Source organism: Micromonospora sp. ZG13, assembly GCF_059359355.1.
On sequence record NZ_JCADBQ010000001.1, the window covers coordinates 113,775 to 169,514 of the forward strand.

The 55,740-nt window shown below is 74.2% G+C and carries 53 protein-coding genes, 2 tRNA genes and 1 pseudogene (2 of these 56 running past the window's edge); 26 read left to right on the forward strand and 30 right to left on the reverse strand.

Features of this window, described 5'->3' with window-relative positions:
- From AC5L34_RS00510 to AC5L34_RS00535, 6 genes are all read left to right on the forward strand, one after another.
- A protein-coding gene (locus tag AC5L34_RS00510) for an ABC transporter ATP-binding protein (RefSeq protein ID WP_088998593.1) crosses the window boundary here: on the forward strand, window positions 1-886 show its 3' portion. Its footprint begins 50 nt before the window's first position; the window shows 886 of its 936 coding nt (coding positions 51-936); the start codon falls outside the window, past its left edge; it ends in the stop codon at window positions 884-886.
- Entirely contained in the window at window positions 883-1,695 is an 813-nt protein-coding gene (locus tag AC5L34_RS00515) for an ABC transporter permease (protein WP_088998592.1), read from the forward strand. The genes AC5L34_RS00510 and AC5L34_RS00515 overlap by 4 nt, the downstream gene beginning before the upstream one ends.
- Window positions 1,696-1,977: 282 nt before the next feature.
- Window positions 1,978-5,739, forward strand: a complete 3,762-nt coding sequence (locus tag AC5L34_RS00520) for a multifunctional oxoglutarate decarboxylase/oxoglutarate dehydrogenase thiamine pyrophosphate-binding subunit/dihydrolipoyllysine-residue succinyltransferase subunit (protein ID WP_441175698.1) — start codon at window positions 1,978-1,980, stop codon at window positions 5,737-5,739.
- Window positions 5,740-5,877: 138 nt separating this feature from the next.
- Window positions 5,878-6,057: a DUF6104 family protein gene (locus AC5L34_RS00525; RefSeq protein ID WP_088998590.1), complete on the forward strand. Its 180-nt coding sequence runs from the start codon at window positions 5,878-5,880 to the stop codon at window positions 6,055-6,057.
- 100 nt (window positions 6,058-6,157) lie between these two features.
- Window positions 6,158-8,230, forward strand: coding sequence for a phosphate acetyltransferase (pta, locus tag AC5L34_RS00530; protein WP_494823628.1), 2,073 nt, complete (start codon window positions 6,158-6,160; stop codon window positions 8,228-8,230).
- Complete coding sequence (locus AC5L34_RS00535; RefSeq protein WP_441175696.1) at window positions 8,227-9,384, forward strand: acetate/propionate family kinase; 1,158 nt, start codon at window positions 8,227-8,229, stop codon at window positions 9,382-9,384. The genes pta and AC5L34_RS00535 overlap by 4 nt, the downstream gene beginning before the upstream one ends.
- Before the next feature lie 84 nt (window positions 9,385-9,468).
- Here the strand turns inward: AC5L34_RS00535 and AC5L34_RS00540 are convergent, their stop codons facing one another.
- Complete coding sequence (locus AC5L34_RS00540; protein WP_441175695.1) at window positions 9,469-9,987, reverse strand: hypothetical protein; 519 nt, start codon at window positions 9,985-9,987, stop codon at window positions 9,469-9,471.
- 147 nt (window positions 9,988-10,134) lie between these two features.
- Complete coding sequence (locus AC5L34_RS00545) at window positions 10,135-10,305, reverse strand: hypothetical protein (protein ID WP_441175694.1); 171 nt, start codon at window positions 10,303-10,305, stop codon at window positions 10,135-10,137.
- Window positions 10,306-10,493: 188 nt separating this feature from the next.
- On the opposite strand from AC5L34_RS00545, the gene AC5L34_RS00550 reads away from it, so the two are divergent.
- The 3 genes from AC5L34_RS00550 to AC5L34_RS00560 all read left to right on the forward strand — a co-directional run bounded on the left by AC5L34_RS00550 (window position 10,494) and on the right by AC5L34_RS00560 (window position 13,231).
- The gene (locus AC5L34_RS00550; RefSeq protein ID WP_441175788.1) at window positions 10,494-11,354 is read left to right on the forward strand and encodes an alpha/beta hydrolase family protein; all 861 of its coding nucleotides are present in this window, start codon (window positions 10,494-10,496) and stop codon (window positions 11,352-11,354) included.
- A 137-nt stretch (window positions 11,355-11,491) separates the two neighbouring features.
- Window positions 11,492-12,016, forward strand: coding sequence for a nucleotidyltransferase domain-containing protein (locus tag AC5L34_RS00555; RefSeq protein WP_441175693.1), 525 nt, complete (start codon window positions 11,492-11,494; stop codon window positions 12,014-12,016).
- 231 nt (window positions 12,017-12,247) lie between these two features.
- Entirely contained in the window at window positions 12,248-13,231 is a 984-nt protein-coding gene (locus AC5L34_RS00560) for an alpha/beta hydrolase family protein (protein WP_441175692.1), read from the forward strand.
- Window positions 13,232-13,276: 45 nt separating this feature from the next.
- Here the strand turns inward: AC5L34_RS00560 and AC5L34_RS00565 are convergent, their stop codons facing one another.
- The 3 genes from AC5L34_RS00565 to AC5L34_RS00575 all read right to left on the reverse strand — a co-directional run bounded on the left by AC5L34_RS00565 (window position 13,277) and on the right by AC5L34_RS00575 (window position 15,997).
- Window positions 13,277-14,239, reverse strand: coding sequence for a zinc-binding dehydrogenase (locus tag AC5L34_RS00565; protein WP_441175691.1), 963 nt, complete (start codon window positions 14,237-14,239; stop codon window positions 13,277-13,279).
- Between the two features lie 91 nt (window positions 14,240-14,330).
- On the reverse strand, window positions 14,331-15,506 hold the full coding sequence (locus tag AC5L34_RS00570) for an NAD(P)-dependent malic enzyme (protein WP_250100463.1): 1,176 nt from the start codon (window positions 15,504-15,506) through the stop codon (window positions 14,331-14,333).
- A 140-nt stretch (window positions 15,507-15,646) separates the two neighbouring features.
- Window positions 15,647-15,997 carry a S24 family peptidase gene (locus tag AC5L34_RS00575; protein WP_441175690.1) on the reverse strand — a complete coding sequence of 117 codons (351 nt, stop codon included), beginning with the start codon at window positions 15,995-15,997 and terminating at the stop codon, window positions 15,647-15,649.
- Window positions 15,998-16,083: 86 nt separating this feature from the next.
- On the opposite strand from AC5L34_RS00575, the gene sodN reads away from it, so the two are divergent.
- The gene (gene sodN, locus AC5L34_RS00580) at window positions 16,084-16,488 is read left to right on the forward strand and encodes a superoxide dismutase, Ni (protein WP_088998581.1); all 405 of its coding nucleotides are present in this window, start codon (window positions 16,084-16,086) and stop codon (window positions 16,486-16,488) included.
- 205 nt (window positions 16,489-16,693) lie between these two features.
- A complete protein-coding gene (locus AC5L34_RS00585) occupies window positions 16,694-17,101 on the forward strand; it encodes an ATP-binding protein (protein ID WP_121400125.1) in 408 nt (135 codons plus the stop codon).
- A gap of 26 nt (window positions 17,102-17,127) precedes the next feature.
- Here AC5L34_RS00585 and AC5L34_RS00590 read toward each other — a convergent pair whose 3' ends face one another.
- On the reverse strand, window positions 17,128-17,517 hold the full coding sequence (locus AC5L34_RS00590) for a hypothetical protein (RefSeq protein WP_357660393.1): 390 nt from the start codon (window positions 17,515-17,517) through the stop codon (window positions 17,128-17,130).
- A 43-nt stretch (window positions 17,518-17,560) separates the two neighbouring features.
- Between AC5L34_RS00590 and AC5L34_RS00595 the strand changes: the two genes are divergently transcribed.
- On the forward strand, window positions 17,561-18,511 hold the full coding sequence (locus tag AC5L34_RS00595; RefSeq protein WP_088998580.1) for a diacylglycerol/lipid kinase family protein: 951 nt from the start codon (window positions 17,561-17,563) through the stop codon (window positions 18,509-18,511).
- A 449-nt stretch (window positions 18,512-18,960) separates the two neighbouring features.
- On the forward strand, window positions 18,961-19,218 hold the full coding sequence (locus AC5L34_RS00600; protein ID WP_007072794.1) for a WhiB family transcriptional regulator: 258 nt from the start codon (window positions 18,961-18,963) through the stop codon (window positions 19,216-19,218).
- A 96-nt stretch (window positions 19,219-19,314) separates the two neighbouring features.
- Here AC5L34_RS00600 and AC5L34_RS00605 read toward each other — a convergent pair whose 3' ends face one another.
- The 4 genes from AC5L34_RS00605 to AC5L34_RS00620 all read right to left on the reverse strand — a co-directional run bounded on the left by AC5L34_RS00605 (window position 19,315) and on the right by AC5L34_RS00620 (window position 22,925).
- The gene (locus AC5L34_RS00605) at window positions 19,315-20,079 is read right to left on the reverse strand and encodes a sirohydrochlorin chelatase (RefSeq protein ID WP_441175787.1); all 765 of its coding nucleotides are present in this window, start codon (window positions 20,077-20,079) and stop codon (window positions 19,315-19,317) included.
- 95 nt (window positions 20,080-20,174) lie between these two features.
- Complete coding sequence (locus AC5L34_RS00610; protein ID WP_441175689.1) at window positions 20,175-20,984, reverse strand: phosphoadenylyl-sulfate reductase; 810 nt, start codon at window positions 20,982-20,984, stop codon at window positions 20,175-20,177.
- Window positions 20,981-21,139: an IS1 family transposase gene (locus AC5L34_RS00615; RefSeq protein ID WP_121399684.1), complete on the reverse strand. Its 159-nt coding sequence runs from the start codon at window positions 21,137-21,139 to the stop codon at window positions 20,981-20,983. The genes AC5L34_RS00610 and AC5L34_RS00615 overlap by 4 nt, the downstream gene beginning before the upstream one ends.
- A gap of 70 nt (window positions 21,140-21,209) precedes the next feature.
- Window positions 21,210-22,925: a nitrite/sulfite reductase gene (locus tag AC5L34_RS00620; RefSeq protein ID WP_101412619.1), complete on the reverse strand. Its 1,716-nt coding sequence runs from the start codon at window positions 22,923-22,925 to the stop codon at window positions 21,210-21,212.
- A 458-nt stretch (window positions 22,926-23,383) separates the two neighbouring features.
- Here AC5L34_RS00620 and AC5L34_RS00625 point away from each other — a divergent pair, with 458 nt between their 5' ends.
- Window positions 23,384-24,808: a glycosyltransferase family 39 protein gene (locus AC5L34_RS00625; RefSeq protein WP_441175786.1), complete on the forward strand. Its 1,425-nt coding sequence runs from the start codon at window positions 23,384-23,386 to the stop codon at window positions 24,806-24,808.
- A 134-nt stretch (window positions 24,809-24,942) separates the two neighbouring features.
- Here the strand turns inward: AC5L34_RS00625 and AC5L34_RS00630 are convergent, their stop codons facing one another.
- A complete protein-coding gene (locus tag AC5L34_RS00630; RefSeq protein WP_494823629.1) occupies window positions 24,943-26,592 on the reverse strand; it encodes a histidine kinase N-terminal domain-containing protein in 1,650 nt (549 codons plus the stop codon).
- 25 nt (window positions 26,593-26,617) lie between these two features.
- Complete coding sequence (locus AC5L34_RS00635) at window positions 26,618-27,649, reverse strand: SIS domain-containing protein (RefSeq protein WP_101412622.1); 1,032 nt, start codon at window positions 27,647-27,649, stop codon at window positions 26,618-26,620.
- 247 nt (window positions 27,650-27,896) lie between these two features.
- On the opposite strand from AC5L34_RS00635, the gene AC5L34_RS00640 reads away from it, so the two are divergent.
- Window positions 27,897-29,648: a tetratricopeptide repeat protein gene (locus tag AC5L34_RS00640; protein ID WP_441175785.1), complete on the forward strand. Its 1,752-nt coding sequence runs from the start codon at window positions 27,897-27,899 to the stop codon at window positions 29,646-29,648.
- Window positions 29,649-29,716: 68 nt separating this feature from the next.
- Here the strand turns inward: AC5L34_RS00640 and AC5L34_RS00645 are convergent, their stop codons facing one another.
- Together AC5L34_RS00645 and AC5L34_RS00650 are read right to left on the reverse strand one after the other, a co-directional pair.
- Window positions 29,717-30,226 carry a GNAT family N-acetyltransferase gene (locus AC5L34_RS00645; RefSeq protein WP_441175687.1) on the reverse strand — a complete coding sequence of 170 codons (510 nt, stop codon included), beginning with the start codon at window positions 30,224-30,226 and terminating at the stop codon, window positions 29,717-29,719.
- Window positions 30,223-30,444: a biotin/lipoyl-binding carrier protein gene (locus AC5L34_RS00650; protein WP_172896635.1), complete on the reverse strand. Its 222-nt coding sequence runs from the start codon at window positions 30,442-30,444 to the stop codon at window positions 30,223-30,225. Before AC5L34_RS00650 ends, AC5L34_RS00645 begins: the two co-directional genes overlap by 4 nt.
- A 305-nt stretch (window positions 30,445-30,749) precedes the next feature.
- On the opposite strand from AC5L34_RS00650, the gene AC5L34_RS00655 reads away from it, so the two are divergent.
- Entirely contained in the window at window positions 30,750-30,824 is a 75-nt protein-coding gene (locus AC5L34_RS00655) for a 50S ribosomal protein bL37 (RefSeq protein WP_369700219.1), read from the forward strand.
- Window positions 30,825-30,960: 136 nt separating this feature from the next.
- Here AC5L34_RS00655 and rsrA read toward each other — a convergent pair whose 3' ends face one another.
- From rsrA to AC5L34_RS00680, 5 genes are all read right to left on the reverse strand, one after another.
- A complete protein-coding gene (rsrA, locus tag AC5L34_RS00660; RefSeq protein ID WP_088998571.1) occupies window positions 30,961-31,248 on the reverse strand; it encodes a mycothiol system anti-sigma-R factor in 288 nt (95 codons plus the stop codon).
- A 1-nt stretch (window position 31,249) separates the two neighbouring features.
- Complete coding sequence (locus tag AC5L34_RS00665; RefSeq protein ID WP_441175686.1) at window positions 31,250-32,089, reverse strand: sigma-70 family RNA polymerase sigma factor; 840 nt, start codon at window positions 32,087-32,089, stop codon at window positions 31,250-31,252.
- A 234-nt stretch (window positions 32,090-32,323) separates the two neighbouring features.
- Window positions 32,324-32,938 carry an alpha/beta hydrolase family protein gene (locus tag AC5L34_RS00670; RefSeq protein ID WP_441175685.1) on the reverse strand — a complete coding sequence of 205 codons (615 nt, stop codon included), beginning with the start codon at window positions 32,936-32,938 and terminating at the stop codon, window positions 32,324-32,326.
- An 83-nt stretch (window positions 32,939-33,021) separates the two neighbouring features.
- On the reverse strand, window positions 33,022-33,414 hold the full coding sequence (locus tag AC5L34_RS00675; protein ID WP_441175684.1) for a WhiB family transcriptional regulator: 393 nt from the start codon (window positions 33,412-33,414) through the stop codon (window positions 33,022-33,024).
- Between the two features lie 195 nt (window positions 33,415-33,609).
- Window positions 33,610-34,320, reverse strand: coding sequence for an SOS response-associated peptidase (locus AC5L34_RS00680; protein WP_441175683.1), 711 nt, complete (start codon window positions 34,318-34,320; stop codon window positions 33,610-33,612).
- A gap of 102 nt (window positions 34,321-34,422) precedes the next feature.
- Between AC5L34_RS00680 and aroA the strand changes: the two genes are divergently transcribed.
- From aroA to AC5L34_RS00700, 4 genes and pseudogenes are all read left to right on the forward strand, one after another.
- A complete protein-coding gene (aroA, locus tag AC5L34_RS00685) occupies window positions 34,423-35,724 on the forward strand; it encodes a 3-phosphoshikimate 1-carboxyvinyltransferase (protein ID WP_441175682.1) in 1,302 nt (433 codons plus the stop codon).
- Window positions 35,725-35,889: 165 nt separating this feature from the next.
- Entirely contained in the window at window positions 35,890-36,840 is a 951-nt protein-coding gene (gene rsgA / locus AC5L34_RS00690; protein ID WP_441175784.1) for a ribosome small subunit-dependent GTPase A, read from the forward strand.
- Between the two features lie 25 nt (window positions 36,841-36,865).
- Window positions 36,866-37,684: a histidinol-phosphatase gene (gene hisN / locus AC5L34_RS00695; protein WP_441175681.1), complete on the forward strand. Its 819-nt coding sequence runs from the start codon at window positions 36,866-36,868 to the stop codon at window positions 37,682-37,684.
- 59 nt (window positions 37,685-37,743) lie between these two features.
- Window positions 37,744-38,662: pseudogene (locus AC5L34_RS00700) on the forward strand (hypothetical protein).
- Here the strand turns inward: AC5L34_RS00700 and AC5L34_RS00705 are convergent.
- Window positions 38,617-39,819 (reverse strand): glycosyltransferase, encoded by a 1,203-nt coding sequence (locus AC5L34_RS00705; protein ID WP_494823630.1) that lies wholly within the window; start codon window positions 39,817-39,819, stop codon window positions 38,617-38,619. The pseudogene AC5L34_RS00700 and the gene AC5L34_RS00705 sit on opposite strands and share 46 nt — an antisense overlap.
- A 216-nt stretch (window positions 39,820-40,035) precedes the next feature.
- On the opposite strand from AC5L34_RS00705, the gene AC5L34_RS00710 reads away from it, so the two are divergent.
- The 3 genes from AC5L34_RS00710 to AC5L34_RS00720 all read left to right on the forward strand — a co-directional run bounded on the left by AC5L34_RS00710 (window position 40,036) and on the right by AC5L34_RS00720 (window position 42,495).
- Complete coding sequence (locus AC5L34_RS00710; protein ID WP_441175680.1) at window positions 40,036-41,034, forward strand: SDR family oxidoreductase; 999 nt, start codon at window positions 40,036-40,038, stop codon at window positions 41,032-41,034.
- A gap of 59 nt (window positions 41,035-41,093) precedes the next feature.
- Window positions 41,094-41,819 (forward strand): ATP-binding protein, encoded by a 726-nt coding sequence (locus AC5L34_RS00715; RefSeq protein WP_441175679.1) that lies wholly within the window; start codon window positions 41,094-41,096, stop codon window positions 41,817-41,819.
- 103 nt (window positions 41,820-41,922) lie between these two features.
- Window positions 41,923-42,495 (forward strand): DUF5709 domain-containing protein, encoded by a 573-nt coding sequence (locus AC5L34_RS00720; RefSeq protein ID WP_441175678.1) that lies wholly within the window; start codon window positions 41,923-41,925, stop codon window positions 42,493-42,495.
- A gap of 50 nt (window positions 42,496-42,545) precedes the next feature.
- Here the strand turns inward: AC5L34_RS00720 and AC5L34_RS00725 are convergent, their stop codons facing one another.
- Window positions 42,546-43,205 (reverse strand): response regulator, encoded by a 660-nt coding sequence (locus tag AC5L34_RS00725; RefSeq protein ID WP_363894464.1) that lies wholly within the window; start codon window positions 43,203-43,205, stop codon window positions 42,546-42,548.
- 76 nt (window positions 43,206-43,281) lie between these two features.
- Complete coding sequence (gene macS, locus AC5L34_RS00730) at window positions 43,282-44,409, reverse strand: MacS family sensor histidine kinase (protein WP_494823631.1); 1,128 nt, start codon at window positions 44,407-44,409, stop codon at window positions 43,282-43,284.
- Window positions 44,410-44,529: 120 nt separating this feature from the next.
- On the opposite strand from macS, the gene AC5L34_RS00735 reads away from it, so the two are divergent.
- Window positions 44,530-44,997 carry an ATP-binding protein gene (locus AC5L34_RS00735; protein WP_494823632.1) on the forward strand — a complete coding sequence of 156 codons (468 nt, stop codon included), beginning with the start codon at window positions 44,530-44,532 and terminating at the stop codon, window positions 44,995-44,997.
- 30 nt (window positions 44,998-45,027) lie between these two features.
- Here AC5L34_RS00735 and AC5L34_RS00740 read toward each other — a convergent pair whose 3' ends face one another.
- Window positions 45,028-45,966 carry a ribose-phosphate diphosphokinase gene (locus AC5L34_RS00740; protein WP_363626154.1) on the reverse strand — a complete coding sequence of 313 codons (939 nt, stop codon included), beginning with the start codon at window positions 45,964-45,966 and terminating at the stop codon, window positions 45,028-45,030.
- Window positions 45,967-46,076: 110 nt separating this feature from the next.
- Between AC5L34_RS00740 and glpK the strand changes: the two genes are divergently transcribed.
- A complete protein-coding gene (glpK, locus tag AC5L34_RS00745; protein ID WP_441175675.1) occupies window positions 46,077-47,561 on the forward strand; it encodes a glycerol kinase GlpK in 1,485 nt (494 codons plus the stop codon).
- 79 nt (window positions 47,562-47,640) lie between these two features.
- Here glpK and AC5L34_RS00750 read toward each other — a convergent pair whose 3' ends face one another.
- Window positions 47,641-48,474 (reverse strand): phosphoribosylaminoimidazolesuccinocarboxamide synthase, encoded by an 834-nt coding sequence (locus AC5L34_RS00750; protein ID WP_357714366.1) that lies wholly within the window; start codon window positions 48,472-48,474, stop codon window positions 47,641-47,643.
- Window positions 48,475-48,639: 165 nt separating this feature from the next.
- On the opposite strand from AC5L34_RS00750, the gene AC5L34_RS00755 reads away from it, so the two are divergent.
- Window positions 48,640-49,971: an ABC transporter substrate-binding protein gene (locus AC5L34_RS00755; RefSeq protein ID WP_441175674.1), complete on the forward strand. Its 1,332-nt coding sequence runs from the start codon at window positions 48,640-48,642 to the stop codon at window positions 49,969-49,971.
- 257 nt (window positions 49,972-50,228) lie between these two features.
- On the opposite strand, the gene AC5L34_RS00760 is transcribed toward AC5L34_RS00755, so the two are convergent.
- The 6 genes from AC5L34_RS00760 to AC5L34_RS00785 all read right to left on the reverse strand — a co-directional run.
- A complete protein-coding gene (locus AC5L34_RS00760; RefSeq protein ID WP_101412639.1) occupies window positions 50,229-50,477 on the reverse strand; it encodes a hypothetical protein in 249 nt (82 codons plus the stop codon).
- A 252-nt stretch (window positions 50,478-50,729) separates the two neighbouring features.
- Window positions 50,730-50,806 (reverse strand) — tRNA-Met (locus tag AC5L34_RS00765).
- Window positions 50,807-51,524: 718 nt separating this feature from the next.
- Window positions 51,525-51,601, reverse strand: a tRNA-Met gene (locus AC5L34_RS00770).
- Window positions 51,602-51,695: 94 nt separating this feature from the next.
- Window positions 51,696-52,640 (reverse strand): hypothetical protein, encoded by a 945-nt coding sequence (locus AC5L34_RS00775; protein ID WP_494823633.1) that lies wholly within the window; start codon window positions 52,638-52,640, stop codon window positions 51,696-51,698.
- A complete protein-coding gene (locus AC5L34_RS00780) occupies window positions 52,630-53,139 on the reverse strand; it encodes a SigE family RNA polymerase sigma factor (RefSeq protein WP_363893918.1) in 510 nt (169 codons plus the stop codon). Before AC5L34_RS00780 ends, AC5L34_RS00775 begins: the two co-directional genes overlap by 11 nt.
- A 164-nt stretch (window positions 53,140-53,303) precedes the next feature.
- Window positions 53,304-55,740, reverse strand: the 3' portion of a protein-coding gene (locus tag AC5L34_RS00785) for a UPF0182 family membrane protein (RefSeq protein WP_494823634.1). 608 nt of this gene lie beyond the right edge of the window; 2,437 of the gene's 3,045 nt are visible here — the last part of the coding sequence; its start codon lies off the right edge, out of view; its stop codon occupies window positions 53,304-53,306.

Genomic DNA, 55,740 nt, shown 5'->3' on the forward strand with positions numbered 1-55,740 from the left:
CGGCCTGACGAAGCAGTACAAGAACGTACGGGCCGTCAACGACCTGTCGTTCACCGTCGAACCGGGGCGGGTGACCGGCTTCCTCGGCCCCAACGGCGCCGGCAAGACCACCACGCTGCGGATGCTGCTGAACCTGGTCACGCCGACCAGCGGGACGGCCACCATCGGCGGGCGTCGGTACGCCGACCTGACCGACCCGCTGCGGCACGTCGGTGCCGTGCTGGAGGCGTCCAGCGCGCACAAGGGCCGCACCGGCATCAACCACCTGCGGGTGATCGCGGCGGCGGCCGGGCTGCCGAAGCAGCGGGCCGACGAGGTGCTGGCGCAGGTCGGGCTCACCCCGGCGGCGAAGCGCAAGTTCAAGGGCTACTCGCTCGGCATGAAGCAGCGGCTCGGCATCGCCGCCGCCATGCTGGGCGACCCCCGCGTGCTGGTCCTCGACGAGCCCGCCAACGGGCTCGACCCGGAGGGCATCCGGTGGATGCGCGGGTTCCTCAAGAACCTCGCGCACGAGGGCCGTACGGTGCTGGTCTCCAGCCACCTGCTGTCGGAGATGCAGCTGCTCGCCGACGACGTGGTGATCATCGCGGCCGGGCAGCTCGTCCGGCAGGGCACGGTCGAGCAGGTGATCGGCTCGATGGCGCAGGGCATCCGGGTGCGGGTACGCACCCCGCAGGCCGACGCGCTGATCGCCGCCCTCAAGGAGGGGCCGGCCACCGTCGACCGCGACGAGCACGGCGTCCTGCTGGTGGGCGGGGTGGACGCCCCGACCGTGGGCCGGGTCGCCCTGACGGCGGGCGTCGAACTGCACGAACTGACCACGGAACGGCCCGACCTGGAACGGGTCTTCCTGGAGCTGACGGCCGGAAAGGCGGGCATCCGATGAACCTCGTCCGGTCCGAGCTTCTCAAGATCCGTACCACCAGCACGTGGTGGTGGCTGGCCATCGCCGCGTTCCTGTCGATCGCGCTGGCCTTCGCCTTCAACGCCTGGGTCGCCAACGAGACGTTGAACGGCAACGCCGAGGAGCTGGGCGTCACCGGCGACCAGGCCTCCGCGGCGGCGCAGGCCGCGAACCTCTACACCTCCGGGCAGTACCTGGGCCTGATGTTCGTGATGCTGATCGGCATCCTGATGGTCACCAACGAGTTCTTCCACCAGACGGCGACCACCACGTTCCTGGCCACGCCGCGGCGCACGTCGGTGATCCTCAGCAAGCTGGTCGCGGCCAGCCTGCTGGGCATCGGCTTCTGGCTGGTGACCACGCTGATCGACCTGGCCGCCGGGGCGGTGTTCCTGTCGGCCAACGGCCACGGCACCCTGCTCGGCGAGTGGGCCGTGCAGCGGGCGCTGCTGCTCAACCTGCTGGCGTACGCGATCTGGACGGTCCTGGGCATCGGCATCGGCACGCTGATCACCAACCAGCTCGGCGCGGTGATCACCGCCGCGGTGCTCTACCTCGTCGGCACGCAGGTGGTGGGGCTGCTGTTCATGCTGCTGTCGAACCTGCTGAACAGCGAGGCCGTGGTCAAGTGGCAGGTGATCTGGCCCGCCATCGCCTCGACCGTGATGGTCAGCGAGGGCCAGACGGACTTCACCCCCGCGTGGTGGGTCGGCGCGCTCGTGCTGATCGGCTACGCGGTGGTGAGCGGGGTCGCCGGTGTCCTGATCACCCGGCGGCGCGACATCTCCTGACGGATCCGCCGCGACGACGGGGCGGGGGTGGTGCCCGGCACCACCCCCGCCCCGGTCGCACCGGGCTCCGCCCACATTCCGGGCCTTATCAGGAGCCGACGGAACACGCAGCGTTTGGTGAACTTCTGGCATCTTCTGTGAAACCGGCCACGCGTCGGAGGCGGAAATGCCTGTGGCATCCGTACGGCGTAGCCTGGGAGCCGTCTCGTGCGCGCTCGAAGGCAGGGCGACACCGGACACCGCGTGCCACACAAACCCGCGTGAAAGAGGCGATTACCGGCCGTGTCGACCCAGCAGACTTCGCAGGAGAACCCACTGGCGGGTTTCGGTCCGAACGAGTGGATCGTCGAGGAGATGTACCAGCGCTACCTCGCCGACCCCACCAGCGTCGATTCGGCCTGGCACGACTTCTTCGCGGACTACCGCCCGGCGCCCGGCGCCGGGAAGCCGCGCGGAGCTGAGCAGGCCCCGAAGCCGGCCGCCGCGCCGGAGCCCGCCGGCCAGCAGGAGGCGGCCACCACGGTCGCCCAGCCGGCCGAGAAGAAGCCGGCGGAGAAGAAGCCGGAACCGAAGCCGGAACCCAAGGCCGAGCCCAAGGCGGAGAAGCCCGCCGCCAAGGCCGCCCCGGCCAAGCCGGCGGCCACGAAGGCGGCCCCCGCCAAGCCGGCGGCGGCCAAGCCGACCGCCACCGGCACGCAGACCACCCCGCTGCGCGGCGTGGCGGCGAAGATCGTCCAGAACATGGACGCCTCGCTGGCCGTGCCGACCGCCACCAGCGTGCGCGCCGTCCCGGCGAAGCTGCTGGTCGACAACCGCATCGTGATCAACAACCACCTCACCCGTGGGCGCGGTGGCAAGGTCAGCTTCACCCACCTCATCGGCTACGCGATGGTCCGCGCCCTGGTCGCCCACCCGGAGATGAACAACTCCTTCGCCGAGGTCGACGGCAAGCCGGTCATGGTCCGGCCGGAGCACGTCAACCTGGGCATCGCGATCGACCTGGTGAAGCCGGACGGCAGCCGCAACCTGGTGGTCCCCTCCATCAAGGCCTGCGAGCAGATGGACTTCCGGCAGTTCTGGCAGGCGTACGAGGACGTGGTCCGGCGCGCCCGCCGCAACGAGCTGACCATGGAGGACCACTCCGGCACCACGATCTCGCTGACCAACCCCGGCGGCATCGGCACCGTGCACTCGATGCCGCGGCTCATGCCGGCGCAGAGCGCCATCATCGGCGTCGGCGCGATGGAGTACCCGGCCCCCTACCAGGGCATGTCCGAGGCCACCCTGGCCGAGCTGGCCGTCAGCAAGGTCATCACCCTGACCAGCACGTACGACCACCGGATCATCCAGGGCGCGCAGTCCGGCGAGTTCCTGAAGGTGATGCACGAGCTGCTGCTCGGCGAGCACAACTTCTACGACCAGATCTTCACCTCGCTGCGCATCCCGTACGAGCCGGTGCGCTGGATGCGCGACGTCGCGGTCAACAACGAGGGCCAGATCAACAAGACCGCCCGGGTGCACGAGCTGATCCACGCGTACCGCGTGCGCGGTCACCTGATGGCCGACACCGACCCGCTCGAGTTCAAGATCCGCAAGCACCCCGACCTGGACGTGCTCCAGCACGGGCTGACGCTCTGGGACCTCGACCGCGAGTTCCCCGTCAACGGCTTCGCCGGCAAGCAGCGGATGAAGCTGCGCGACATCCTCGGCGTGCTGCGCGACTCGTACTGCCGCCGGGTCGGCATCGAGTACATGCACATCCAGGACCCGGAGGAGCGGCGCTGGATCCAGGAGCGGATCGAGCGCAAGTACGAGAAGCCGTCGGCCGACGAGCAGAAGCACGTGCTCAACCGGCTCAACGCCGCCGAGGCGTTCGAGACCTTCCTCCAGACCAAGTACGTCGGACAGAAGCGCTTCTCGCTGGAGGGCGGCGAGTCGCTGATCCCGCTGCTCGGCGAGGTGCTGGAGGCCTCCGCCGAAGGCGGGCTGGACGAGGTCGTCATCGGCATGGCCCACCGGGGTCGGCTCAACGTGCTGGCCAACATCGTCGGCAAGCCGTACGAGAAGATCTTCTCGGAGTTCGAGGGGCACCTGGACCCGCGCTCCACGCAGGGCTCCGGCGACGTGAAGTACCACCTGGGCCAGAACGGCAAGTTCACCACGCCCGACGGCGACCACGCGGTCAAGGTCTCGGTGGTGGCGAACCCGTCGCACCTGGAGGCCGTCGACCCGGTGCTGGAGGGCATCGTCCGGGCCAAGCAGGACCGGATAGACCTCAAGCTGGAGGGCTACACCGTGCTGCCGCTGGCGGTGCACGGTGACGCCGCCTTCGCCGGTCAGGGCGTGGTCGCCGAGACCCTCAACCTGTCGCAGCTGCGCGGCTACCGCACCGGCGGCACGGTCCACGTGGTGGTAAACAACCAGGTCGGCTTCACCACCGCCCCGGAGTACAGCCGCTCCAGCCTCTACAGCACCGACGTCGCCCGGATGATCCAGGCGCCGATCTTCCACGTCAACGGCGACGACCCCGAGGCCGTGGTCCGGGTCGCCCGGCTGGCCTTCGAGTACCGGCAGGAGTTCAACAAGGACGTCGTCATCGACATGGTCTGCTACCGCCGGCGCGGGCACAACGAGGGCGACGACCCGTCGATGTCCAACCCGCAGATGTACAAGATCATCGACTCGAAGCGGTCCGTCCGCAAGCTCTACACCGAGGAGCTGATCGGGCGCGGCGACATCACCGTGGAGGACGCGGAGGAGCTGCTGCGCGACTACCAGTCGCAGCTGGAGCGGGTCTTCAAGGCCACCCGGGACGCCGCCACCACGCCGCGGCAGCTCAGCCGCCCCAAGCGGGAGGACGAGCCGGAGCCGCAGGTGGAGACCGCCACCGACGCCGCCGTCGTCAAGGCCGTCGGCGAGGCGCACGTCAACCTGCCGGAGGGCTTCACCCCGCACAAGCGGATCCAGCAGCTGCTCGACCGGCGGGCCAAGATGTCCGTCGAGGGCAACATCGACTGGGGCTTCGGCGAGATCATCGCCTTCGGCGCGCTGCTGCACGACGGGGTCACCGTCCGGCTCGCCGGGCAGGACTCCCGCCGGGGCACCTTCGTGCAGCGGCACGCCTCGGTGGTCGACGCGCAGACCGGCAACGACTACCTGCCGTTGCAGTCGCTGACCGGCGACGGCGAGCGGTCCCGGTTCTTCGTGCACGACTCCCTGCTCAGCGAGTACGCGGCGATGGGCTTCGAGTACGGCTACTCGGTGGAGAACATCAACGCGCTGGTGTGCTGGGAGGCGCAGTTCGGCGACTTCGTCAACGGCGCCCAGTCGGTCATCGACGAGTTCATCTCCTCCGGCGAGGTGAAGTGGGGCCAGCGCTCCGCCGTCACCCTGCTGCTGCCGCACGGCCACGAGGGCCAGGGCCCGGACCACACCTCCGGCCGCCCCGAACGGTTCCTCCAGATGTGCGCCGAGGACAACATGCGGGTGTCGATCCCGACCACCCCGGCGAACTACTTCCACCTGCTGCGCCGCCAGGCGCTGTCGCCGAAGCGCAAGCCGCTGGTGGTGTTCACGCCGAAGTCGCTGCTGCGGCACAAGCTCTGCGTCTCCCCGGTGGAGGACTTCACCACCGGCACCTTCCAGCCGGTGCTGCCCGACTCGGGCGCCCCGGCACCGGAGCAGGTGAAGCGGGTGCTGCTCTGCTCGGGCAAGGTCTACTACGACCTGTTCCAGGCCCGTAACGAGCGGGGCGTCACCGACACCGCGATCATCCGGATCGAGCAGCTCTACCCGATGCCGGTCGAGGAGATCCGGGCCGCCCTGGCGGCGTACCCGAACGCCGAGGACTTCGCCTGGGTGCAGGAGGAGCCGGCCAACCAGGGCGCCTGGTCGTTCGTCGCGCTCAACCTGCTGGAGCACCTGGCGGACGTACGGCTGCGCCGGATCTCCCGCCCGGCGGCAGCCGCCCCGGCCGTGGGCTCCGCGAAGATGCACGAGGTCGAGCAGACCGCGCTGATCGAGGCGGCCCTGCCCCGCCCGTGACCTGACGCACCGCCGAGCGCACCGGGGCAGAGCCGTCGACACGACGGCTCTGCCCCGCTCGCCGTCCCGCCTCCCGCCGCCGGCAGGCCCCGGCGGCACCACGGCCCGCACAGCAAGCGACGAAGAGGAACCGACAGCATGTACTTCACCGACCGCGGTATCGAGGAACTGGTCGAGCGCCGGGGCGAAGAGCAGGTCAGCATGGAGTGGCTCGGCGAGCGCCTGCGCGACTTCGTCGACCTGAACCCGGAGTTCGAGACCCCGATCGAGCGCTTCGCCACCTGGCTGGCCCGCCTCGACGACCCCGACGACGAGTAGCCCCTGCCTGGACTGCGCCGGGCGCCGCGACAACTTCATGATCGACGAAAGGGGGCGAAGGACCCGAGCCGGGAATCCGAAGATCTTCTAGGGTGGGTGGGTGGCGCGGAGTGTGTACCTGACCAGCGTGGGATCCGGCGGCGGGAAGTCGACCGTCGCTCTCGGGCTCGCGGAACTGTTGTCCCGGCAGGTCGAGCGGATCGGCGCGTTCCGGCCGCTCGTACGCGGGCAGGGCCCCGATCCGATCCTCGCCCTGCTCAGTGACCGCTACCGGATCGAGCTGCCGCTGACCGAGCTGAGCGGCACCAGCTACGCCGAGGCGACGGCCCTCGTCGCCGACGGGCGCCGCGAGGAGCTCATCAGCGGCATCGTCGAGCGCTACCGGGAGGTCGAACGGCGCTGCCCCGCCGTGGTCGTGGTGGGCAGCGACTTCGCCGACGGCGGCGACGGCGCCGGCCCCCGCGAGCTGGCCTTCAACGCCCGGCTGGCCACCGAGTTCGGCAGCGTGGTGGTGCCCGTCATCGACGGCTTCGAGCAGGAGCCGGCGGCGATCGCGGCCGCCGCGCGCGGGGCGTACCACGATCTGGAGGACCTCGGGGCGACGGTGCTGGCGGTGATCGCCAACCGGGTCCCCGGCCCGATGACGCTGCCCGAGCTGCCCGTCCCCACGTACGCCATCCCGGAGGTGCCGACCGTGTCGGCGCCGACGGTGGCCGAGGTGGCGGCGGCGCTCGGCGCCACCCTGCTCGCCGGCGACGACGACGCGCTCAGCCGCGACGTGCTCGACTACGTGGTCGGGGCGGCGCACGTGCCGACCCTGCTGGATCACCTGACCGAGGGCGCCCTGGTCATCACCCCCGGCGACCGGGCCGACCTGCTCGTGGCGGCGAGCGCCGCGCACGTGGCCGGGCAGGTCTCCGTCTCGGGGCTGGTGCTGACCCTCGGCGAGCGGCCGGACCCGCGCGCGATGCGGCTGGTCGAGGGGCTCAACACGGGGCTCGCGGTGCTCTCCGTGCCCAGCGACAGCTACGACACGGTCGCCGCGTCCAGCCGGATCGAGGGGCGGCCCAGCGCCGCCAACCCGCGCAAGGTCGAGGCCGCGCTCGGCGCGTTCGAGCGCTGCGTGGACACCGACGACCTCGCCCGCCGGCTGCGGGTCAGCCGCTCCGAGCGGGTCACCCCGCTGATGTTCGAGTACGACCTGATCGACCGCGCCCGGACCCGGCGCCGGCACCTCGTGCTGCCCGAGGGGGCGGAGGAGCGGATCCTGCGGGCGACGGAGATCCTGCTGCGCCGGGGCGTCGCCGACATCACCCTGCTCGGCCGCCCCGACGACATCGCCCGGCGCACCCGCGAGCTGGGCATCGACATCACCGGCGCGCAGGTGGTCGACCCCGTCGCCAGCGAGTGGCGCGACGAGTTCGCCGCCACGTACGCCAAGCTGCGCGCGCACCGGGGCATGACCCTCGACCTGGCCCACGACGTCGTCGCCCAGCCCAACTACTTCGGCACGCTGATGGTGCAGACGGGGCACGCCGACGGGATGGTCTCCGGCGCGACCCACACCACCGCCGCCACCATCCGCCCCGCGTTCGAGATCATCCGTAACGTGCCGGGCGTCTCGGTGGCCTCCAGCGTCTTCTTCATGCTGCTCGCCGACCGGGTGCTGGTCTACGGCGACTGCGCGGTCAACCCCGACCCGGACGCCGCCCAGCTCGCCGACATCGCCATCTCCTCGGCGGACACCGCCGCCCGGTTCGGCATCGAACCACGGGTCGCGATGCTGTCCTACTCCACCGGCAGCTCCGGGGCGGGCGCCGACGTCGAGAAGGTCGCGGCGGCCACCAAGCTCGTCCGGGAACGCCGGCCCGACCTGCTCGTCGAGGGGCCCATCCAGTACGACGCCGCCATCGACCCGGCGGTCGCGGCGACGAAGCTGCCCGGCAGCGAGGTCGCCGGCCGGGCCACGGTCTTCATCTTCCCGGACCTGAACACGGGCAACAACACGTACAAGGCGGTGCAACGCTCCGCCGGGGCGGTGGCCGTCGGACCGGTCATGCAGGGCCTGCGACGGCCGGTGAACGACCTGTCCAGAGGCGCCACCGTGCCGGACATCGTGAACACCGTGGCGATCACCGCCATCCAGGCCGCAGCCACCGAGGAGTCGTCATGACCGTTTCCGTCGACGGTGCCCCCGCTCCACAGGAGACCGGCCGGGTCCTCGTGCTCAACTGCGGATCGTCGTCGGTGAAGTACCGGCTCTTCGACGGCGACCGGGTGGTCGACAAGGGCACCGTGGAGCGGGTCGGCGAGGCCGGTGGCGGCCCGGCCGACCACGAGACGGCCGTCCGGGCCATCCTCGACGGGCTGGACCTGAGCGGGCTCGCCGCCGTCGGGCACCGGGTGGTGCACGGCGGGAAGCGGTTCGGCGAGCCGGTGCTCGTCGACGACGCGGTGCTGACCGCGATCCGCGACCTGATCCCGCTCGCGCCGCTGCACAACCCCGCCAACCTGACCGGCATCGAGGTCACCCGGGCGGCGCTGCCGCAGGTGCCGCAGGTCGCCGTCTTCGACACCGCGTTCCACCACACCCTGCCCGAGGCCGCCGCGACCTACGCGATCGAGCGGGACACCGCCGAGCGGTACGGCATCCGGCGCTACGGCTTCCACGGCACCTCGCACGCGTACGTGTCGCGACGCACCGCCGAACTGCTCGGCCGCCCGTACGCCGAGGTGAACACGATCACCCTGCACCTCGGCAACGGCGCGAGCGCCTGCGCGGTGGCCGGCGGCCGAAGCGTGGCCACCTCGATGGGCATGTCCCCCCTGGAGGGCCTGGTCATGGGCACCCGCAGCGGCGACCTCGACCCGACCGTGATCTTCCACCTGCGCCGGGAGGGCGGGCTCTCCGTCGACGAGATCGACGACCTGCTCAACCACCGCAGCGGCCTGCTCGGGCTGACCGGCGCCAACGACATGCGCGAGGTGCTCACGCGCCGGGCGGACGGCGACCCGGCGGCGACGCTCGCCTTCGACGTCTACTGCCGGCGGATCACCGGCTACGTCGGCGCGTACTACGCCCTGCTCGGCCGGGTGGACGCGGTCACCTTCACCGCCGGCGTCGGCGAGCACGCCGCGCCGGTACGCGCCGCCGCCCTGGCCGGCCTGGAGCGGCTCGGCATCGCGGTGGACCCGGAACGCAACGCCGGCAGCGGCGACCGGGTCGTCTCGCCGGAGGGCGCCGAGGTGACCGTCTGCGTCGTCGGCACGGACGAGGAGCGCGAGATCGCCCTCCAGACCCGCGCGGTGGTCGCCGCGGCCGGCTGACCACCGGTCGTGGTGACGACGGCGCCAGTTGGGGCCCGGAGCGCCGCTGGGCCTCAGACCGACCCTGGCAGGGCGCCGGGCGGCTCAGCGGCGGCCCCTGGCGCGACGCCGGGCGGATCGGGTGCGCCGGACCCGGTCGCGTCCCGGCCCTCGGGGCGGTGGTGCGGGTGTGGGCCGGTCGAACATCCCCGTCGGGACGAGGGCCGCGAAGACGAACGCCCCGCCCGCCGTGGCGACCAGCAGCCCGAACGGAATGCCGCCCCAGGAGTTCAGGAAGAAGACCGAGTCGTCGGTGTTGCCGTTGGCGGCGACGAACTCACCGGGGCGCTCCGGGTCGACCCAGAGCGTCATCACCTCGGGCGGATCGCGCAGGCAGCCACCGGCCGAGCCGCAGAGGATGCGCTCGCTGTGCCGGACGCCCTCGTAGTCGTACCAGACCTGGACGGTGTCGGTGCCGCCGCCGCGTCCGACGGTGTCGCGCCGGTCGGTCACGGTCGCCCGTACCGGGACGCCGTCCGCCCGTAGCCGCTCCGCCTTGGTGTGCAGGTGCCACTTGTACGCACCGGTGGCCACCGCGTACGCCAGCCCCGCGAGTAGCAACACCAGGCCGAGGGCGGCGCTGCCCCGACGGATGCCGCGAAGACCGGAGCGGAGCCGCCGCCACCGCCCCGGGGCGCGCGCCGGACGCCGCGTGCCGGACGGCGTCGCGGAGGTGCCCGGCCCCGGGCCACCTGGTGGCTCCAACGCCGGTCAGCTCAGCGCGAGCCAGGCGAGCAGGGCGACCAGCACGACCGCGACCGCCGCCGCGCCGACGAGCAGCGGCGTCCGGGACGAGCCGGCCGGCGCCTCGGGCTCGGCGGTGTGGGCGTAGGCGCGGAACGCCTCGGTGTTGCCGCTCGGGTCGGTGCGGTTCTCAGACATGGCGGTGACCCTAGCCAAGCCGGTTCCGGGCCGCCGTCCCCGGCACGCGTACCGGGGTCAGGTCGAGCCGGCCGGTGGAGACGATCCGCCCGGGTGGCGGGGGCGTCCGGTCCGGACGGCGGGACCGCTGCGGGCCGCCGGGCACCTACCGTGAAGCCGTGGGGATCAAGCGGCTGGTCGCCGTACTGATGACGACGCTGCTGGCCGGTTGCGCCCCGGCGGCCACCGCCGCGCCGGGCGCACCGCCGCAGCCGCGCCCGGCGCCCGTGGCGGCCTACGCCGTCGGCGTACGCACCTTCACCGTCGATCCGGCCTCGGCGCGTCCCCTGCCGGTGACCGTCTGGTACCCGGCAGATCGCGGCGCGGTGGCCGCCGGCCGCTTCCCCGTGGTGGTCTACAGCCACGGGCTGCACAGCCTGCCCGAGCTGCACGCCGGGCTGACCACGCGCTGGGCCGCCGCCGGGTTCGTGGTGGCCGCCCCGGCCTACCCGCACACCCGGCGCGGCGCGGTCCGGTTCAGCCGCGCCGACGTACGCCATCAGCCGGCCGACGGTTGGCGGCTGATCCGGCACCTGGTGCGGCTCGACGCCCGGGCCGGGGACCCGCTCGCCGGACACCTCGACGTCGCCCGGATCGCCGCCGCCGGCCACTCGGCGGGAGGCTTCACCACCGCCGGCATGTTCACCTCCGGGCGCTCGGGGCGGCTACGCGCCGGCATCGTGATCGCCGGCGGCGGGATGGCCGGCAGCTTCGCCGGGCCGGCGGCCCCGCTGCTCTTCGTGCACGGTACGGCGGACCGGATCGTGCCGGTGACCGTCGGCCGCGCCGCGTACCACCGCACCACCGGCCCGTCCACCTTCCTGAGCCTGCTCGGGCAGGGCCACGGCGAATACCTGAGCCCGGGCCTGCCGGGCTTCGACCAGGTTGTCGCCACCACCACCGACTTCCTCCGCTGGACGCTCTACGGTGACGAGGCAGCCGGCCGCCGCCTTCCCGCCGACGCCCGCTCCCCCGGCGTGACGGCGTACGAGACCCGCCTCGCCCGCTGATCCCGCCCGTGCCGGCGCGGGAGCCGGACATGCCGGCTGCCGGCAGCGCCCCGCTCCCGCCCGCGCCACCGGCCACCGGCAGGATGAGCAGACAAAGGCGCGTGCGCGGGAGGAACCGTCCCGGCTACGGTGCCGCCGTGGACGATCTCGCGAGGCGGCAACTGGACGGCATCGCGGAACTGGCCGGGCTCGCGGCGGCGGCCGGCATCGAGGTGTGGCTACGCGGCGGCTGGGCCATGGACTTCCACCTGGGCGAGGTCACCAGGGCGCACGTCGACGTCGACTGGTACTGCTGGCGCGCGGACGCCGACCGGCTGGCCGGCCTGCTGCGCGGGCGCGGCTGGCGGCCCGACCCCCGGATGCCCGTCGACGTGCAGCTCGACCTCGTCCGCGCAGATGTCGAGATGAGCGTCGCCTACCTGGCCCAGGACGCCACGGGGCGGGTGGTGGTGGGTGCCGGCCCGTGGGCGGGCACCGCCCTGCCGGACGGGATGCTGACCGGTCCGCCCGGCCGCATCGGCCCGCTGGCCGTCCCGATGATCTCGGTGGCCGCGCAGATCGAGTTCAAGGAGATGTTCCCCGTCCGGATGCCGGACCGGCCCCGGCGAGGCAAGGACGCCGCCGACCTGACCCGCCTCCGCGCCACCGACCGCCACCCATGACCGGCTAGCGCTACCGGTGATCAGGACGTCATGTACCGAAAACGGGCCGGGATACGTCCGTGCCGTCCTGATCACCGGGGCGTCACGGGGTGGAGGCGGGTACTCCGGGTGCTTCGGGCTGCAAGCGGGCGCTACGGAGTGCAGGGCCGGGGTGGCGGGCGTTGTGGTGTGGCGAGGGTCGGGTGGCGATCGTCGGGGGGCGGGGGTGGAGGCCGAGGCACAATCGTTTCCATGCCGCGTCGTGTCACCCCCGCCCTGCTCGCCTCCGCACTGTTCACCGCCGGTCTGGTCGGCTGCTCCGACGACGCCGGGCCGGCTCCGCGGGAGGCGGCTCCGCAGGTGACGGCCCCGGCGCCGCCCTCGCAGGCGGTCGCCGCCACCCCGCAGGTGCCCGTCGGCACCGCGCCCGGGAAGGCCTTCGCCGTCGGCGTACGCCAGTTGAAGCTGAACCGCGACGGAAAGCGGCCGCTGCCGGTGACCGTCTGGTATCCGGCGGCCGGGAAGCCCGGCGGGCAGCCGGAGGGGTCGGCGGACGCCGCCACGGGAAAGTTCCCCGTGGTGATGTTCAGCCACGGGTTGAGCGCCCGGCCGGCCGACTACAAGACGCTGCTGACCCGGTGGGCGGCGGCCGGGTTCGTGGTGGCCGCGCCGACGTTCCCGCACACCGCCCGGGGCGGCGACGGCAACGTGCTCGACGTGCTCAACCAGCCGGCCGACGTGTCGTACGTGCTGACCCAGGTGCTCGCCCTCGACGGCAGGTCCGGCGACCCGCTGCGTGGCCGGCTCGCCACGGACCGGGTGGCGGCGGCCGGGCACTCGGCCGGCGGGGTGACCACGATCGGCCTCTTCACGACCGGCCGGGACGAGCGGCTGGACGCCGGGGTGGTCTTCGCCGGCACGGCGCTCGGCGTGGGCACCGCCTTCGCGGGCGCCGCCGCCCCGCAGCTCTTCGTGCACGGTGAGGCCGACGAGGTGGTCGAGTACGCCGCCGGCAAGGCCGTCTACGACAAGGTGCCCTGGCCGAAGGCGATGCTGAGCCTGCCGAAGGGCGACCACGGCCGGGCGCTGCTCAGCGACGGGGCCGCGCTGCGGGTGGTCGCCGACACCACGGTCGAGTTCCTGCGCTGGTCGCTCTACGGCGACCAGGCCGCCAAGGGCCGCATCCCGACCGACGCCGCCCGCGACGACGTCGCCACCCTGGACAACCACCTCTGAGCCACCGGTGGCCTGCCCCGCTCGGGCCGGCCACCGGTGCGTGCGTCAGGCGGTGTGGTCGACGACGACCTTGCCGAAGACGTCGCCGGAGTGCAGGCGCGCGAAGGCGTCGGCGACCTCGCTGAACGGGACGACGGTGTCCACCACCGGACGTACGCCGCGCTCGGCGCAGAATGCGAGCAGGGCGGCCAGCTCGTCCGGGGTGCCCATCGAGGTGCCCAGGATCTCCAGCTGCATCGCGAAGACACGGCGCAGGTTGACCTTGGGCTCGTGCCCGCTGGTGGCGCCGGAGACCACGATCCGGGCCATCGGCGCGGCGGACTTCAGGGAGTGGTCGAAGGTCGCCGCCCCGACCGTCTCGATGACGACGTCGACCCGCTCCGGCAGCCGGGCGCCGGGCTCGACGGCGGTGGCGCCCAGCTCGGCGATCCGTGCCCGCTTGGCGGCGTCGCGGCTGGTCGCGTACACCCGCTTGCCCATCGCGACGGCCAGCGCGACGGCCGCGGTGGCCACGCCCCCGCCGGCGCCCTGCACGAGCACGGCGTCGGCCTCGTCGACCCGGCCCCTGGTGGTCAGCATCCGCCACGCGGTCAGCCAGGCCGTCGGCAGGCAGGCCGCGTCCGCCGCCGCCAGGCCCGCCGGCAGGGCCAGCAGGTTCGACCGGGGTACGGCGACCCGCTCGGCCAGCGTGCCGGGGAAGTGCTCGGAGAGGATGGAGACGCCGCGCGGGTCCCCCGGGGTCGGGATCACCGGATAGACGACGACCTCGTTGCCGTCCGGGTCCACCCCGACGGCGTCGCAGCCGAGGATCATCGGCAGCTGCTCCGCGCGCAGCCCGACCCCCCGCAGGGACCAGAGGTCGTGGTGGTTGAGGGAGCTGGCCCGCACCTGCACGGTCACCCAGTCGTCGGCCGGGTGGGTCGGCTCGGGCTGCTCGCCGATGGTGAGCGCGGCGAGCGGGTTGGCGTCGTCGAAGCGGGAGGCGAAGGCGGCACGCATGATCGGCACGGTAACAAGCCGAGCCGCCGACAAGAAGGGCACCGACGCGCGGAGGGGCCCTTTCCCGTCGTCGGGCGACGGGAAAGGGCCCCTCCCACGGTCAGCGGGTGACGCCGTCGCGGCGGGCGGCCTCGGCCACCGCCTCGGCCACCGCGGGGGCGACCCGGGGGTCGAGCGGGGACGGCACGATCGCCTCGGCGGTGAGCGACTCGGCCACCACGCCGGCGATGGCGTCGGCGGCGGCGACCTTCATGCCCTCGGTGATCCGGGTGGCGCGGGCGTCCAGCGCGCCCCGGAACACGCCCGGGAAGGCCAGCACGTTGTTGATCTGGTTGGGGTAGTCGCTGCGGCCGGTGGCGACGACCGCGACGTGCCGGGCGGCCACCTCGGGGTGCACCTCGGGCGTCGGGTTGGCCAGCGCGAAGACGATGCCCCCGGGGGCCATGCCGGCGATCGCCGCCTCCGGGATCTGCCCGCCCGAGACGCCGATGAGCACGTCGGCGCCGCGCAGCGCCTCGGTGACGTCACCCTCGCGACCGCCAGCGTTCGTGCTCGCGGCCAGCTCGGCCTTGCTGCCGGTCAACTCGGACCGGTGCCGACCGATGATGCCCTTGGAGTCGCAGACCACCACCTGGTCGGGGTTCACGCCGCCGGCGACGAGCATCTTGGTCACCGCGACCCCGGCCGCGCCGGCGCCGCTGACCGTCACCCGCAGGTCGCCGAGCTTGCGGTCGAGCAGCGCCGCGGCGTTGCGCAGGGCGGCGAGCACGACGATCGCGGTGCCGTGCTGGTCGTCGTGGAAGACCGGGATGTCCAGCGCCTCGTCGAGGCGGCGCTCCACCTCGAAGCAGCGCGGGGCGCTGATGTCCTCCAGGTTGATCCCGCCGAACGACGGGGCCAGCGCGCGCACCACGGCCACGATCTCGTCCACGTCCTGGGTGTCCAGGCAGACCGGTACCGCGTCGACCCCGGCGAACTGCTTGAACAGCACCGCCTTGCCCTCCATCACCGGCAGCGACGCGCGCGGGCCGATGTTGCCCAGCCCGAGTACGGCCGAGCCGTCGGTGACGACCGCGACGGTGTGCGACGCCCACGTGTAGTCGTCGGCGAGCGTCGGGTCGGCGGCGATCGCCTCGCAGACCCGGGCCACACCCGGGGTGTACGCGAGGGAGAGGTCCTCCCGGCTGGTCAGCGGGACGGTCGAGGCGACGGCCATCTTGCCACCCCGGTGCAGCCGGAAGACGGGATCAGCGGGGTCCACGGGGGACGATGACATGGTGACTCCATGATCTGTCGAGCAGACGGAGCGGCCGGCGCGGACGCGAGGTGAGGCGCCGAGCGGCGGCACGCGGTGCGGGGGTCACCCGGGCACGCCCCGAGCATAGTGTCGCCACCGTCACACCGATGTGAGCGGGGTCATATCCGACGGGGGCGCACCCGGGCGGGGCGGGGCCAGTAGCGGGCCACCACGCGACCCCGCACGTCGGCCACCCCGTACGCCCGGGAATCGTCGGCGATCAGGTCGTTGTCGCCGCGCAACCACCAGCCGCCGTCCTGGGCGCGTACCGCGCGCTTGACCACGAGCAGGTCGGGGCGGCTGCGGAAGACGGCGACCACGACGTCGCCGGGGCGCACCGCCCGGCCACCGGGGCGGACCAGCACCGCGTCGCCGTGCCGCAGCGTGGGCGACATGGACGGACCGGTCACCAGGACGGCGGTCAGCGGCCACCGCAACCGGGGACCCACCGTCGGGTAATCGGTCCCCATCGGTTTCCCCTCCACCCGGCCTCCCCGGAGCGCGTCCAGGAGTAATGTCGTCTTGGATCATCGCAAACTTCCCATGGAGGATCCTGATGCGACTTCCGCGCATCCTTACGCCCCGCGTGACCGCCAGCGCCCACTGCGACCTGCCCTGCGGCGTCTACGACCCGGCCCAGGCCCGGATCGAGGCCGAGTCGGTGAAGGCGATCTGCGAGAAGTACCAGGCCAACACCGACCCCGAGTTCCGCACCCGCGCCATCCTGATCAAGGAGCAGCGCGCCGACCTGGTGAAGCACCACCTGTGGGTGCTCTGGACCGACTACTTCAAGCCGGCCCACTTCGAGAAGTACCCGCACCTGCACCAGCTGTTCAACGAGGCCACCAAGCTCGCCGGCGCCGCCGGCGCGAAGGGCGGCACCGACCCGTCCAAGGCCGACGAGCTGCTCCAGAAGATCGACGAGATCTCCAAGATCTTCTGGGAGACCAAGCAGGCGTGACCCTCACCGGTCCGCCGACGATCCGGCCGGCACGTCCCCAGGGCGTGCCGGCCGTCGTCGTCATGGCGCACGGATCGACCAGGCACGAACCGACCCCGACCGGCTCGGCGGGGGCGCGCTGACGGGTCCCCCCGGGCGGGAACGTGGCGGTCCCCACACGTCCGGGCGACCGAGCGGGTAGAGTCCCCGACCGGGGGGATGAGTGGTGACTCAACTGACCGGGCAGCCGACGACCGACGACGACGTCGTGCACCTCACCGTGCCCGCGGACGGGGGCTACCTCGGGGTGCTACGTACCGCCACCGCGGGGCTCGCGGCGCGGCTCCAGTTCGCCCTCGACGAGATCGAGGACCTGCGGATCGCCGTCGACGAGGCGTGCGCGATGCTGCTCGCCATCGCCACCCGCGACGCGGAGCTCGACTGCCGCTTCGCGGTCACCGACGACGCGCTCACCGTGGAGGTGACCGTGCCGACCGTGCGTGGCGCCACGCTCCCCGCCGAGTCGTCGTTCGCCTGGAAGGTGCTCACCGCGCTGACCACGTCCGCGGCCGCGACGGCCGCCGACGGCCGGGCCACCATCTCGCTGCTCACCCGGCGCGCCTCCGGCTACTGACACCTCGACCCGGCGCCAGCCGGGCGTCACCCGAAGCCGAGGGCCCGGGTGGTGGGGGTGCTGACCAGCAGTGCGGTCACGCCGAGGCCGAGCGCGATCAGCGGTACGCCGAGCCACCCCATGCCGCCCTGGATCATGAACCACCCGATCGGCAGCAGCATCAACTGGAGCACGATCGCCGGGGCCCGGGCTCCCGCCCGCCGGCGGGTCAGCGCGCCGCCCAGCGCCCAGAGGGCCGCCGCCGCGCCGATGGCGAACGCGGTCACCAGCAACGCCGACGTGAGGTCGGTGGTGGTGGCGGTGAGGTCGGCCCAGAGCAGCCATGCGGCGACCAGTCCCACGGCGACCGCCTCGGCCCGCAGCAACCGGACCGCCCAGCGGAGGGTGACGGGGATCGGGTCGGAGTCGATGGTCACGCGCGCCACGATACCCGTGGTGGCGCGCGGTACAGTGCCGCCCATGCGGGCCGTCCTGGTGGTCAATCCGAAGGCCACCACCACCAGCGAGCGCAGCCGGGACGTCCTGGTCCGGGCACTGCGCAGCGAAGTCGACCTCTCCGTGCGCTACACCCGACGGCGGGGCCACGCGACCGACCTGGCGCGCGAGGCGGCCGAGGAGGGCGTCGACGTCGTCGTCACGCTCGGTGGCGACGGGACGGTCAACGAGGTCGTCAACGGGTTGATGACGGCGCAGCCGCCGACCCTGCCGAACGGGGCCACGCCGGCCGAGCGGCTGCCCGCCCTGGCGACCGTGCCGGGGGGCTCCACGAACGTCTTCGCGCGGGCGCTGGGCCTGCCCCGGGACTGGCCGGACGGGACCAGCATGATCCTGGAGGGCCTGCGGCTGGGCCGGTACCGGACGATCGGGCTCGGCCGGGCCGACGACCGCTACTTCACCTTCTGCGCGGGCTTCGGCGTCGACGCGGCCGTCATCCACCGCGTGGAGCAGGCCCGCCGGCGGGGCCGGGTCTCGACGCCCGCCCTCTACTTCCGGTCCACCGTGGCCCAGTACTTCCTCAACTCCGACCGCCGTCATCCGGCGATCAGTCTGGAGCGCCCGGGCGAGCCGGCGGAGGGCGAGCTGGCGACGGTCATCATCCAGAACACCGCGCCGTGGACCTATCTGGGCGACCGCGAGGTGAATCCGAACCCGGAGGCGTCGTTCGATCTGGGCCTGGACGTGCTGGCGTTGCGTCAGCTGCGGGTGGCCAGTACGACACGGACGGTGACGCAGTTCTTCTCCCGGACGCCGGATCCGCACGGTCGCCAGGTGCTGCGGTTGCACGATGTCGCCGAGTTCACCCTGGTCTCGGCCCGTCCGCAGGCGTTCCAGCTCGACGGCGACTACCTTGGCGAGCGGGAGAAAGTCAGATTCACATCCATTCCCGCCGCACTGAGAGTAATCTGCTAGGTCTCGGGTACTGCCCTGGGTCGACGCGGTCGCGCCACCGGTCGATGCGACGGCCGCCACACCGAGGGGCAGGTGCCGGAAATGTCAGCAATGTCACGCGGACTGTACTATATTGATCCTCGACAGTGGTACGCCGGGTAACCAGGAAGGCGCTGGAATCCGGACAAAGGGGTTGTGGGCTTGCTCACCGCCCGGAGTTTTTCCGAGCGTCACCCTTGACATCCCCGATGTTCGTGAAAGTATTCACAAGCGAACTTGAGTTACCGGGACATTGCCTGGATACGCTCGTCAGGTTGAGCTGTTCCAGCAGGTCCGCGGGGCCGACACAGCCTGCTCACGCATTGCCGAATAGGCAGACGCGAACCGTCACCATCGGCGCTGCGGATGCAAATAGGAAAAGCAACAGAAGCAATATCTGCCACCCACCCAGAATGAGGAGTGTTGCCGCCATGGACTGGCGTCACCATGCTGTCTGCCGCGACGAGGACCCGGAGCTGTTCTTCCCGATCGGGACGTCCGGACCGGCTCTCCTGCAGGTCGAGCAGGCCAAGGCCGTCTGCCGGCGCTGCTCCGTGACCGACCAGTGCCTGCAGTGGGCGCTGGAGTCCGGTCAGGACGCCGGCGTCTGGGGCGGGATGAGCGAGGAGGAACGGCGGGCTGTCAAGCGCCGCGGTGGCCTCCGGGTGCTGCGCGCTCACTCCGCCTGATCCCCACGCACCAGCGATACGCCCCGGTCGGGTACGCCCGCCGGGGCGTATCGCTGTCCGCATGTCCTGCCGGTACCCGCCGGGGACAGTCGACGATCATGAGCGGGGCGTGAGTCCCGCCACCCTGCCGAGGGCGTCCACCCGCCGCAGGACCAGGTCGGCCAACTCCGGCGCGTCGGTCAGCGGGGCGGACACGGCCACGGCCCCCGCGCCCCGCGCCGACGCGGCGACGGCGTCGTGGAACAGGCCCGGAGCCAGGAAGTACGCCGACACGGCCACCCGCCGGGCACCCCGGTCCCGCAGCCGGGCCACCGCCGCGGCGACCTCCGGCGGGGCCGCCGAGGCGTACGACACACGGGTCGGCACCCCGAGTCCGGCGGCGAGGGCGGCGGCCACCCGACCCACCGACCCGCGCGCCCGGGCGTCCCTGGTGCCGGCCGCCGCCAGCACCAGCGCGTCGAACCGCCCGGGTTCCGCCTCAGCCAGCCGTCGGCGCAGCCCCGCCAGCAGACCGGCGTCCACCTCCCCGTCGGCGGGACCGAGCACGTCGGTCACCCGTACCGCGATCGGCGGTCCCGCCTCCCGGGCGGCCGCGACGGCCGCCGGGACGTCCACCCGCCGGTGGTACGCCGCGGTGAGCAGCAGCGGCACCAGCACGGCCCGGGGGTGCCCGGCGGCGGCCAGGTCCCGCAGCACCGTCGCCGGCCCCGGCTCGGTGTGGTCCAGCCAGCTCGCCAGCACCGGCGTGCCCGGACGGACGGCCGACACGGCCCGGGCCAGCGCCCGGGTCGCCTCGGCGGCCCTCGGGTCCCGGCTGCCGTGGGCGACCAGCACCACCGGGTCGGCCGCCCCCGCCCGCAAGGCCGGCCCGGGCGCCCCCGGCAGCAGGCGCGGACCCGACGGCACGCACAACCCGGGCGTGCCCGGCGGCACGGGAGGGACCGGGGTGGGCCCGGTCAGACGTGCAGTCCGCACTCGGTCTTCTCGAACATGGCCCAACGGCCGGCCCGGGGGTCCTCCCCCGCCTTCGTGCGGCGGGTGCAGGGCCAGCAGCCGATCGAGCCGTAGCCCTGCCGGAACAGCTCGTTGACGGGCACGTTCCACCGGGCGACGTAGGCGTCCACGTCGGCCTGCCGCCACGCCGCGATCGGGTTGACCTTGACCTTGCCCCGGCGGGCGTCGAAGGTCACCACCGGCGTGTTCGCCCTGGTCGGCGACTCGTCCCGGCGGAGCCCGGCGGCCCAGGCGTCGTAGCCGGCGAGCGCCCGCTCCAGCGGCTCCACCTTGCGCAGCTGGCAGCAGTCGTCCGGCGCCTTGTTGAACAGGCGCGGGCCGTACTGGCCGTCCTGCTGGCCCACGGTCAGCCTCGGCCGGATCGAGCGCACGTTCACCGGCAGCGTCCGGGCCACCTCGTCGCGGACCCGGAGCGTCTCCGGGAAGTGCAGGCCGGTGTCGAGGAAGACCACGTCCACGCCCGGGGCGACCCGGGAGACCAGGTGCGCCAGCACCGCGTCGGCCATGGAACTGGTGACGCAGAACCGGTCGCCGAACGTCTCGGCCGCCCAGCGGGCGATCTCCAGCGCGGGGGCACCCTCCAGCTCCCGGCCGGCCTCCTCGGCCAGCGCCCGCAGCTCGTCCGGGCCACGCCGGGCCGGGTCGGTCGGGCCGGGTCGGGCCTTGTCGGGCGGCGCGGGAGCACCGGGGCCCACCAGGTTCAGGCCCGTCGCGGAGACGAGGCCGGGCCGCTCGCCCGGACGCGCGCTCACCGGGCCACCGCCCTGCCGAGCAGGCCGGTGAACTTCACCGTGAACACCCGGGCACACGCGTGGCACTCCCAGGCGCCGTGGCCGGCCTCGCTCGGCCGCAGGTCCTCCTCGCCGCAGTACGGGCAGTACAGCGGCGCGGAACGGGTCTCGCTCATCGCGTCACCTCGCTTCGCTCGGCGCCGCGACGAGGCTCCACGGCACCGCTGATTCGCTCGCCACGCTCGCTCATCGGAGTTCCTCCTCGTCGACCCTGATCACCCAGTTGGCGAACGTCTCGCCCGCCTCCCGGCCCGCCAGGTAACGCCGGGCCAGCCGCTCCACGTACGCCGGAAGCTCCTCGGCGGTGGTCTTCAGACCGCGCAGCTTGCGGCCGAACCCGGCCGTCTGCCCCTCGGCCATGCCGAGCCCGCCGCCGAGGTGGACCTGGAAGCCCTCCACCTGCCGGCCGTCCGGCCCGACCACGAGCTGGCCCTTGAGGCCGATGTCGGCGACCTGCGTGCGGGCGCAGGCGTTGGGGCAGCCGTTGAGGTGGATGGAGATGTCGGCGTCGAAGTCGCGCAGCCGCTCCTCCAGCCGGGCCACCAGCTCCTCGCCGCGCGCCTTGGTCTCGACGATGGCCAGCTTGCAGTACTCGATGCCCGTGCAGGCCATGGTGCCGCGCCGCCAGGCCGACGGCCGCGCCTCCAGACCGATGCCGCGCAGCTCGCGCACCAGCGAGTCGGTCCGCTCCGGCGCCACGTCCAGCACCAGCAGCTTCTGGTACGGGGTGAGCCGCACCCGCCCGCTGCCGTGCGCCTCGACGACGTCGGCCAGGCGGGCGAGCTGCCCGCCGGAGACCCGGCCCACCACCGGGGCGGCGCCCACCCAGTGGCGGCCGTCGCGCTGCGGGTGCACCCCGATGTGGTCCACCGGCCGGTCGGGCAGCTGCGGGGCCGGGCCGTCGAGCAGGGCGCGGCCCAGGTACTCCTTCTCCAGCACCTCGCGGAACTTCTCCACGCCCCAGTCGGCGACCAGGAACTTCAGCCGGGCGCGGTTGCGCAGCCGGCGGTAGCCGTAGTCGCGGAAGATGCCGACCACGCCCGCCCAGACGTCCGGCACCTCGTCCAGCGGCACCCAGACGCCGAGCCGCTGCGCCAGCATCGGGTTCGTGGACAGGCCGCCGCCGACCCAGACGTCGAAGCCCGGCCCGTGGTCCGGGTGGTCCACCCCGAGGAAGGAGATGTCGTTCGCCTCGTACGGGGTGTCGACCAGCCAGGAGATGGAGGTCTTGAACTTGCGCGGCAGGTTGGAGTACGCCTTGTCGCCCACGTACCGGCGGACGATCTCGTCGACGGCCGGCGTCGGGTCGACCAGCTCGTCGCGGGCCACCCCGGCGACCGGGCTGCCCAGCACCACCCGGGGGCAGTCGCCGCACGCCTCGGTGGTCTGGAGGCCGACGGACTCCAGCCGGCGCCAGATCTCCGGCATGTCCTCGACCCGGATCCAGTGGTACTGGATGTTCTGCCGGTCGGTGATGTCGGCCGTGTCCCGGGCGAACTCGCGGGAGATGTCCGCGACCACCCGCAGCTGCGCCAGGTTGAGCTCGCCCCCGTCGACCCGCACGCGGAGCATGAAGAACTCGTCCTCCAGCTCGTGCGGTTCCAGCACGGCGGTACGGCCACCGTCGATGCCCGCCTTGCGCTGGGTGTAGAGGCCCCACCAGCGGAACCGGCCGCGCAGGTCCTGCGGGTCGATCGAGGCGAACCCGTGGTGGGCGTAGATGTTCTCGATCCGCGCCCGTACGTTCAGCGGGTCGTCGTCCTTCTTGATCCGCTCGTTGGGGTTGAGCGGCTCGCGGTGACCGAGCGCCCACTGCCCCTCCCCCCGGGGCCGGCGGGGGGTCCGGGCCGGTCGGGGAGACGTCGGGTCCCCGGCCCGGGCCGGAATGCTGCTGACCGCCATGGCGGCGTCCTCCGTTGTCTGCGGTGCCTCTGGGACACGCAAGGCGCGCGGCCGACCCGTCGGAACGGGCTGGCGACAACGGTGTCGGGACAGCCGGCGCGAGGCGCGCCCGAGACAGATTGGTCGGGCGTCGTCAGTGGGCCGGACAGATCGCGCTGCGCACGCGGCCGTAGTCGACGTGGCGGCGGGCCACGAGACGGCGGACGACAGCGGCGGTCATGAAAGTCATGCTGCCACACCCGGTGGGGGCCAGCCAACGAACGCGTGCGGGATCCCACATCACGGGCCAGCGCGGAAACGCCGCCCGCCGCAGGCGGGCGCCGCGCGGGACGCTGCCACCGGGCACGGGCGCCCGATCGCCGGATCGGCGCACGGGAGGTCCGGATTGTGTGACGCTGCGGTACGTGACCGGTTCCGCTGACCCGCCCGGCGAGCGCGTCCCGCCGGTGCGCGAGGTGGTGGGCGGGCCGGATCGTGCGCTCCGGCTGGTCTGGATCGCGCCGAGCCTGGTCACGCTGGCCGTCGTACTGACCGGGATCGACCACGCGCAGCCGTGGCGCGACGAGTTGGCCACCTGGAGCGCGGCGACCCGGTCGCCCGCCGACCTCGTCCGGCTCGCCGGCACCATCGACGCCGCCACCAGCCCCTACTACCTGTTCATGCACGCCTGGGTCGCCGTCTTCGGCGACTCGGTGACCGCGCTGCGGCTGCCCGCCGCACTGGCCATGGCCGCCACGGCCGGGCTGACGGCGGTCCTCGGGCAGCGGCTGGTCGGCACCCGGGCCGGGCTGCTCGCCGGGCTGCTCCTCGCGGTGCTCCCGGGCACCTCGCGGTACGGCCAGGAGGCCCGCCCGTACGCGCTGGCCACCCTCCTGGCCGTGCTGGCCACCCTGCTGCTGGTCGAGGCGACGGCCCGGCCGGGGTGGCCGCGCTGGGCCGGGTACGCCGCCGCCGTGGCCGCGCTCGGGCTCACCCACCTGGTGGCGCTCACGCTGCTCGCCGCGCACGCGGTGGCCGTGTTCGCCACCCGCCGTACGGGGCCGCCGAGCCGCCCGCTGCGCTGGGTCCTCGCCCTGCTGCCGACCGTACTGCTGGTGGCGCCGCTGGTGCTGCTCGCCAGGGCACAGCGGGCCCGGCAACTCGGCTGGGTGGACACCGCCCGGCCCGACGACCTCGCCGCGCTCGCGGGCGGGGTGACGCAGAGCGGCGTGGTGGGCGGGGTGCTGGTGGGCCTCGCGGCGCTCGGCGCGGCCACGCTCGGCCGGCGCGCGCTGCTGCCCGGGCTCTCCGTACTGCTGCCCGTGCTGCTGCTCTTCGCCGCCGGGCTGGCCGTACCGCTCTGGGTGCCCCGCTACCTCGTCTTCGTGGTGCCCTTCGGCTGCCTGCTCGCCGGGGCGGCGCTGGCTGCGGTGCCGCTGCCGCCCGCGCTGGCCGTCGTCGCCCTGACCGGGCTGCTCGGGCTGCCCGACCAGGCGGCGCTGCGGCGTACGCACGAGTGGCCGCGCAGCGCGACGGTGGACTACCGGGGCGCGGCCCGGATCGTCGCCGACGGCCAACGGCCGGGCGACGCGGTCGTCTTCTCCCCCCGCCGGAGCTGGTTCTTCCTCGACCTGGGTCTGGCGTACCACCTCGGCGACCGGCGGCCCCGCGACGTGCTGGTCACCGAGGACCAGGCCCGCCGGGGCGACCTGTGGGCCGCCGAGTGCGCCCGCCCGGCCGAGTGCCTGGCCGGCACGCGACGGGTCTGGCTGGTGGTGACCGGCCGCCGCGACGACCCGCTGGCCGCCGTCGCGGGCGCCAAGGGCGACGCGCTGCGCGCCGGGTTCACCGTCGAACGGGTCTGGCCCCGCCCGGGCGTGACCGTCGCCCTCCTGACCCGCTGACCCCGCCGAGCACGAGGGCGGCGACCCTGCCCCGTCGCCGCCCGCCGGGCGCTCCGGCCGGCCCGGGCGGCGGCCGCCCGACGCCCGGGCCGGCCCGGCTCCGCGGGCTCGATCGTCCGACGGTGGGCCGGTGGTCAGCCGGCGGAGCGGCTCTCGTTGCGGGCCAGCGGGACGACGAGCGTCGCCTCGGTGCCGCCCTTCGCGCCGTCGCGCAGCTCGATGGTGCCGCGCAGCTCGCCGGTGACCAGCGCCCGGACGATCTGCAACCCGAGGTTGCCGCCCCGCTCGGCGTCGAAGTCGGGCGGCAGCCCGCGCCCGTTGTCGGTGACCGAGACGTGCAGCATCTTGCGGAACCGGTGCGCCGACACCACGACCTCCGGCGCGACCGGACCGGCCCCCTCCGATCCCGCCGGACCGACCGCCTCCGGTCCCGTCAGCCCAGCCCCGTCCGGTCCCGCCGGGGCGGAAGCCGCCGATCCCGCCAGGCCGGAGCTTGCGGGGCCCGTCGGGTCGGTGGGCTCGGCGGGCGGTGGAAAGCCGTGCTCGACGGCGTTGAGCAGCAGTTCGTTGAGCACCATCACCAGCGACGTGGCGACCTCGGCGGGCAGCACGCCGAAGCTGCCCTCGCGCCGCATGCCGACCGTCGCCTCGGTCGCGGCCACCTCCGTCGCGGCGCTGGCCACCCGGTCCACGATGCCGTCGAACTCGACCGCCTCGTCGCTGGACATGGAGAGGGTCTCGTGCACCAGCGCGATGGAGGCGACCCGGCGTACCGACTCCTCCAGGGCGATCCGGGCCTCCGGCATGGAGACCCGGCGGGCCTGGAGCCGCAGCAGGGCGGCGACGGTCTGGAGGTTGTTCTTCACCCGGTGGTGGATCTCCCGGATGGTGGCGTCCTTGGTGATCAGGGCGCGGTCGCGGCGACGTACCTCGGTGATGTCGCGGACCAGCACCAGCGCGCCGATCGGCACCCCGGCGGGCATCAGCGGCAGTGCCCGGGTGAGCATGGTCGCGCCGCGTGCGTCGATCTCCCGGCGGGGCGGCGCCTCGCCGCGCAGCGCGGCGAGGATCCCGTTCGCCGCGTCCGTGCCCTCCAGCGGGTCACTCGCCAGCCGACGGTGCAGCGCCGCCAGGTCCTCGCCCACCAGGTGGGAGGCGTAGCCCAGCCGCCGGTACGCCGACTGCGCGTTCGGGCTGGCGTAGGTGACCTTGCCCCCGGCGTCGAGCCGGACCAGCCCGTCGCCGACGCGCGGGGCCGAGGTGGTCTCCCCCGGATGCCGCGGCGGCGGGAAGGTGCCGTCGGCGATCATCTGGGCCAGGTCGTCGGCCGTCGTGAGGTAGTTCAGCTCCAGCTGGCTGGGCGTACGCGCGGTGGAGAGGTTCGTGTCCCGCCCCACCACGGCGATCACCTCGCCGGCCTCGCCGTCGGTGGTGCGCAGCCGCACCGGGATCGCCTCGTGCCGGGCCGGCACGTCGCCGTACCAGACCGGGTCGCCCTCCCGCCAGATCCGGCCCTGCCGGTGGGCCACCTCCAGGTGCGCCACCTCGGGTCCGCCGACGATCCGCCCCACCTGGTCGTCCAGGTACGCGGTGGGTGCTGTCGTCGGGCGGACCTGGGCGACGCAGAGGAAGGCCCCGTCACCGTCCACGGGCACCCAGAGCAGTAGGTCGGCGAAGGACAGATCGGACAGCAACTGCCAGTCGCCGGCGATCCGGTGCAGGTGGTCGATGTCGGCCGGACGGAGGCGGGTGTGCTCCTCGGCGAGGTCGCGCAGCGTGGACACGTCGACCAGCGTGCCACGGCGGGCGTCACATCGTCGCGGTGACCTTCTTCAGCCCACGCGGCGCGTCCGGGTCCTCGCCCCGGGCGAGCGCCAGCGCCAGCGCCAGGCGCTGCAACGGCAGGATGTCCAGCAGCGGCGCGTACCGCTCGTCGACCTCGGGGACGGCCATCCGGGTGGCGCCCTCGACGTCGGCGGAGCCGACCACCACCACGTCGGCGCGGCGCTCGCCGAGCCGGGGCAGCACCTCGCCCATCGACCGGCCACCCGGCCCGGAGCCGACCACCGCGAGCACCGGCACGTCCGGGTCGGTCATGGCGAGGGGACCGTGCAGCAGGTCGGCGCCGGAGAACGCGAGCGCCGGCAGGTAGGAGGTCTCCATGAGCTTCAGCGCGGCCTCGCGGGCGGTCGGGTACGCGTACCCGCGACCGGTGGTGACGAGCTGGCCGGCGAACCGGTAGCGGGGCGCGAGCTGGGCCGGGGTGGGGTCCTCCAGGGTGCGGGCGGCCAGCTCGGGCAGGGCGGCGAGCGCCTCGCGCTCGTCGGCGGGCAGCGCGCCGTCGCCGGCCCGGACGCCCTCGACGAGCATCAGCAGGGCGAGCAGCTCGGCGGTGTAGGTCTTGGTGGCGGCAACCGCGCGCTCGTGCCCGGCGGCGATGTCGACGCTGAGCTCGGCGACGTCGGCCAGCCGGGAGTCGGGCGCGTTGGTGACCGCGAGGGTCAGCGCGCCGGAGGCGCGGGCGGTACGCAGCACCTCGGCGAGGTCGGGCGAGCCGCCGCTCTGGCTGACGCCGACGACCAGCGCGTCGGAGAGGTCCGGCGTGGCGCCGTAGAGGGTGACGACGCTGGGCGAGGCGAGGCCGGCGGGCAGGCCGAGCCGGATCTCGGTCAGGTACGCCCCGTAGAGGGCGGCGTGGTCGGAGGTGCCCCGGGCGGTGAAGACCACGTGCCGGGGGCGGCGTTGCGCGATGACCGCCGCCACCCGGGCGATCGCCCCGGCGTGCCCGGCGGAGAGCAGCCGCTCGTAGCCCGCCGGCTGCTCGTCGATGTCGGCGGCCATGCCAGCCCCTGCACGCGTCACGGAAACTCCTCCCACTGCGCGATTGCCGCGCGTTTCCTGCTCAGTCTTGCACGTTTGAGCTGGACCGAGCAATCGAACGAGCAGTAGTGCGCAGATGATCACCATCTCGTCGCAACATCACCTAGGCTTGCCCGGCCCACCGGAGCCCGACGAGCGAGAGGACCACGTGCCCGAGGACGACCGGTCGCTGCCCGCGGCGGAGGAACTTGCCCTGGCCCGCCTCGCCATGGACGACGGCGATCTGAGACACGCCGCCGGTCACGTCGCCGCCGCGCTGGCCCAGGCCCCGACCCTGCCCGAGGTGCACGAGACCCTCGCCCGGCTCGCCGCCGCCGACGGCACGGGCGGCGTCGACCTCTTCCCGCTCCAGGGCCACGCCTTCGTCGGTGCCGTGGTGGCCCGCGCCCACCTGCTCGCCGCCGCCGGCCGGCCCGCGGAAGGGCTCGACCTGCTGGTCGCGGCGACCGGCCACGCACCGGGCACGGACTGGGCCGCGGTGCCGTGGGTGACCACCCCGCAACTCGCCGAGCGCCTCGAACCGGACCGGACCGCCCGGATCCTGATGCAGGTCTGCGCCGCCGTGTCCGACCCCGTGCCCCGGGCCGACCGGGCCGCCCTGGCCCCCTACCTGGCGCTGGCCCGCAACGCGGTCACCGTCCACCCCGAGCACGGCCTGCTGCTGGGCGCGGCGTCCGCGCTGGCCAGGCGGGTCGGCGAGGTCGACCTGGCGATCCGCTGGGCCGCCCGGGGCGTACGCGCGGAGCCGTCGAAGATCGGCGAGGTGTGGCTCGGGTACGCGTACCGCAGCGCCGGGCGCACCCGCGAGGCGCTGGCCGCGCTCGGTCGGGCCGTCGCGCACGACCCCGACGACCTGACCGTCTACGCCGACATCGCCGGCACCCTCGCCGACAACGGGCGGCTCGACGAGGCGCTGGAGTGGATCGAGCGGGCGCTGGCCCGCGACCCCTCCTTCGAGTGCGCCGTGCACACGGCGCACCGGCTGCGGCACCAGCGCGACGGCGACGTGGCACACCTGGTCGCGCTCGCCGACTTCGTCCGGGAGCATCCCGACGACACCCACGAGCACGGCGACCTGGCCGAGAGCTGCCGGGGTCGGCCCTGGCTCGGGCAGGTCACCCCGGCGACCGGGCCGTTGGTGGAGGCGCTGCGCCTGGCCGTAACCGACGAGCGGGCCGGCCTCGGCGCCGTACGGCTGGACTCGCCCGCGCCGCCCAGCGCGCTGCGTACGGCCGCGACGGCCGCGCCCGGGCTGCGGATCGAGGTCACCGGCGTGCCGGAGCCCGACCCGCGCGAGCCCCGGCGGGCGACCGTCCGACAGCTCTGGCGCCACGACGGGACGACGGTCGTGCCCGCCGTGCCGGCGCCCTCGGCGGAGGCGGCCGCGCGGCTGCGGCAGCTCGCGCACCCGGCGTGGCCGCACCCGCCGGCCGCGTACGACGCGGCGGTGGGCCTGGCCACCCTGGAACTGCCCGACCTGCTCGGCCTGCTGGCGCACCCGCCGGAGGCGCCGCCGACCGCGCTGGGCCGGGTGCTCGGGCAGGACCCCTCGCTCTGGGTGCGCTGCGTGCAGGTGTGGGCGTGCCTCGGCCTGCTGCACCACCGCACCGACGAGCCGTGGGCCGGGTCGACCCGGCGTCAGGTGCTGCTGGACCTGGTCTGGGGCGTCGAGGACTGGGTCACCGAGGCGGCCCTGTTCGCCCTGGTCACCGCCGCCTGGGTCGACCCGGCGGTACGCCCCGAGGTGGCCCGGGTGGTGACCGAGAGGCTGGCCGACGTGGCGGCGGTCGCCCGGACCCGCCCGGTGCCCATCGCGCCGTCCCTGGCCCACCTGTCCCTGGCCAGCCCGGCCCTCGACCCGCAGACGGCGGCCCTGGCCGCCACGCTGACGACCACCCGCCCGGTCCCCCGACCACGTTCCCGCCTGGGCCGCCTCTGGCGGCGCATCAGGAGCCGCTGAACCGCTGAGCGGCGACTCCCGGCAGCGTGCGCACCTCGGGGCCGGTGGATCGCCGTTCCGGCGGCGCCTCAGGGGCCGGTGAGTTCCAGCCGGAGGCCGAGCAGTCGCACCCCGTCCAGGGGCTCCCAGTCCAACTCCGGCGTCCGCACGAAACCGCGACGCTGGTAGAGCCGCTGGGCGGAGGCGGCGAAGCCGCTGCGTACGCAGATCACCACGGCGGAACAGCCCAGCTCGGCCGCCCGCGACACGCAGGCCTCGACCAGCGCCGCGCCGACGCCCCGCCCCTGCGCGGCCGGGTCCACCGCCAGCATCCGGAACTCCGCCTCGCCCGCCCGGGACAGCTCGGCGTAGCGGGTGCCGGGCAGGACGAAGGTCACCGAACCGAGCGGCGCGCCGGTGGCGTCGTCGACGGCGACGAGCACCTCGCCGTCGACGGCCCGGGCCGCCACGTCGGCGAGCACGGCGGCGTAGCCGTGTTCGCCCTTGAGCTGGCCGTCCGCCTCGTACGCGGCGACCGTCAGCCGAGCCACCGCCGGGAAGTCGTCCGGCCCGGCCCGGCGCACCGAGAGGCCGGTCAATCGATCACCGCGATCAGGTCACCGTCCTGCACGACGTCGCCCTCGTTGACCGCGAGCTGCTTGACGACACCGTCGGACTCGGCGACGACCGGGATCTCCATCTTCATCGACTCCAGGATCACCAGCGTGTCCCCCTCGGACACGGTGTCCCCGGCCGACGCGACGACCTTCCAGACGTTCGCCACCATCTCGGCGCGGATCTCCTCGGCCATGTCCAGGGCCCTCCCTCTCGCGGTTGCCTGCCGACGTATCCAATCATGCGGGCGGCCTCCGGCGGGCGTGGAGCGGCCCGGGCGGATGGTTGATCGACTCCGGGGTCGACCCGCCCGGGCGTCCCGGCCGGTGGGCGGCGCGGCCTCCGGCGTGTCGTGCGGCGCGGCGTACGGTCGGCGGCCCCGGCGGACGACGGCGGGTGCCGGCCGCACTAGCATCAGCGGGTCGGACCCCGGCGCCGGGAGGACCGGTGCGTGCACCGGCGCCGAGCTCGTGCGCAGGGGGATCCGACCATCACGAGGAGGTCACCATGGCGAAGAAGGCCCGTAAGAAGAAGGCCCGTAAGAAGAGCGGCGCGAACCACGGCAAGCGCCCCAACTCCTGACCGGCGGCCGGGCCCCACGGCCCGGCGCGACCAGTCAGCGCGAACGCTGGTGGCCCGGGTCGTCCCGACCCGGGCCACCGCTGTCGCCGTCCACGTCGCGACCGACCCCGGTCGGCCGCCGTTCACCGGCCCGGTCTCAGTCGGCCAGTTCCTTCGACTCGGTGCTCTCGAAGACCACCAGCTCGGTCAGGCGCAGCCGCAGCCGCTCCCGCAGCTTGTCGGGCGCGGTCTCGTTGCCGCAGCAGCGGGCGACGAGCGCCCGCACCTCCTGCTCGATGCCGTACTCGCGCAGGCACGGCCCGCACTCGTCGAGGTGGTGGCGGATCAGCGCGCGCCGCTCCTCGGCGCACTCCAGATCCAGGTAGAGGTAGACCTCCGCGAGGACCTCTCGGCAGTCCGTCTCGTGCGGATCCCCACAGCTCATGTCAGACCTCCCGGCCGGCGGAAGCGGTCGAGCCCTTCTTCGACGCCGCGGCGGAGAAGCCCCGCTCGGCGGCGTACTGCTCGAGCAGCTTGCGCAGATTACGACGGCCGCGGTGCAGCCGCGACATGACCGTGCCGATCGGCGTGCCCATGATGTCGGCGACCTCCTTGTAGGAGAAGCCCTCGACGTCGGTGAGGTAGACGGCCAGGCGGAACTCCTCCGGCAACTGCTGGAGGGCCTCCTTGACGTCGCTGTCCGGCAGCCGGTCCAGCGCCTCGGTCTCGGCCGAGCGCAGGCCGCTGGAGGTGTGCGACTCGGCCTCGGCGAGCTGCCAGTCGGTGATCTCCTCGGTCGGCGCCTGGATGGGCTGGCGCTGCCGCTTGCGGTAGGAGTTGATGTAGGTGTTGGTCAGGATCCGGTAGAGCCAGGCCTTCAGGTTCGTGCCCTGCTCGAACTGGTGGAAGGCCGCGTACGCCTTCAGGTAGGTCTCCTGGACCAGGTCCTCCGCATCCGCCGGATTGCGGGTCATCCGCAGCCCGGCAGCGTAGAGCTGATCGACGAAGGGCATCGCGTCCCGCTCGAAGCGGGCCCTGCGCTCGTCCGTCTTCTCGGTGGTCAACCGCACATCCCCTCGCGTCGGATGCTGTCCCGCCGAGGATACGCGCCCGGACGTGCCCGCAGATTCACTTCCGGCGGGTGTGCTCGTCCTCACCGTGCTCGCGCGCACCGCCGCCGGGCCGACCGGCGGCACCACCGCGGGCCAGTCCGGGCCGCCCAGCAGCCGTCGAAGCTGCCGCGCTCCCCGCTCGTCCCGTTCCCGGGCCCGTGTCTCGGTCGGCACCGGTCTCCCCCCTCGCCAGAAATGTCGTCCGGGGGGTGCAACGCCCCCGACGGGGCGGAGCATTCCGCTGGCCTCCCCCGTTCCTGGTCCCGGCGCCGGCAGCGGGCCGACGCTGGGACCAGGAAGGGCCTGGGAGGACCGGCGCCGCCCGCCCGAACCGGGCGTCCGGCGCCATCCGATGCAACGACCCGCCGCCGCCACCGGACACGGCCCGCCACGGCGTCCGCGCCCGGCTCAGCGTCGCGCCCAGCCCTGCCCGCGCAGCCAGTCGCACACCACCGCGGCCGTACCGGCCGGGTCGCCCCGCAGGTCGTGCCGCTCCCCCGGACGGGTCACCACGCGCACCCCCGGCCCCGGCTCCGGCACCCCGAACGGGTCGCGGTCGCCGTTGACCACGAGAGTGGGCAGGCCGGTTGCCAACTCCGCCGCCCTCGACCGCTCCGGGCGGCCGGGCGGATGCAGCGGGAACGCCAGCGCCACGATTCCGGCGGCGCCCACCGCCGGCGCGGTGCGACACGCCACCCGCGCGCCGCTGGAGCGTCCGCACACCAGCAGCGGTACGCCGGGGTGCCGCTGCCGCAGCACGGCGAGCACGGCGGTCCACGCCTCGTCGAGGTGCCCCGCCGGAGCTGGCGCGCGTCGACCGGCGACGCGGTAGGGCTGGGTCACCCGGGCCACCACCAGCCCGGCGCCGACCGCTGCGTCCCGGAGCGCACGCAGGTCCGGGGCGTCGACGTCACCGCCCGCGCCGTGGCCGAGCACCAGCAGGGCGCTCGGTGCACCCGCCGGCGGGTCGGTGTCGACCCGGGCGGGCCCGCGCGGGGTGAAGAGCTCGTCGTCCTGCGGCACCGGCCCATTCTGCGGTGTCGCAGGCACGACGGGCGGCCGGCCCGCCGAGATGGGGGGCCGGCCGCGACCGGTTCAGTCGCCGGTCAGCTCAGCGGCACCAGGGTGAGCAGCCGGTCCCGGACCGGCGGACCCGCGTCGCCGGCGGCCTCCGGATCCGGTAGCACCTCGTCGCGCCAGGCGACCAGCATCGCCCGCCGCTCGCGTGGAGTGGTGCCGCCCCAGACGCCGTGCAGGTCGCCCACGTCCAGCGCCCACGCCAGGCAGGAGCCCTGCACGTCACAGCTGCGGCACAACGCGACTGCCGCGTCGGCCGGTTCGTTCGGCGCCGGAAAGAACGTTTCCGGGTCGACGTTCTGGCAGGTTCCCCTGGTTCGCCACGCCTCGTCCTGTCGCCGCTCCCGCAACGCCCGCAGCAGTCGCGGATCTCGTCGTGCGGCGGCCACCTCGTGCGGCCGGGGCATACGTGCCCGTGTCATCCACCCACCTCCCCCGTGGGACCGGCAAGATCGGTGCGCGTCGTCCGCCCCGTGCGGATCGACACCCACTACCGGCGCTGTGTTGTATCGCACTTCCGGACACCGGGACAAGACTTCACGGCGAATACGGGTGAACGCGGGGGCGACGTTTCGTCCGCAACTCTGGTAAATCACTCCCGACAATGTGTCGGACTGTCAGAAAAGCGTCATCTCCTGCGGGCCGACGGCCCGGGCGAGCGGCACCCGCTCGGTCAACTGCGGCCCGTCGTTGCGCACGTCCCCCACCGCCGTGCCCACCGGGCGGATCTCCAGCGTGGCGAGCCAGTCCGGCGGCGGTGGCGCGAGCAGGCCCTCCGGCTCGTCGGTCGACGCCAGCCACGCCCCCCAGCGCTCCCGGGGCAGCAGCAGCGGCATCCGGTCGTGCACCTCGGCCAGCTCGCCCAGAGCGGCCGTGGTGAGGACGCTGAAGGTCAGCAGCGGGTCGGCGGAGCCCTCCCAGACCGACCAGATGCCGGCGAAGGCCAGCACCGAGCCGTCCGACGGGGTCATGTAGAAGGGCTGCTTGCGCCCGTCCGCCGAGCGGACCCACTCGTACCAGCCGTCGGCCGGGACGAGGCAGCGGCGGCGGGCGAAGGCCCCCGCGTACGCCCGGCTGGTGGCGACCGTCTCGGCGCGGGCGTTGATCATGCGGGCGGCGCCGGACGGCGACCGGGACCAGGACGGGACCAGACCCCAACGGCCGACGGACAGCGCGCGGTGGCCCTCGGGGCTGACCCGCACCAACGGCACCCGGTCGGTGGGCGCGACGTTGTGGTCGGGGCCGACGCCGCCGCCGGTCTCGTCCTGGGACTCGAACAGCGCGCTCAGGTCGCCCGCGCTCCGGGTCGTCGCGTACCTCCCGCACATGTCGCACACGCTAACCCGCCACGCGTCGTCCGGCTGTCCCGCTGACCGGGAGTAGCCGCGCCGGCCGGCCGCGCCCGCCCCCGGACACGGCAGAATGGAGGCGTGGGGAACCTGATCGCGACCCGGCCGCCGCAGCCGTGGACAGCTCCGACCGCCTCCGACCCGGTCGCGGCGACGCTGCGCCTGCCCGGGTCCAAGTCGATGACCGCGCGCGCCCTGGTGCTGAGCGCCCTGGCCGGCGGTCCCTCGACCCTGGCCGGGCCGCTGCGCGCCCGGGACACCGAGCTGATGGCCGCCGGGCTGCGCGCCATGGGCGCGCACATGTCGATCAGCGACGACGAGCGCTGGCTGGTCCGCCCCCACCCGCTGGTCGGCCCCGCGCACGTCGACGTCGGCCTGGCCGGCACCGTGATGCGCTTCGTCCCACCCGTGGCGGGCCTCGCCGACGGGCGGATCACCCTCGACGGCGACCCGCAGGCCCGCACCCGGCCCCTCGGCCCGCTGATCGGGGCGCTGCGCTCCCTCGGCGTACGCGTGGACGCCCCCGCCACCGGCAGCCTGCCGCTGACCGTGCTGGGCGCCGGGCGGGTGGTCGGCGGCGAGGTGGTGATCGACGCCTCCGCGTCGAGCCAGCTGGTCTCCGGGCTGCTGCTGGCCGCGCCGCGCTTCGACCGGGGCGTGGTGGTCCGGCACGTGGGCCCGCCGGTGCCCTCCGCGCCGCACCTGCGGATGACCGTGCAGATGCTGCGGGCCGCCGGCGCGGCCGTCGACGACGGCACCCCCGACGTGTGGGTGGTCGAGCCCGGCCCGCTGGCGGGGCGCGGCTGGCAGATCGAGCCCGACCTGTCGGGCGCCGTGCCGTTCTTCGCCGCCGCCCTGGTCACCGGCGGCGAGGTGACCCTCCAGGGCTGGCCGCGCAGCAGCGCCCAGCCCGTCGAGCAGCTCCGTTCGCTGCTCCAGCGGATGGGCGGCGAGGTGACCCTCTCCACCGGCGGGCTGACGGTCCGGGGCACCGGCGCCGTGCACGGCCTGACCGCCGACCTCTCCGACGTCAGCGAGCTGACCCCGGCGCTGACCGCGCTGGCCATGCTCGCCGACTCGCCGTCGGTGTTCACCGGCGTCGGCCACATCCGGGGCCACGAGACCGACCGGCTCACCGCGCTGGCGCGGGAGTTCACCGCCCTCGGCGCCGACATCACCGAGTCCCCCGACGGGCTGGAGATCCGGCCCCGACCGCTGCACGGCGGGGTGTTCGAGACCTACCACGACCACCGGATGGCGCACGCCGCCGCCGTGGCCGGCCTGGCCGTTCCGGGCGTCGAGCTGAGCGACGTGGCGTGCACCTCGAAGACCATGCCGGAGTTTCCGGCACTATGGTCGGCGATGGTGACCGGCAAGAGCTGACACGACGGGGGGCGGGTCCTGACGACCAGACGGCGGGAGTACGACGAGGACGACGTCCGGGTCCGTCCGGGCAGGTCGTCGCGCCCGCGTACCCGTACGCGCCCCCTGCACTCCGACGCGGTGGACGGCTTCGTGATCGCCGTCGACCGGGGCCGCTACACGTGCGTGCCGCCCGACGCCGGGCCCGACGCACCCCTGGTCACCGCGATGCGGGCCCGGGAACTGGGGCGCAAGTCGGTGGTGGTCGGCGACCGCGTCGGCCTGGTCGGCGACACCTCCGGCGCGGCCGGGGCGCTGGCCCGCATCGTCCGGATCGCCGAGCGCACGTCGGTGCTGCGGCGCACCGCCGACGACGACGAGACCACCGCGGAGGGCCGGCTGGAACGGGTGGTCGTCGCCAACGCCGACCAGTTGGTCATCGTCAGCGCGCTGGCCGACCCGCCGCCGCGCACCGGGTTCATCGACCGCTGCCTGGTGGCCGCGTACGACGCCGGCATCGAGCCGCTGCTCTGCCTCACCAAGGCCGACCTGGCCGGCCCCGAGACGGTGCTCGGCTACTACGCCGAGCTGGAGCTGCCGTACGTGCTGATCCGCCCGGACTCCGACCTCGACGCCCTGCGCGACCTGCTCGCCGGGCGGATCTCGGTCATGGTGGGGCACTCGGGGGTGGGCAAGTCGACGCTGGTCAACCGGCTCGTGCCGGACGCCGCCCGGGCGGTCGGCACGGTCAGCGCGATCGGCCGGGGCCGGCACACCTCCACGAGCGCGGTGGCGCTGCGCCTGCCCCGGCTGGCCGGCGACCCACCGCACGGCGGGGACGCCGCCGGCTGGATCGTCGACACCCCGGGGGTACGCAGCTTCGGGCTCGCGCACGTCTCCGCCGACAGCCTGCTGCACGGCTTCCCCGACCTGGTCGAGGGGACGGTCGACTGTCCCGCCAACTGCCCGCACACACCGGACGAGGCCGACTGCGGGCTGGACGCCTGGGTCGCCGCCGGCAAGGCCGATCCGCGCCGGCTGGCCTCGTACCGCCGGCTGCTGGCCTCCCGGTCGGGTGAGGGCGACGCGCGCGAACCCGACCAGCGGAATCCCGGCGACCCGCTCGCGGGGGCCTGAGCCGGTCGCCGCTACCGTTTCGGGCATGCCCGGGTACGCCGACGACATCGCCCTCGCCCACCTGCTCGCCGACGCCGCCGACGCCGTCTCCACGGCCCGGTTCCGCGCGCTCGACCTGCGGGTCGAGGCGAAGCCCGACCTGACCCCGGTCTCCGACGCGGACACCGCCGTCGAGCGGGAGATCCGGACGCTGCTGGCCGCGCACCGGCCGGCCGACGGCCTGCTCGGCGAGGAGTACGGCGAGCAGCCCGCCAGCGGCCCGGACGGCCGACGCTGGGTGGTCGACCCGATCGACGGCACGAAGAACTTCATCCGCGGCGTGCCGGTGTGGGCCACCCTGATCGCGCTGCTGGAGGGCGACCGCCCGGTCGCCGGGCTGGTCTCCGCGCCGGCGCTCGGTCGCCGCTGGTGGGGCGCGCTCGGCGAGGGAGCGTACGCGGGGCCCGACGCCGCGAGCGGCGCGCCGATCCGGGTCTCCGCAGTACGGGACCTCGCCGACGCGAGCTTCTGCTACTCGTCGCTGACCGGGTGGGAGTCCGCCGGGCGGCTGGACGCGATGCTCCAGCTCATGCGGGACACCTGGCGCAGCCGGGCGTACGGCGACTTCTACGGCTACATGCTGCTGGCCGAGGGCGCGCTGGACGTGATGGTGGAGCCGGAGCTGTCGCTGTGGGACGTCGCCGCGCTGGTGCCGATCGTCACCGAGGCGGGCGGCACGTTCACCGATCTGGCCGGCCGACCCGCCCCCTCCGGCGACGCCGGGACCGAGAGCAGCGCCGTGGCCAGCAACGGCGCGTTGCACGCCGACATCCTCGCCCGGCTGGGTCGGCCAACCGAGCACTGACCTCCGGCAGCCTCTATCCTCGCCAGGTGGTCTCCTCCGGTTGGTGCTTCCTCGCGGCCATGATCGTCGCGTACGGCGTCGCCAACCTCCTCCAGTCGGTGGCCGCCGCCCGCACCACCGTGCACCACACCTTCGACCCGGGGCTGCTGCTGCGGCTGGCGGGGCACCGCACGTACCTGGTCGGGCTCGGCTGCCAGGTCGCCGGGTTCGTGCTGGCCCTGCTCGCCCGCCGGGACCTGCCGCTGTTCCTGGTCCAGTCCAGCGTCGCCGCCGGGCTCGGGGTCACCGCCCTGCTCGGCGTGCTGGTGCTGAAGTGGCGGTTGCCGGCTGCCGAGGTGGCGCTGCTGGTGCTGCTGTTCGCCGGGATCACCGCGCTGGTGCTCTCCGCCGAGCCCGCACCGGCCAAGCCGCTCGGCACCGCCGGGCTGGTCGCCCTGGTGGTGGCGCTCGGCGTGATCGCGGTGATCGGCTTCTTCGCCGTACGCCTGCACGGGGCGCCCGGCTCGGTGGCGCTCGGCGCGCTGGCCGGGCTGGCGTTCTCCGCCGCCGCGGTGGCCGCCCGGCCCCTCGCCTCCTCCCCGACGCCGGAGGCGTTCGTCCGGGACCCGCTGCTCTACCTGCTGATCGTCCACTCGATCGTCGGTCAGCTGCTGCTCGGCCTCGCCATGCAGCGCGGCTCGACCACGGCCGCCGTGGCGGCGATGGACGCCGCCGGGGCGGTGCCCGCCGCGATCGTCGGCCTGCTGCTGCTCAACGACAAGATCTGGCCCGGGCGGGAGTGGCTCGCCGCCGTCGGGTTCCTGGTCACGCTCGCGGCCGTCATCGGCCTCACCCGGTACGCCGAACCCCAGCACCACCACGCCGTCGCCGGGGAACCCGACCGGGGCATGGTGGGCGTCGGAGCGCCCGGCCGACCGCTCTGAGGAGCCGGGTCAGGCCGCCTCGACCGGCTTGCGCCGGCTCACCACCCGCTCGTAGAGGCGCTCCAGCGCGCCGGCCGTCCGCTCCCAGGTGTAGCTGCACCGCACCCGGTCGACGGCGGCGTGCCCGTACGCGAACCGCCCGGCGTTGTCGGCGAGCAGCCGGCGCAGCGTCACGCCCAGCGTGCGGACGTCGCCCGGCGGCACCAGCCGGCCGGTGACCTCGTCGACCACCGCGTCGGCGATGCCGCCCATGGAGTAGCCCACCACCGGCACCCCGCAGGCCATCGCCTCCAGCGACACCCGGCCGGCGGAGGAGTAGTGCGGCGTGCAGGCGACCACGTCCGCCGAGCGGTACCAGGTGGCCATCTGCTCGTGCGGCACCGCGCCCACCAGCTTCACCTGCTCGGCCACCCCGCTGCGCTCGGCCAGCTCGCGCAGCCGGCGGGCCTCGGCGTGGCTGGCGAGCTGCCCGGCGGGCGGGCCGCCGGCGATCACGAGTTCGGCGTCGCCGACCAGCCGCATGGCCCGGATCAGGTCCTCCTGGCCGTGCCCGGCCGAGAGCCCGCCGACGGAGAGGATCCGGGCCCGCCTGTCGCGGGGGGCGGCCTCGCCGTCGGGGTGGAACTGCGCGGTGTCGACGCCGGCCGGCACCATCGCCACGGAGCTGCGTTGCAGTCCCATCCGGGTCAGCTCGTCGACCTCGTCGGTGCACTGGGCGACGGCGATGTCCACCGCCCGGGTCAGCGCGCGCTCCAGCGGGATCCGCTCCCCCGGGCCGTCGTACATCCGGCCGAGGTGGCGCAGCTGCTCGACGCCGAGGGAGTGGAAGGTCTGCACCACGGGGATGTCGGTCTCGCGGACCGCGTGCGCGGCGGCCAGCCCGCCGACCCAGTAGTGCCCGTGGACCACCTCGGGGTGCCAGTCACCCACCCACCGGTCGGCCAGCCAGGCGCCGAACGCGGACACGTACGGCACCAGCTCGGCGGTGGGCAGCGGGGCCGCCGGGCCGACCGGGACCCGCTCCACCCGGTAACCGTCGACCGTCGCCGTCTCCGGCAGGTCGGGGTCGTCGCGGCGTTCGTACACCCGGACGTCGTGGCCCCGCGCGGCGAGTTCGGCGGCGACCCGGGCGATGTGCTGGTGGGTGCCGACGGTCAGGCCGTCGGTGCCCCTGGGCGGGCCGGCGTGCGCGCAGACGAGGCCGACGCGCATGGGTCACCTCCATGCGATCTTCTCAAGCGGTGGTCCTCGGTCAGAGGGTCCCATTAACCGAACGCCCGGGAGCCGAAACCTGGCAGATCGGGAAGAGACCGGCGGGTGCTTGCGCGACGGCAACTGTCGCGGCGCGGCCTGCCGCACCCGGAGCCGGGACAAATCCGACCCGGCACCGGCCGCATGACCCCTGCCCGTGGGGGGTACGGGCGAAGAATGCCTCTGACCCGCAGCCTCGCCGACGCCACCGTCGTGCTCACCGGTGCCTCCAGCGGCATCGGTACGGCCACCGCGTACGCCCTCGCCCGGCGCGGCACCGCCGTCGTGCTGGCCGCCCGGAGCGAGGCGGCGCTGGAGGAGGTGGCCCAGCGGTGCCGGGAACTGGGCGGACGGGCGCTGGTGGTGCCGACCGACGTGACCGACCCGGCGGCCGTCGAGCGCCTCGCCGCCCGCGCCGTCGCCGAGTTCGGCCGGATCGACGGCTGGATCAACAACGCCGCCGTCGGCGCGGTCGGGCTCTTCGACGAGATCCCGGTGGAGGAGTTCCGGCGGGTGCTGGAGGTGAACCTGCTCGGTGCCGCGTACGGCACCCGCGCCGCCCTGCCCCACCTGCGCGCGGCGGGCGGCGGCGTACTGGTCAACAACGCGTCGGTGCTGGCCGAGGTGGCGATGCCCTACCAGTCGGCGTACAACGCCGCGAAGCACGGCATCCGCGGGCTGGCCGACACGGTCCGGCAGGAGATGCGGGTCACCGGGCGGGGCGACATCTCGATCTGCACGGTGCTGCCGGCCACCATCGACACCCCGTTCTTCCGGCACGCCGCCAACCACAGCGGCCGGGAACTTGTGCCGCCGCCCCCGGTCTACCCGCCGGAGGTGGTGGCCGAGACGATCGTCCGGCTGCTGCGTCGTCCCCGGCGCGAGGCGTACGCCGGCGGGGCCGCCCGGCTGATCGGCCTCCAGTGGCGGCTCGCCCCGGCGCTCGCCGAGCGGGTCCTCGGCTGGTACGCGCACCGCACCCAGTTCGGGCCCACCCCGCGACCGGAGAGCACCGGCAACGTCTTCCGCCCCGACGCGGCGGCGCGGCGCGAGGGCGGCTGGCACGGTCGGCGGCGGCACATGGTCCGGATGACCGCCGCCTTCGGGCTGGCGGCGGCGGGAACTGCCGTCGGGACGGTGGCCGCGATGACCCGCCGGGCGCGGACGGACCGCTGATGTCCGGCAGCGAGCGGTCGGGTGCGCGCTCCGCGCGGGGGGTGCAGAATAGGGCGATCATGGCGACCGACGCGCGCTGCCAGGTGGAGGCCGACGAGTCCTCCGGGGTGCTCCGGCTGACCGGCGTGCTCGACCACTCCGGCACGGACGCCGTGCGCGACGGTCTGCTCGCCCACCTCTGCGGCCGGCCCGGCGCGGTGGTGGCGGACCTCACCGACCTGCGGGTGACCGACCCGGCGGCCCGGGAGGTCTTCACCGAGGTACGCCGGGAGGTGCGCCACTGGCCCGCGGCCGACCTGCTGCTCTGCGATCCGACCGGTGCCGTCGAGGGAGTGCCGGCCTGGCCGACGCTGGACGGGGCGATGGCCGGGCTGGCCGCCGCGCCGCTGGCCGCGGTGGTCGAGGCCGACCTGCCGCCCGTCGTCGGGGCCGCCCGGCAGGCCCGGCAGCTCGTGGCGGAGGGCTGCGGAGCCTGGGGCCTGCCCGAACTGGTCGAACCGGCGTGCATCGCCGTCACCGAGATGGTGAACAACGTCGTCGCCCACGCGCGCACCCCGATGACGGTCCGCCTGGCGCCCCGGGACGACCACCTGCACCTGGCGGTACGCGACCACTCGTCGCGGCAGCCGGCGTTCACCGGGACGGCCCCGCCGGACGTCGCGGGCGGGCGCGGCCTGCTGCTGATCGACACCGTGGCCCGCAGCTGGGGCAGCAGCCGGGTGCCGGACGGCAAGGTCGTCTGGTGCGTGCTGCACGTGGCCGACGAGGCCGTCGAGCACGGCTGACGGCGCCCCGATCCTGCCCCGCCGTCCCCGGAGATACCCCTTCCGCCCGGATGGCCACGGCCGGCACCGGTTATGCCGCCAGGGAGGTGGGTAGTGGTCAGCCATGCGCGACGACGAGTACCCGACCCCCGTGTCCGACCCCGAGGCGGAGGGCCTGCCCGACACCGCCGACGACGACTCGACCGCCAACGACGACGTCCTGACCGGACGCGAGGCGGACGGCCCGGAGCCGGCCCAGCTGCCGGGCGACCGGACGCCGGTCGCGGTGGACCGGTTCGGGACCACCGCCGAGGAGCAGCTCGACGGCGAGTCGCTCGACTACAAGCTCGACCGGGAGCGGTACGAACGCCCCGCCGACGATCCGCTGGCCGGCCCCGTCGACCCGGACATCGCCGCCGAGGCCGACAGCGAGGAGGCCGCGGCCCAGGCCCAGCTCGACGCGGACGTGCTCGACCCCGGCCCCACCTCCGACCCGAACTCGCCGGTCTCCCTCTACGACCACGGCCAGCTCGGCAGCGTCGCCGACGCCGAGGTCGGCCGGCTCGTCGAACCGGACGAGGGGGCGCACACCGACCAGGAGACCGACTCGGTGGCGTACGACGCCGGTTCGGCCGGCGGCGGCGCGAGCGCCGAGGAACTGGCCATCCACGAGACGCGCCCACCGCACTCGGTCTGAGCCGTCGCGGGGTCGTCGGGGAACCCTTCGGGGTGGTTCCCCGGCGGCCCTCAGTCGTCCAGGCCCCGTTCGATCGCGTACCGGGTCAGCTCGACCCGGTTGTGCAGCTGGAGCTTGCCGAGCGTGTTCTGCACGTGGTTCTGCACCGTGCGGTGGGACAACCCGAGCCGCTCGGCGATCTGCTTGTAGGACATCCCCTTGGCGACCAGGCGCAGCACCTCGGTCTCCCGGTCGGTGAGCCGGGGTGCCGGGCCGGCCCCCCGAACGTCCCGCCCGCCGGGTTCGGCACCGCCCGGGTCGGCCGCGAGCCGGCGGTACTCGCCGAGCACCAGCCCGGCCAGGCCGGGCGTGAACACCGGCTCCCCCGCCGCCGTCCGGCGCACCGCCTCCAGGAACTCCGCCGGGGCGGCCGACTTCACCAGGTAGCCGGTGGCGCCCGCCTTCACCGCGTCCAGCACGCTCTGCTGCTCGCCGCTGGCCGAGAGCATCAGCACCCGCACCTGCGGCAGCACGGCGCGCAACCCGTGGATCACCTCCACCCCCGAGACGTCCGGCAGTTGCAGGTCGAGGACGACCACGTCGGGCCGGGCGGCGGCAGCCACCCGTACCGCCTGCCGGCCCTCTCCGGTGGTGGCGACGACGACGTGGCCGGCCTCGGTGAGGTCCCGGGCCACCCCCTCCCGCCACATCGGGTGGTCGTCCACCACCATCACGCGCACGCCCGTCACGGCCGTACCTCCTTGGTTCGCGACTGCGGGGATCGCAGACCCGGCTCACTCCTCGCGCTCACCGGCCCTCCCTTTCCACAGTCAGTTCCAGCTCCGTGCCGACGCCCGGCGCGGAGATGATCCGCACCGTGCCGCCGAGGTCGGCGAGGCGGCCCCGGATCGACCGGGCGACGCCGAGCCGGCCCTCGGCGGCGGCCTCCTCCAGCCGGCCGGCCGCGAAGCCCGGCCCCTCGTCGCGGATCGACACGGTCACCGTCGTCCCCTCGTCCTCGACCAGCACCCACGCCCGCCCGTTTGTGTGCCGGGCCACGTTGTCGAGGGCGGCGGCGGTCGCGGCGGCCAACTCGTGGGCGACGGGCCCGGGCAGCGGCACCGGGGTCGCCGGCGCGGAGAGCGAGACCGTGGCCGAGGCGTACCGGTTGAGCAGCCCGCGCAGGTCCACCGGCCCGCCGTCGACGACGGTCCCGGCCGACGCGGCGCCGCCGATCAGGGCGCGCAGCGCGGCCTCCTGCTCCCCGGCGAGCCGGGCCAGCTCCCCGGCCTCGCCGTCGAGGTGGGCGCCGCGCCGCTGCACCAGCGCGAGCACCTGGAGCACGGAGTCGTGGATGTCCCGGGCCAGGCGCTCCCGTTCCCGGGTGGCGGCCTCCAGCTCGACCGCCCGGTGCAGCCGCTCCTCGGCGGTCACGGCCAGCCGGGCCACGTGCCCGACCACCACCCCGGCGAGCAGCAGCAGGATCACCCCGGTGAGCGAGGACCCGCCGATCCGTTCGCGGGTGACCAGGTCCGCCGCGCCGAGCACGAGGGCGGCGACCGTGCCCCGCCGCCGGCCGCCGGAGACCGCCCAGGCCAGCACCGGGCCGGCCAGCCAGGCCACCGCGAGGGTGGGCACGCCGGCGGCGAGCGCCGCCCGCCCGATCACCCAGGGGGTGGCCAGCATGATGCCGAGGACGACTCCCAGGTCGGCCAGGAGCAGCGGCCAGCGCCGGCGGGCCGGGTCGGCGTAGCCGACGGCGGTCACGCCCGTCCAGACCGCCATCAGCAGGACCAGGGCGGCGGCCGCCAGCGGGTGGGCGTACCGGTCGGCGTCGCGCAGCGCCAGCGCGCAGACGTACGCCAGGGAGGCCACGCGGAACACGGCGATGGCCCGCCAGAGCGGGACCTCGAAACCACCGGGCGGCGTCGACACGCCCGTCACGATGCCACAGCGGGCCACGTCGGCCGACGGGCCGCCGGATGCGCCCGGCAGAACCCTGACGTACGGTGGAAAAGCCGCAAAAATTCCGCGATCCGCTGTCGGGACGGGGCCATGACGAATGCGGAACCCGGCGCACAGCGTACGGTTGTGCCCATCGAATCTTCCCTCCTCATCGCCGAGGCCTTCGAGCAGGCCCAGGTGACCGAGCTTCGCCACTCGGTCACCTCCTGCGCGCACGCCGCCGGGCTGAGCGGGCAACGCCTGGACGACTTCGTGCTGGCGGTCAACGAGCTGATCACCAACGCGGTCCGGCACGGCGGCGGCCGGGGCTGGCTGCGGCTGTGGCAGCAGCCGGGGCAGCTGTTCTGCGAGGTCTCCGACCACGGGCAGGGGATCAGCACGCAGCGGCTGGGCGACCGGAGCCGCCCCGCCGCCGACACCGCCGGCGGGTGGGGTCTCTGGCTGGCCCGCGAACTGAGCGACAGCATGGACGTCGAGACCGGCGCGCGCGGCACCACGGTCCGCATCAGCGCCGCCGTCGAGGCCCCCCAGCACACCGGCCGCCACCGCGCCGACTGACCGCCGCACAGGGGCCGGCGGCCGGACGGATCAGGCGAAGAGGGCGCTCACCGATTCGCCGTTGTGGATCCGGCGCATCGCCTCGGCCAGGGCCGGCGCCACGGACAGGACCCGCAGCTTCGGCACCCGCTTGTCGGCGGGGATCGGCACCGTGTTCGTGCACACGATCTCCAGCACGCCCTCCTGCCCGCTCAGCCGCCGCAACGCGTCGCTGGAGAAGAGGCCGTGCGTGCAGGCCAGGCGGATCGAGCGGACCTTCAGCTCGCGCAGGTGCTCCATCAGCTCGATGACCGTACTACCCTTGGCGATCTCGTCGTCGAGCACGATGACGTCCCGGTCGGCCACGTCGCCGATCACCGCACTGATCTTGACCCGGTCGTCGCTGAACCGCTGCTTCGCCCCGGCGGCCACCGGGGTGCCGAGCCGCCGGGCGAACGCCGCCGCCTCCTTGGCGTTGCCGAGGTCCGGCGAGACCACCACCGTGTTGCCCAGGTCGTAGCGGCTGAAGTGGTCGGCCAGCTCGCGCAACGCGTGCAGGTGGTCCACCGGCACGCTGAAGAAGCCGTGCACCTGCGGCGAGTGCAGGGTCATCGCCAGCACCCGGTCCGCGCCCGCCGAGGTGAGCAGGTCGGCGACGAGGCGCCCGCCGATCGAGATGCGCGGCGCGTCCTTCTTGTCCGACCGGGCGTACGCGTAGTGCGGCAGCACCACGGTGATCCGGCCGGCCGACGCGCCCCGGGCCGCGTCGATCATGAGCAGCAGCTCGACCAGGTTCTCCTGTACGGGCGGCACCAGCGGCTGGATCAGGAATACGTCCCGCTCCCGGCAGTTCGCCTGCAACTGCACTTCCAGGCAGTCGTTGGCGAACCGGGACACCCGTACCGGGTGCAGCGGCACGTCGAGGTGGGTGCAGATCTCGGCGGCGAGTTCGGGGTGGGCGGTTCCACTGAAGACGGCGATGTCACGCACGTCCGCACATCGTACGGACGCCACCCCGGCCCGCCCCCGTCCGGGGCCGGGACCGGCAGGCCGGGCGCGGCCGGTCGGCGGGGCGTCGCCACTGCGGGTACGGTGCTGCCGTGACCCCCCAGTACGTCGCCGCCATCGACCAGGGCACCACCTCCTCGCGGTGCATCGTCTTCGACCGCGCCGGGGAGATCGTCTCCGTGGCACAGCGGGAGCACCGGCAGATCTTCCCCCGGCCCGGCTGGGTGGAACACGACGCCGAGGAGATCTGGGAGAACGTCCAGCGGGTGGTCCGCGAGGCGCTGCACGGCGCGGGCACCGACGCCGCCGGGCTCGCCGCCGTGGGCATCACCAACCAGCGGGAGACCACCGTCGTCTGGGACCGGACCACCGGCCGGCCGGTGACCAACGCCGTCGTCTGGCAGGACACCCGCACCGGGCCGCTGCTGCGCGAGCTCGACCAGGCGTACGGCGAGGAACGGTTCCGCTCCCGCACCGGGCTGCCGCTGGCCACCTACTTCGCCGGGCCGAAGCTGCGGTGGCTGCTGGAGCACGTCGACGGCCTGCGCGAGCGCGCGGAGGCCGGAGAGGTGCTCTTCGGCACGATGGACAGCTGGCTGATCTGGAAGCTGACCGGCCGGCACGTCACCGACGTGACCAACGCCAGCCGCACCCTGCTGATGGACCTGGGCACCCTCGACTGGGCCCCGGAACTGCTCGACGCGATGGGTGTACCGGCCGCGATGCTGCCGGAGATCCGCAGCTCGGCGGAGGTCTACGGGGAAGCCACGGGCGTCCTGGCCGGGGTGCCCGTCGCCAGCGCGCTCGGCGACCAGCAGGCCGCCCTGTTCGGGCAGACCTGCTTCCAGCCGGGCGAGGCGAAGTGCACCTACGGCACCGGCAGCTTCCTGCTGCTCAACACCGGCGCCAGCCCGGTGCCCTCCACCCACGGCCTGCTCACCACGGTCGCCTACCGCATCCACGGCCAGCCCGCCGCGTACGCGCTGGAGGGGGCGATCGCGGTCACCGGCTCGCTGGTGCAGTGGCTGCGGGACAACCTCGGGCTGATCTCCGCCGCGTCCGAGGTGGAGGAGCTGGCGCGCACCGTCGACGACAACGGCGGCTGCTACGTCGTACCGGCCTTCTCCGGGCTGTTCGCCCCGCACTGGCGCAGCGACGCGCGCGGGGTGGTCGCCGGCCTGACCGGTTACATCACCAAGGGGCACCTCGCCCGGGCGGCGCTGGAGGCGTCGGCCTGGCAGACCCGCGAGGTGGTCGACGCCATGAACGCCGACTCCGACGTGGCGCTGCGCCGGCTCCGGGTCGACGGCGGCATGACCGCCAACGGGCTGCTCATGCAGTTCCTCGCCGACGTGCTCGACGTGCCGGTGGTCCGGTCCCGGATCACCGAGACCACCTGCCTCGGCGCGGCCTACGCGGCCGGCCTGGCGGTCGGCTTCTGGCCCGACCTGGCGACGCTGCGCGCCCAGTGGCGCTCCGACGCGCAGTGGGAGTCGACGATGGCGCCGGCGCACCGGGAGCAGGAGCTGCGCAACTGGCGCAAGGCCGTCCAGCGCACCCTCGACTGGGTGGACTGACCGCCGCGCCGCCCGGCTGGCTGGCGGACTGGCGGACTGGCTGCGAACGTCGTCGCACCCCCGGTCGGCGGCCCGGGGGTCAGTCCCAGCGGTTGCCGGTGAGCTTCTCGTAGACGTCGACGTAGCGGGCCCGGGTCGCCTCGACGACCTCGGCCGGCACCTCCGGCGCCGGGGCCTGCTTGTCCCAGCCGCTCTCCACCGCCCAGTCGCGCACGTACTGCTTGTCGTAGGAGAACTGCGCCCGGCCCGGCTGGTACGACTCCGCCGGCCAGAACCGGGACGAGTCGGAGGTGAGCAGCTCGTCGCCGAGCATCAGCGTGCCGTCGGGCGTCCAGCCCAGTTCGAGCTTGGTGTCGGCGACCAGGATGCCCCGGTCGGCGGCCAGCTCGGCGCCCCGGCGGTAGACGTCGATCGTGATCCGGCGCAGCCGCTCGGCGGTCTCGGCACCGACCTTGTCCACCACCTCGGCGAAGGTGATCGGCTCGTCGTGCTCCCCCACCGGCGCCTTGGTCGACGGGGTGAAGATCGGCTCGGGCAGGATCGACGCCTCGACCAGGCCGCGCGGCAGCTCGACGCCGGAGACCGCGCCGGTGCGCTGGTACTCCTTCAGGCCGCCACCGGTCAGGTAGCCCCGGGCGACGCACTCGACGGGCACCATCTCCAGCCGCCGGCAGCGCACGGCCCGACCGGCGAACTCGGCGGGCACGTCGGTGGCCGAGACGACGTGGTTCGGCACCAGGTCGGCCAGCTGCTCGAACCACCACAGCGACAGCGCGGTGAGCAGCTTGCCCTTGTCGGGGATCGGCGTCGGCAGCACCACGTCGTAGATCGAGATGCGGTCGGAGGCGACCAGGATCAGGTCGTCGCCGTCGGCGTAGACGTCCCTGACCTTGCCCGAGTGCAGAAGTTCCACGCGCCCTAGTACACCATGCGGGCCGGGTACGGCCTCGGCCGGAGGCTGCGGGCATCGATGCGTACGCCTGGGATGCGGTGGTGTGGCCGGACGTACGTTGACACCCCTCCCCGCGCCTGCGTGAATGATCCGGCCGCCCGCCCCACCGGTCCGCCAGGAGTTTCCGTGCCCGCTGCCCGATTCCCGCTGCCCCGCGCCGGAGCGGACCCGGGCCGGCGTCGGGTGCTCGCCGCGTTGCTGGGCGCGCCGGTGCTCGCCGCCGGCGGGCTCACCGGGTGCAGCGAGGACCAGGCGGCCCCGGAGGAGACCGGGCCGGTCGAGCTGTCGGTGTTCTGGTACGGCGGGGCGAAGCGGGCCGAACTCACCGAACGGGTGCTGCGGCTCTACACCGACCGCAATCCCCGCGTCGGTTTCCGCATCACCTGGCAGGGCGCCGACGGCTACTACGACCGGCTGGCCACCCAGGCGGCGGGCGGCAACGTGCCCGACCTGATCCAGATCGACGACGGCATGCTCACCGAGTACGCCCGCCGCGAGATCGTCCTCGACCTCAGCGCCTACGTCGCCGACCACCGCGTCGACCTGCGCACCCTGCCCCCGGGCCTGGTCCGCTACGGGCAGGTCGACGGGCGTACGGTCGGCGTCGCCGCGGGACAGAGCACCGCGGCCGTCGTCTACGACCGCACGCTGCTGCGCCGGCTGCGGCTGCCCGAGCCGAGCACGGGAATGTCCTGGACGGAGTACGTCGCCTGGGCGCGGCGGGTCACCCGGGTCGGCGAGGGCCGGGTGGCCGGCACGATGGACCCGTCCGGCGACCACCGGGCGTTCTGGCTCTGGCTGCGCGGCCAGGGAGGTGAGTTCTACCGCGACCGCCAGCTCGGCTTCGGCGCCGACGCGCTAACCGAGTGGTTCGAGCTATGGCGGCGCGCCCGCTCCGGCCGGGCGACCCCGAGCGCGGCCCTCGTGGAGCAGGCCGAGGGCGGCGAGCCGACGCGGCAGCTCGTGGTCACCGGCGCCACGGCCGCCTCGTTCGCCTGGTCGCACCAGCTGCCGGAACTCCAGCGCCTCACCGACTCCGAACTCGGCGTGGCCGCCATGCCGGGCCCTGTCGAGGCACAGTGGCACCGGGCGTCGATGTACTGGGCGGCCTTCCGCGGCACCCGACACCCCGCCCTGGTCGCAGACGTGATCAACTTCCTGACGAACAACGGCGAGGCGGGGACGGCGCTCGGCCACGATCGCGGTGTCAGCCCCAGCCTCGCCGTACGGAGCTTCGTCGAGGGCAGCATCACCGACCCGGCACAGCGGCGCGCGGCGGCCCTCGGCGCCGCGTTGGCCGCCCGGCTCGGGCCGGCGCCCAGCCCGCCTCCGCAGGGACACCTGCGGGTGCGGACACTGCTGTTGCAGGCCGCCGAGAGCGTTCGCGGCGGCGAAACCGGCCCCCGGGCGGCAGCAGCCCGCTTCCTGGCACGGGCGGACGCGGCGCTGGCCGGGTAGGCCCGGACACGCACGCCTGCCGCGCGAGCCATGCCGGGTCGGGTGCGCCGCCCCTGCGGGCGGCCATCCCCAGCTCGCCCCGACGGGCCACCGGCTCGGGTGTGGCGGGGCGCCGCGCGGCACCCCCGCCGCCGCTCCGGGCGGCCACCGCCAGCCTGCCCGGAAGGGGGCACCGGGTCGGCTGCTTCGACCGGGGCCGGGTCGAAGCAGCCAGCGCCTCGACCGAGGCGAAGCATCGGCGCGGTGGCGCCCCTACCTCAGCGCGGCGGGCCACCCCGGCGGTTGCGCATCATGCGCAGGAGGAGGAAGACGACTCCGGCGACCACGACCAGGCAGCAGAGCAGGCCGATGAAGCCGAAGCCGCCCCCGCGCCGCCGCCGGGCGGCCTCCACCACCAGCTCACCCGTGCCGGTGGACGCCCAAGCCGCGACGGGCACGAACACCGACAGCACGACCGCTCCGAGGACGGTCGTCAACCGGCCCCACCACTTACCGAATGCAGACATGCCAACATCCTCGCCGACAACCGCAACTCCGGCACGTCGGTCGGGGAGGAATCCGCCGCCCTGCCGCCCTGCCGCTCGGCCGGCAGCCTTCCCGTGCCCGTGCCGTGCACGCCAGCGTCAGACGCGGACAACAGCGGGAGCGGAGGCGAGCACGGCAGGCGGCACGGAGCCGGGGGCCGAATGCTCGTCGGGCAGCGGGTGGGCCCGGAAATGCGGAACGACCCCGGAGTAGAGTCCGGGGTCGTTCCGTCGTGGTAGCGGGGACAGGATTTGAACCTGCGACCTCTGGGTTATGAGCCCAGCGAGCTACCGAGCTGCTCCACCCCGCGTCGGCTCGTTAACTGTAGCGCACCCGACGCCACGATGATCAGCGGACCCCCGATCCCGCCGCAGTCCCCCCTCTGACCAGCACAAACCGGCACCAGAGAACCGCACGAGGCCCACCCCGGCTCCCACCCCGTCCGACGCGGCGGCCGCCACGGAACCTCTCGCCCGCTCCGAACTCCTCCCCAAGCACGAACACACCGCCTCCTTTCCCGCGAACGGCCGGCGATCAGGACGTCATGGACGTCATCCAGGGTCTTGGGGTCCGTGGCGTCCTGGTCACCGCTTGGCCGGGTGGGTGACGTGGAGGTTGGCACCGGCGCTGAGCCGGTGAGGGTGCTCAAGGCCGATGGCGGGTGCGTCAGTGGCCGAGGCGGAGTGACCGGCGTCATACGTCCGTCCGCGCCGGCACCGCCCGGGGCCGGCACCACGATGGCGGATTGCGGCCCGCCGCACCGGGACGTGAACGGCCACCGCGGGGACAGGGCACGGCCGAATGACCGGGCGTGGCCGGCGGACGGGCAGCAGCCGGGCCCGCCAGCGGCTGAAGGCAGGCAACGGCGGGGCAGGCAGGCCCGCCAGCGGCGGGGCAGCCAGGCAGCGGCAGGCAGCGAGCGCCAGGCAGGCAAGCAAGGCGGCAGGCGGCGGGCCACAGGTGGCGGGCAAGGGGTGGGACCGAGAATGCGGAACGGCCCCGGAGTGAACTCCGGGGCCGTTCCGTCGTGGTAGCGGGGACAGGATTTGAACCTGCGACCTCTGGGTTATGAGCCCAGCGAGCTACCGAGCTGCTCCACCCCGCGTCGGTTCGTACACCGTATCCCACTGGCCCCCGTCGCCGCAAAACGACCCCGGCGGTACGCCGCCCGGGTCTGCCCGACCCGGGCGGCGTACGCCTCAGCGCAGCCAGTCCTCGATCGCGGCCACGGCCCGCCGGCTGTCGGCGTCGACCTGCGAACGGGGCGAGGAGGTGCCCTCCCAGCCCTGCTCCCAGAGCACGGTCACCACGTCGTCCACCCGGATCGCCCGGATCAGCCGGACCTCCTCGCCGCCCGTGGGGTTGCCGTCGATGTCCCGGGCCGGCGTCCGGATCTCGAACAGCACCGACCCGTCACCGAAGCCGTCGTCGGCGAGCAGCCGCAGTCGGGAGGTCGACGCGTTGCCGCCGCCCACCCCCGGCTGCGTGGGACAGCCCCGCACCGCCGCCCGCAGCTCGCGGAGGAACTCGTCGGCCCGCCCGGGACGGTAGAGGGTGACAGTGTGGGCGTAGCTGCCGTCCGGGACGTACCCCTGCGGGGTCTGCGGCAGCTTGTAGGCCAGGATGCGGGTGCGGCGCTGCACGATGCCGGCGTCGCTGCGGTAGCGGGCGTCGCAGAGCGCGGGCAGCGCGTCGGTGTCCCGGAAGAACGGCTCGATGCCCGTACGGTTCGACGCGGCCTGGACGAAGAAGGCCCGGTCGGGGACGCTGCCGGGCGCCCGGGGCGGGGCGGCGCGGGTGCTGCCGGTCGCCGCCGGCGTGCCCGTCGCCCCCGGTGTGCCTGCGGTCGGGGCGACCGGTCCGGCCGTGGCGGCCGGCGGGGTGGCCGCGGTCGGCGCCGCCGGCACGCTCGACGGCGGCGCGACGGCGGCGGACGGCACGACGGGCCCGCGCTCCTCGGCGAGCACCAGCCCGGTGCCGGTCGCCAGCCCACCGACCAGCAGCGCCGTCCCGAGCGCGGTGCCGGTGATCCGCCGCCGGGCCCGCCGGTCGGCGCGCCCGCGCAGCTCCTCGGGGAGGGCCAGGGTGCGGCCGTCGGCGTCCTCGGCGAGCGACCGGTAGAGCTCGGACAGTTCACGCGACATCGTTCGCCTCCAACTCCTCCGCGGGCAGGCCGGGCAGCAGCGTGGCCAGCCGCGCCCGCCCCCGCGACAGCCAGGACTTCACGGTGCCGGTGGGCACCCGGGTCTCCCGGGCGATGTCCTGCACCGACATGTCGAAGAGGTAGTGCAGCGCGAGCGCCTGCCGCTGGGCGGTCGGCAGCCGCCGCAGCGCGCCCGCCAGCAGCACGGCGTCCTCGTTCGGTGGCGGCACCGGCTCGGGCGGGCCCGTGCGACTCAGCGCGGCCCGCCAACCCTGCAACCGGCGCCACCGGTCCGTGGCGAGCCGGGCGACCACGAGCCGCAGCCACGCCTCCGGTGCCGGGTGGGCGGCCAGGCCGCCCCACTGCCGCCAGGCCCGGGCGTACGCCTCCTGCACCAGGTCCTGCGCCTCGGTGTGGTCACCGGCCACGGCGTAGCCGTAGCGGAGCATCCGTCGGGAGGTGCTCCGGTAGAACTCGTCGAAGCTCGTCGCGTCTCTCATGTCTCCGACCCACGCTCCCCGGTCATTCCCGCCTCTTGCAGGGAAGACGGCGCCGTGGGGCGGCGGGTTGCGGGTGCCGGGCCGGCCGTCGCCAACACGACAGCGCCCCCGGCGTCGGGACCGGTTCGGTCCGTGGGCCGGGGGCGCCGCGAGGGTGGTACGGGTCAGCCGCCCGGGTTCGGGGAGGCGCTGCCACCCGGTGCCGGGGACGCCGGGGCGCTGGCACCGGGCGACGGGGACGCCGGGGCGCTCGCCCCCGGGGTCGGGGCGGAGGCGGCCTGCTGGGCCTGCTGGAAGGCGGTGAGGGCCTCGTCCAGCGCCTTCAACGCGCGCCCGTACCGCTCGAAGTCGCCCGAGGTCTGCGCGGCCCGGACCTCCGCGATGGCGGTTTGCACGCGGTTGGCCGCCTCGGCCAGCTCGCCGGTCAGCGGGGGCGCGCTCCCGCCCGGCGGGGTGCCCCCGGGCGGCGGCGGGGTCCCGCCGGCGGGCGGCGGGGTGCCCGGGGTGGCGGCCTGCTTGCCCTGCTCGATGAGCTGCTTGATGCCGTCGGCCACGTTGGTGGCCAGCACCACGTAGGAGCCGCCGTCGCCGTAGGACATCAGCACCCGTTGCAGCAGCGGCGGCGCGTTCTGCGCGGCGGTCTTCACGTAGACCGGCTCGACATAGAGCATGCCGTCGCCGAACGGCAGGGAGAGCAGGTTGCCGTACTGCACCTGGGCCTGCTGGGACTGCAGCAGGTTGAGCTGCTGGCGGATGTTGGCGTTGTTGGTCATCGACTGGTGCACCTGCACCGGGCCGGAGATCCGGGTCTGGTCGGGCAGGTCGAGCACCTCCAGCCTCGGCTGCCCGTCCACGTACGACCCGGAGATCAGCGCCGCGAGGTTCTCCCGGCCGTTCGGGGTGACCGCCGAGGTGAGCTGGAAGCGCGCCGATTCCTGGCCGGGGAACTGCGTGAAGAGGTAGTAGGGCGGCTGCTTCTGGCCGGTGTCGGGGGCGTCCGGCACGTTCGGCACCTGCCAGAAGTCCGTCTCCGAGTAGAAGGCGCCCGGGTCGGTCACGTGGAACCGGGTCAGCAGGTTGCGCTGCACCTTGAACAGGTCGGCCGGGTAGCGGAAGTGCTCGGCCAACTCCGCCGGGATCTCCGCCTTCGGCACCACCAGGTCGCCGCCGAACGCCTTGTTCCACGCCTTGAGCACCGGGTCGGTCTCGTCGAACTCGTAGAGCCGGACCGTGCCGTCGTACGCGTCGACGGTGGCCTTCACCGAGTTGCGGATGTAGTTGACGTTCTCCCGGGCGAGCTGGAAGGTGCCCCGCCCGGTCAGCTCGTCGGCGGTCTGCTCCTGAAGGTTGACGCGCTCCGCGTACGGGTAGGTCGCCGCCGTCGTGTAGCCGTCGATGATCCACTGGATCCGACCGTCGACCACGGCCGGGTACGGGTCGCCGTCGAGGGTGAGGAACGGGGCGACCTTCTCCACCCGGTCGCGGGGGTTACGCACGTAGAGCAGCTTGGAGTTGTCGTTGACCGCGTCGGAGAGCAGGAAGTTCGACTCCTGCTCCTTGATCGCGTAGAGCAGCCGCCGGGTGAACGAGCCGATCTCGACGCCGCCCTCGCCGGTGTAGGTGTAGGACTCGCCGCCCTCGCCGACCGGGCGGTCGAACTCCGCCTTCCGCTCCGGGTCGCTCTGGCCGACGATCGCGTAGTCGCTGGCGTCCATCCGCTCGCCGTAGTAGACGCGGGGCTGCTTGGCCGCGATCTGCTCGGTCTGCGAGGCGCACTGCTCGCTCGTCTGCTGGCCCTGCTCCTTCTGCTGCTCCTGCGGGTCGCCGAGGAAGCCGGAGACGAAGAAGGGCTGGCCGCCGCAGACCACCCGGTTGCCGGGCGCCGCCACCAGCCCGTAGCCGTGGGTGTAGACGGTGTGCCGGTTGATCCAGGTGTTCTGCTGGGGGGTCAGCTGCCGGTAGTTGACCTCGCGGAGGCCGACCACGTAGTCCTGCACCCTGCCGTTGACGCCGTAGCGGTCGACGTCCAGCTTCTCGCCGAAGTCGTAGAACTGCCGGACCTGCTGGCGCTGGGTGTACGTCTCGGAGACCAGTTGCGGGTCGAGCAGCCGGATGTTCGGCACCACGGAGGTGTCCGTGGCGAGGGTCGCCGGCGGCGTCAGGTTGCTCGCCGCGTACGGCGTGGTGGTGGCCGCCTCCAGGCCGAACGCCGCGCGGGTGGCCTTGATGCTGCGCTCGATGTAGGGCGCTTCCTTCTCCTTCGCGCTGGGCTTGACCTCGAAGGTCTGCACCGCCCAGGGGTAGACGCCGCCGATGGCGACGGCGGAGACGCCCAGCAGGGCCAGCGAGATGCCCGGCCAGACGAGGTTGCGCATCCAGGCGTTGGAGAAGACGATGATCGCGATCGCCACCACGATGGAGATGTAGGCGAGGATCTCCTTGGCCGGCAGCAGCGCGTTGACGTCGGCGTAGCCGGCGCCGTAGACGGGGCCGTTGCCGTACTCCAGCAGCATCGCGCGCCGGTCCAGCACGTACGCGAGCGCCTTCAGCAGGACGAAGACCGCGACGAGCGTGCTCAGGTGGGCCCGGGCGGCGTTGGTC

Excerpts from the sequence above, each read along its gene's own strand:
- AC5L34_RS00515 (WP_088998592.1), top strand. The coding sequence starts at position 883 with ATGAACCTCGTCCGGTCCGAGCTTCTCAAGATCCGTACCACCAGCACG.
- AC5L34_RS00525 (WP_088998590.1), top strand. The coding sequence starts at position 5,878 with ATGTACTTCACCGACCGCGGTATCGAGGAACTGGTCGAGCGCCGGGGC.
- AC5L34_RS00535 (WP_441175696.1), top strand. The coding sequence starts at position 8,227 with ATGACCGTTTCCGTCGACGGTGCCCCCGCTCCACAGGAGACCGGCCGG.
- AC5L34_RS00545 (WP_441175694.1), bottom strand. The coding sequence starts at position 10,305 with ATGTCTGAGAACCGCACCGACCCGAGCGGCAACACCGAGGCGTTCCGC.
- AC5L34_RS00550 (WP_441175788.1), top strand. The coding sequence starts at position 10,494 with ATGACGACGCTGCTGGCCGGTTGCGCCCCGGCGGCCACCGCCGCGCCG.
- AC5L34_RS00560 (WP_441175692.1), top strand. The coding sequence starts at position 12,248 with ATGCCGCGTCGTGTCACCCCCGCCCTGCTCGCCTCCGCACTGTTCACC.
- AC5L34_RS00570 (WP_250100463.1), bottom strand. The coding sequence starts at position 15,506 with ATGTCATCGTCCCCCGTGGACCCCGCTGATCCCGTCTTCCGGCTGCAC.
- AC5L34_RS00575 (WP_441175690.1), bottom strand. The coding sequence starts at position 15,997 with ATGGGGACCGATTACCCGACGGTGGGTCCCCGGTTGCGGTGGCCGCTG.
- sodN (WP_088998581.1), top strand. The coding sequence starts at position 16,084 with ATGCGACTTCCGCGCATCCTTACGCCCCGCGTGACCGCCAGCGCCCAC.
- AC5L34_RS00595 (WP_088998580.1), top strand. The coding sequence starts at position 17,561 with ATGCGGGCCGTCCTGGTGGTCAATCCGAAGGCCACCACCACCAGCGAG.
- AC5L34_RS00600 (WP_007072794.1), top strand. The coding sequence starts at position 18,961 with ATGGACTGGCGTCACCATGCTGTCTGCCGCGACGAGGACCCGGAGCTG.
- AC5L34_RS00615 (WP_121399684.1), bottom strand. The coding sequence starts at position 21,139 with ATGAGCGAGACCCGTTCCGCGCCGCTGTACTGCCCGTACTGCGGCGAG.
- AC5L34_RS00620 (WP_101412619.1), bottom strand. The coding sequence starts at position 22,925 with ATGGCGGTCAGCAGCATTCCGGCCCGGGCCGGGGACCCGACGTCTCCC.
- AC5L34_RS00635 (WP_101412622.1), bottom strand. The coding sequence starts at position 27,649 with ATGGCCGCCGACATCGACGAGCAGCCGGCGGGCTACGAGCGGCTGCTC.
- AC5L34_RS00640 (WP_441175785.1), top strand. The coding sequence starts at position 27,897 with ATGGACGACGGCGATCTGAGACACGCCGCCGGTCACGTCGCCGCCGCG.
- rsrA (WP_088998571.1), bottom strand. The coding sequence starts at position 31,248 with ATGAGCTGTGGGGATCCGCACGAGACGGACTGCCGAGAGGTCCTCGCG.
- AC5L34_RS00675 (WP_441175684.1), bottom strand. The coding sequence starts at position 33,414 with ATGACACGGGCACGTATGCCCCGGCCGCACGAGGTGGCCGCCGCACGA.
- AC5L34_RS00680 (WP_441175683.1), bottom strand. The coding sequence starts at position 34,320 with ATGTGCGGGAGGTACGCGACGACCCGGAGCGCGGGCGACCTGAGCGCG.
- hisN (WP_441175681.1), top strand. The coding sequence starts at position 36,866 with ATGCCCGGGTACGCCGACGACATCGCCCTCGCCCACCTGCTCGCCGAC.
- AC5L34_RS00705 (WP_494823630.1), bottom strand. The coding sequence starts at position 39,819 with ATGCGCGTCGGCCTCGTCTGCGCGCACGCCGGCCCGCCCAGGGGCACC.
- AC5L34_RS00710 (WP_441175680.1), top strand. The coding sequence starts at position 40,036 with ATGCCTCTGACCCGCAGCCTCGCCGACGCCACCGTCGTGCTCACCGGT.
- AC5L34_RS00715 (WP_441175679.1), top strand. The coding sequence starts at position 41,094 with ATGGCGACCGACGCGCGCTGCCAGGTGGAGGCCGACGAGTCCTCCGGG.
- AC5L34_RS00720 (WP_441175678.1), top strand. The coding sequence starts at position 41,923 with ATGCGCGACGACGAGTACCCGACCCCCGTGTCCGACCCCGAGGCGGAG.
- AC5L34_RS00725 (WP_363894464.1), bottom strand. The coding sequence starts at position 43,205 with ATGGTGGTGGACGACCACCCGATGTGGCGGGAGGGGGTGGCCCGGGAC.
- AC5L34_RS00735 (WP_494823632.1), top strand. The coding sequence starts at position 44,530 with ATGACGAATGCGGAACCCGGCGCACAGCGTACGGTTGTGCCCATCGAA.
- AC5L34_RS00760 (WP_101412639.1), bottom strand. The coding sequence starts at position 50,477 with ATGTCTGCATTCGGTAAGTGGTGGGGCCGGTTGACGACCGTCCTCGGA.
- AC5L34_RS00775 (WP_494823633.1), bottom strand. The coding sequence starts at position 52,640 with ATGTCGCGTGAACTGTCCGAGCTCTACCGGTCGCTCGCCGAGGACGCC.
- AC5L34_RS00780 (WP_363893918.1), bottom strand. The coding sequence starts at position 53,139 with ATGAGAGACGCGACGAGCTTCGACGAGTTCTACCGGAGCACCTCCCGA.